Source organism: Pseudomonas sp. 3296, assembly GCF_031456615.1.
GTDB classification, from domain to species: Bacteria; Pseudomonadota; Gammaproteobacteria; order Pseudomonadales; family Pseudomonadaceae; genus Aquipseudomonas; species Aquipseudomonas mucoides.
On the sequence record NZ_JAVDUY010000011.1, the window covers coordinates 57672 to 114635 of the forward strand.

Genomic DNA, 56964 nt, shown 5'->3' on the forward strand with positions numbered 1-56964 from the left:
AGGCTCGCAGCGATAGACTTGCTGCGCGTTGCTGTAGAAAAGCCGTTGCTGATCGGCGCTCGGAAAATCGGCAACGATGGATTTGAAACCGCTGTAAATGTCGTCGAACGAGCCGCACAGGCTGTCCACGGGGAAGTTGCTGGCGAACATCGCCCGGTCGCTGCCGAACATGGCAATGACTTCGCGCACGATCCAGGCGTTGTCCTTGGCACGCCAACGCTGGCCGCCCTGCCCCAGGCCAGAAATCTTCACCCGCACGTTCGGCCACTGCGCCAGCCGCGCCATCGCCAGGCGCCAACCGGCCAGGCCTTCGGCACTGCGGTCATTGGGCAATCCGGCGTGGTTGAGAATCAGTGTGATGCCGGGGAAATCCCGGGCCAGGCGTTCGGCTTCGTGCAGGTTCCACCAAGGCGTCTGCAGGTCGAAATGCAGGCCCAGGCCTTCGAGCGCGGCGTAACTGCGGCGCCAGTGTTCATCGCTCATCAGGCTGCGCACGTGCCCTACCTGTTCCGGAGCTACAGGACCGCCAGGCTTGTGGCGCACGCTGCGCACGCACTTGAAACCGGCTTGTTCGGTCAGCACCGCGATGGCGTCCGGATGGTCGAGCCAGGCTTGCGCGACGATGGCGTTCGGCACGCCGTAGCGCGCGACCAGCCCCTCGATGAAACGGGTTTCGCCAATCGGGTCTTGCGGGTTCCATTCAGTCTCGACGTACACCGTTTGCACGACGTTATGGGCACCGGCATCGACGAAGTAGTCATCGGGAAAATAGCGACGTTTGATCGCGCTGTAATCACCGTAGCGAAACGCAATGTTGGCCTCGGGCGCGAGCCACGGATGGTCATTGATCGCCGGGTCCCAGAAATGGTGATGGGCGTCTACGATCGGGCCGTCCCACAACTTAGTCATGAGGCACCTCATCCAGGCTGATAAACAATGTGGCCAATACAAAGACCGCCGAGCACGCCGCAAAGAACCCCAGCACCGGCGCGAAACCACCGGCCATTTGCACAATCACGCCCACCAGAATCGGCACCGCGATACCGCCCGTGCTGCCGGCCATGTTCATCACGCCGCCGATCAAACCGACCCGGGCCGGCGCCGCCAGCAACGCCGGGAAGCTCCAGTAGAGGCTGCCCCACATCAGGAAAAACGCAGTCATGGCCAACAGCGCCACCGCCGCAAACGGATCGCTCAGGGTCGGCAGCAACAGGAACGCGCCTAACGCCACGACACCGGAAAACGCCAGCAGGCTCTTGACTGCCACACCGCGGCTCACACCTTTGCGAATCAAGCCGTCGCAGAGAAAACCACCGGTCAATGAACCCAGCGCACCGCAGATAAAAATCACGAACGTCGCTGCGCCAATGCCTTTGATGTCGAAGCCGCGAGCCTGCGACAGATAACTCGGCCCCCAGGTCAGCAAGCCGAAATAGACCATCGCCCAACTCGCACGACCGATCAGCAAACCCGTCAATGAACGGGCCGCGATGCCCAGGCCTTTGACCGGCGCACGGGCGGCTTCGGCAGCCGGCGTGGCGCGTCCGGCGTTGATCTTCTCCAGTTCCTGGGCATTCACTTGTGGATGTGTGGCCGGGTCATCGCGCAGATAACACCGCGCCAGCCATGCCAGCACCAGCGTTGCGAGGCCGGCGATCACGAACGCCAGACGCCACGAATCCAGCGAAGCAATCAGGTACGCAATGATCAACCCGCCCAGTGCCACGCCCAACGGGCTGCCACTGTCCATCAGCACCGCGCCGCGACTGCGCTCGCTTGGCGCCAGCCACAGGGAAATCAGCTTGCCGCCGGACGGAAACAAGGGCGCCTCGGCGGCCCCCAGTGCAACGCGGGCGAACAGCAGTGACACACCGCCCGTGGCAAAGGCGGCGATGACCTGAAAAGTCCCCCACAACCCCGTGGACCAACTGATCACCCGGTGCGGGCCGAAACGGTCAATCAGCCAGCCGCCGGGAATCTGCAACAGCGCATACGCCCAGAAGAAGCTGCTGAGGATCAGCCCTTGCAGGCTCGGCGACAGGGAGAATTCATGGGCGATGGTTGGCATCGCAATCGACAACGACACGCGATCGATCAGGTTGACCATGGTCAACGCAAAGATGATCGCGAAAATCCGCCAGCGTACGCTGCTGGCTTTGCTCGCACCGGTGAGCGGGACGGCCGCTGCCGTTGATTGAGCACCTGCCGATTGAACACCAGAGTTGTGCAGATGCAGGGAAGCACTGGGACGAGCCATGGTGCGTACCTCGATTTATTATTTTTGTGGTGACGACATTGCCGCGCCGTGGCGGCGTTGGTGAGCACTATCGAAGGCTCAGTGATAACCGTCTAATCAAAACTTGAAATCAGGCGATAGCCTCGAGTTATGGCATGCCCGGCTTTCATGCAGCTTTCAATGGATAGCCGCCCTTTCGGCTTTCTTCGAAAACGGCTCTGGCGCAGAGCCTTGAGCGTTACCTACCACTTTCACTGCCAGGACCTATAACCCCAGGCTATCGGTGTATGTATTGTTTTGACTAGACGCGGAGCCGGCGGCTTCACACACTCAGGCCAGGCTTGCAGCAATCGAGCATCGACAAGCCACTCATAACAACTACAAAAACGAGGCCCTTCCATCATGCGAAATGCATTCGTCCGTCGCACCTCCCGTTTGTTTCTCGGCTGCACACTGATCGCCGCTGGCGCCCTTCCCGCTCTCGCCAGCGCTGCCTGGCAGCCGGACAAGAACGTCGAAATCGTCGTCGCCGGTGGTCCCGGTGGCGGCACTGACCAACTCGGTCGCCTGATCCAGTCGATCATCACCACCCACAAGTTTCTCGATGTGAATACCATCGTCCTGAACAAGGGCGGTGGCAATGGCGCCGAAGCCTTTCTCGACCTGAAGATGAACAAGGGCGACGCGGAAAAACTGGTGATCGGCACCAACAACATCTATCTGTTGCCGCTGGTGTCCAAGCTCGGTTACCAATGGCAGGAACTGACGCCCGTCGCCGCCGTGGCCGAGGATGACTTCATTCTCTGGAGCTACAAAGACGCGCCGTGGAAAGACGCCAAGGGCTTCTACGCCGCGGTCAAGGCGGACCCGTCGAACCTGCGCATGGGCGGCAGCCAGTCCAAGGATGTCGACCAGACCCTGACCCTGCTGCTGAACCAGACCAACGACGCCAAACTCGTCTATATCCCGTTCAAGAGCGGCAGTGAAGCCGCGACTCAACTGGCCGGCAAACACATCGCCGCCAACGTCAACAACCCCAGCGAAAGCATCAGCCAATGGCGCGGCGACCAGGTCGAGCCACTGTGCGTGTTCAGTAAAGAGCGCATGAACTACACCGAGAAAGTCGCCGGGGATAAGTCCTGGGCCGACGTGCCGACCTGCCACGAACAAGGCCTGGGCATCGACCAGTACCGCTTCCCGCGCACCGTGTTCATGCCTGGCGACGTCACGGCCGAACAGCGCGCGTTCTATGTCGAGCTGATGCGCAAAGTCACCGAGACGTCGGAGTTCAAGGCGTACGTGAAACAGAACGCACTGGTGCCGACCTTCCTCGAAGGCGAGCCGTTGACCGCCTACATTGAGAAAGACACCGCCCGCGTGACCCCGGTGTTCAAAGAAGCCGGCTGGCTGAAAAACTGAGTCGCCAACGGCCGTCCGCATGCGCGCGGCCGTCACCTGCTGGAGGTGTTTGATGTCCCAATCTTCGGATTCACCGGCGCTGGTCGGCACCCGCTGGGTCGAACTCGGCCTGACACTCTTCACCACGCTGATCGGCGCGGTGGTGATGTTCGGCAGCGTCGAACAAGGTATCGGCTGGGGCGATTCCGGCCCCGAGCCGGGTTACTTTCCCTTCTACATCGGCCTGCTGTTGAGTGCCGCCAGTGTCGGCAACGCCGTGTTGACCGTGGTGCGCTGGCAAGCCCTGAGCATTTCATTCGTCAGCCGCAGCGCATTCAAGCAAGTGTTGTCGGTGTTCATCCCGATTGCGCTGTTTGTCGGCGCCATGCCGTTCACCGGTATTTACGTGGCCTCAGCCTGTTTCATTGCCTGGTTCATGTGGCGTGACAAAGTCCGCGTCAAACCCTACGGCAAGCTGATGATCGGCACGGTATCGCTGGGTGCGGTGCTTGCCAGCTACCTGATTTTCGCGCTGTGGTTCAAGGTCCCGCTGGATGCCGGCCCGATGGGCGACTGGATTGCCCTGGCCGGGAGAAATTTCAAATGAGCGAGTTCGACTCCCTGCTGCAAGGCATGAACCTGATCCTGACCCCGGGGCATATCGGCCTGATGGTGATCGGCGTGCTGCTGGGCATTCTGGTCGGCGTGTTGCCCGGCCTCGGCGCCCCCAATGGCGTGGCGTTGCTGCTGCCCCTGACGTTCACCATGTCGCCGGTGTCGGCGATCATTCTGCTGTCGTGCATGTATTGGGGCGCGCTGTTCGGCGGCTCGATCACTTCGATTCTGTTCAACATTCCCGGTGAGCCCTCATCGGTGGCGACGACGTTCGACGGTTACCCGATGGCCCGTGAAGGTCGTGCCGCCGAGGCCCTGACTGCGGCGTTCAGTTCGGCACTGATCGGCGCATTGGCCGGGGTGTTGTTGCTGACGTTTCTGTCGACAAAAATTGCCGCGTTTGCCATGTCGTTCAGCTCGCCGGAGTTCTTCGCGGTCTACCTGTTGGCGTTCTGTACGTTCATCGGCATGAGCAAGAACCCACCGCTGAAAACCGTGGTGGCGATGATGATCGGGTTTGCCATGGCGGCGGTCGGCATGGACACGGTGTCCGGCAACCTGCGGCTGACGTTCGACCAGCCGATCTTGATGACGGGCATCAGTTTCGAAGTGGCGGTGATCGGCCTGTTCGGCATCGGTGAAATCCTCTGCACCGTCGAGGAAGGCCTGGTGTTTCGCGGCGAGCATGCGCGCATCACACCGATGGTGATCCTGCGCACTTGGGCCAAGCTGCCACGCTACTGGTGGACGATTGTGCGCAGCACGCTGGTAGGTTGCTGGATGGGCATCACCCCTGGCGGCCCGACGGCCGCGTCGTTCATGAGCTACAGCCTGGCGCGACGATTCTCGAAGAACCGCGAGAACTTCGGCAAAGGTGAACTCGAAGGCGTGATTGCCCCGGAAACCGCCGACCACGCGGCGGGCACCAGCGCCCTGCTGCCGATGCTGACCCTGGGCATTCCCGGCTCGGCCACGGCGGCGGTGATGCTTGGTGGCTTGATGATCTGGGGCCTGCACCCTGGCCCGACGCTGTTCGTCGAGCAGCACGATTTTGTCTGGGGCCTGATCGCCAGCATGTATCTGGGCAACGTGGTCAGCTTGATCGTGGTGTTGGCCACCGTGCCGCTGTTTGCCTCGATCCTGCGGATTCCGTTCTCGATCATCGCGCCGATCATCATCATGGTCTGCGCCATCGGTGCCTATTCGGTGCACAACTCGTTCTTCGACGTGGTGCTGATGCTGGGCTTCGGCGCGCTGGGGTATCTGTTCAAGAAACTCGGTTATCCGATTGCACCACTGGTGTTGGCGGCGGTGTTGGGCGACAAGGCTGAAGATGCGTTCCGTCAGTCAATGCTGTTTTCCGATGGACATTTGGGGATCTTCTGGTCCAACCCGTTGGTGGGCAGCCTGACCACGGCGGCGCTGCTGATGCTTTTCTGGCCGCTGATTTCCAAGGCGCTGGGTGGGCTGATGGGCCTGCGCAAACCCCACGTCGCCAAACCCAAATCGGTGCTGTGACACAGCAATGCTGGCAACGCCTGACATTTGTTGTCAGGCTTGCCGCAGACTTCCTTGCGAGCCATGGCCCATGACCCGAATTCCTGCTGCCAATGTGATTCACAGTCGACTGCGTCTGCGCCAATTGCGGCTGATGCTGGCGTTGCAGGAATTCGGTTCGCTGCGCCGTGCCGCCGACCACATTGGTATGACCCAACCGGCCGCGACCAAAATGCTCCACGAAGCCGAGGACTTGCTCGGCGTCGAACTCTTCGAACGCCTGCCCCGGGGCATGCGCGCTACCCCGTTCGGCGAAACCGTCATTTACTATGCGCGCATGGTGTTCGCCGAACTCAGCGGCATGCGTGAAGAATTGGTGGCGCTGGAGTCCGGCAACCTTGGCCGTGTCGCGGTCGGTGCGATTCCGGCACTGGCGTCGGGGCTGTTGACCCGCACCATCGCGACTTTGAAACAGAGCCATCCGCGGTTGTCCATGAGCATCCAGGTCGACACCAGCGACGTGCTGGTGCAAGCGCTGTTACAAGATCAACTGGATATCGTATTGGGGCGGATTCCGGCCGGTGCGCGGGCCGAGGAGTTGCTGTTTGACAGCCTCGGTGAAGAAGCCTTGTGCGTGATCGCCGGGGCGACAAACCCGCTGGCGCAGGAGAAACAGCTGAGCTGGGCGGAACTGCAGCACATGACCTGGGTGCTGCAACAGCATCCCAGCCCGATGCGCGCCATCATCAATCAGGTGTTTCACAACGCCCGGGTCGACATCCCCAGCAGCATTGTCGAAACCACGTCGATCATGACTTTGCTTTCGCTGGTGCAGCAGACCGACATGCTCGGCGTCACGCCGGTGTCGGTGGTAGAAGACTATCCCGGTCGGGATTTGCTGGCCATTTTGCCGATCAAGTTCGAAGCACGGCTGCCGCCCTATGGGCTGATCACCCGGCGTCATCGCATTCAATCGTCGGCGATGCAGGCGTTCATGAATTCGGTGCGGGCCGAGCACGCGTTGGCCAAATAAAAAGGCCCGGAGCATTTAATGCTCCGGGCCTTTTTCGGTTTACGCGTTTTTACGGAACACGAAGACCAGACCGACGATGATCAGCAGCATGCCCAGCAGACTCAGCGCCGCCAGCCTGTTGCCGAAAATCAGGTAGTCCATCACTGCCGTCACCGCCGGCACCAGGTAAAACAGACTGGTGACATTCACCAGATTGCCCCGGGCGATCAAGCGGTACAACAGCAACGTCGCCAGCACCGACACCACCAGTCCCATCCACAACACCGGCACGATAAAGCCCGTGCCGTGTTCAAAATGAAACGGCTGGAACGGCACGAAGATCCCGCACAGCAACAGCCCGGCGAGGTATTGCACCGGCAGTGTGCCGAGGGGATTGTCGGTGATGCGTTTCTGCATGATCGAGCCGAACGTCATGCTCGCCAGCGCCAGCAATCCGAAGAGCATCCCGGCCATCGACATGCCGGCCAGGCCGATGCCCTGGTACACCACCATGATCAATCCCGCCAGGCCCAGCCCCAGACCGAACATCCGGCTGAGGGAGCGCTGACGTTCCATCAGCACCACGGTCAGAATCGGTTGCACGCCCATGATCGTCGCCATCACGCCCGGGGTGACTTTCAGGTCCAGGGCCAGCAGATAGAAAATCTGATAAGCCCCCAGCAACACCACGCCCGTGGCCATCGCATACAACATCGGCTTGCCGCCCTTGGGCAACTTCAGCTTGAGCAAAGGCACCAGCAGCACCAGACCGCACAAGGCGATGGCGAAGCGCACCAGCAGAAAAGCAAAGGGTGACGCATGCGCCAGGCCCCATTTGGAGAAGATCGCCCCGCTGCTCCACAGCAGGACGAACAGGCTCGTGGACGCCGCCGCGAGCGCGGATTGTTTCGAAAGGACAAACATGAAGACCACCTGTAGTCAGGCAAAAGCCAACTCAGCCGAAGCTGAAATTCAGTAGTTTTTTCTGGCGGGCAAAGGGCAACAGCAAAAAGAAGCTGATCAGCCCGAAACGCCAACGCCCGGCGGTGATACGACGGCGTACACCGGCGTGCTACGGACAGGTGGGGGGTAATGACTGATCTGCGCAGACTGCTGATTCCCACACGGCGCCACGACAGCGTTGACCGCTGAATCGACTACCGCGTTGATGTGGAATACAGGCATTGGGCAGATCTTTTGGGAGGGCCGTGCTGGGTTAGCAGGCGAGCGCCGACTATAACCAGCGCCGGACAGGGATTGCAACGTGCCGAACCACTTCCATTCACAACAGCTTAAGTTGAGCGCGAAACTTTCAGTAACGAGTTGTCGCATTACGTGATTAAATGAAAAAAACAATGCATCTGCCGATTAAAGCATCACAAAACGATGCCGATAACAGATAAATCACATATTGCGACAAGGAAAGCAGCTCATGCTTAACCCAAACCTTCTTGGATTGGACGCCCCGGTGGTATGGGACACACAGCTGGCATTCCTTCACCTGAACCAACTCGAACACGCAGACACCAAGCGTACCGCCGAACGGCGCCTGCACGAACTCGATCTGCTTCCACCCGAGCTGACGGCGCCAAACCTGCGTGATGAATCCGGCCGCCAGCCGACGCCTTCGGTCCTGACATCGGATATCGAAAAAGCCCGAACAAAACGTAAATTGGTGCTGTTCGTCCAATTGTCGCGCAGTGCTGACGGCAGCGATTTCTTGCACGCCAACGATGCCCGGGGCGCTCGTTACTGGCTGCCGCTGGCCACGCAACATGTTGACGCGAAACAACTCACTGACGCGCTGCAACGCCTCCAGCTCCACATTGCCAAACCCATCGTCATCTTCCCGAGTGGTCGCCTGGTTGCGGTTTGCCGACACGCCAGCGTCCCGCCGAATGTCGAATTTGGATTGCTTAGTTATCCCGCCGTGCTGGAAGAAAACCGCCAACACACAACGGTCGATTCATTGACGGTGCGCACGCCCCACCTCAAGCGCCTGGAAGCCGAAAGCCTGCAGATTATTCGCGAGGCGGTCGCTGAAGCAGAGAATCCCGCCATGCTGTATTCGATGGGCAAGGACAGCGCCGTAATGTTGCACCTCGCTCGCAAGGCCTTCTACCCATCCGTCCCGCCCTTCCCGCTGCTGCATGTGGATACGCGCTGGAAGTTCCAGGAGATGTACTTGTTCCGCGATTTCATGGCACGAGAAAGCGGCATGGACCTGTTGGTGCATATCAACCCGGAAGCCATCAGCAAAGACATCAACCCGTTCGATCATGGCTCGGTCCTGCACACCGACATCACCAAGACCGAAGGCCTCAAGCAAGCGCTGGATCACTACAAGTTTGATGTCATTTTCGGCGGCGCACGCCGGGATGAAGAAAAATCCCGGGCGAAGGAACGGATTTTTTCGTTCCGTACCCAGAGCCATCACTGGGATCCGAAACAGCAGCGACCTGAACTGTGGAATCTCTACAACGCGCGTAAAAACCAGGGCGAGAGCATTCGGGTCTTCCCACTCTCCAACTGGACAGAACTCGACATCTGGCAATACATCTATCAGGAAAACATTCCGGTCGTGCCCCTCTACTTCGCCAAGGAAAGACCCGTCGTGGTGCGCAACGGCATGACACTCATGATCGACGATGGGCGTATGCCCCTGCTGCCCGGCGAGAAAATCGAGGCCAGGAACATCCGCTTTCGAACCCTCGGCTGCTATCCCCTGACGGGGGCCGTGGAATCGACAGCCGCCAGTGTCGCCGACATCTTGCTGGAGCTCCTGGGCTCCAACGGCTCCGAGAGACAGGGACGAGCCATAGACAGTGACAGTTCGGCCAGCATGGAAAAGAAAAAACAGAAGGGCTATTTCTGATGGTACTCATAGCACAAACCACCGCCATCCACCGGCCCTCGACAATGGAGGCCTACCTTGAACTGCAACAAGGTCAGGACCTGCTGCGTTTTATCACTTGCGGCAGCGTGGACGATGGAAAAAGCACCCTGATTGGACGTCTGCTGTGGGACGCCCGACAACTGACAGACGACCAGTTGAGCGCACTGAAAAACGAATCGAAAAAATATGGCACCCAAGGCGAGGACATAGACTTTGCCTTGCTGGTCGACGGCTTGTCGGCAGAACGCGAGCAGGGCATCACCATCGATGTGGCCTACCGATATTTCGCCACTGCAAAGCGCAAGTTCATCGTTGCCGATACTCCGGGTCATGAGCAATACACGCGCAACATGGTCACTGGCGCTTCAACGGCCGACGTAGCAGTCATCCTGGTCGACGCTCGGCAAGGTGTGCTGACGCAAACGCGGCGGCACGCATACCTGGCGTCGCTGATGGGGATTCGCCAGGTCGTGCTGGCGGTCAACAAGATGGACCTGATCGGTTTTGATCCGGACACTTTTCAACGCACCGTCGACACCTTTCAGGCGTTCGCGCAAACACTGGGTTTTGAAAGCATCACACCCATCCCGGTCAGCGCACTCAAGGGCGACAACATCACTCAGCGCTCGACCAACACGCCTTGGTATTCAGGACCGACGCTGATGGGATGCCTGGAAACCATCGAAGTCAACGTTGTCGAATCCGAACGTCTGGTGTTTCCCGTGCAATGGGTGAATCGACCTGATGCGTCGTTTCGCGGGTACAGCGGCTATGTCGCTGAAGGAAAAGTCAGCGTGGGCGACGAGGTGCGCGTCACCCTCTCCGGCCACACCGCGACCGTGACCGACATCGTCAGCATGGACGGCCCGATGCAGGAAGCGTCGTGTGGCGATGCGGTGACGTTGACGCTCAGCCAGGAAATCGACGCCTCGCGGGGCGATATTCTTGCCCTGAGCCAACGCCCGCTGGAAACCACCGACCAGTTCGAAGCAACGCTGGTGTGGATGAATGACGAGGCGGGCCTGCACGGTCGTAACTACGATATTAAACTGGCCACGCAATGGGCTTCCGCGTCGATCACCAACATCAAGTATCGGGTCGACATCAATACACTGTCCCACGATGCGTGCACGCAGTTGCTCCTCAATGACATCAGCGTCTGCACCCTGGCATTGAGCAAACCACTGGTCTATGACAGCTATCAGCACTCCAGAACGCTGGGCGGCTTTATTCTGGTGGATCGACTCAGCAACGCCACGGTGGCTGCGGGAATGATCACCCACAGCCTGCGACGTGCGCAAAATGTGCACAAACAAGTGCTGTCGATTACCCGCCAAAACCGCGAAAAGCTCAATGGCCACAAGGGCAAGGTCATCTGGTTTACCGGTCTTTCCGGCTCAGGAAAATCGACGCTCGCCAACGCGCTGGAAGTCGAGTTGCATGCAAGCGGTTACCGTACCTACCTCCTCGACGGCGACAACGTTCGCCAAGGGCTCAACAAAGACCTCGGTTTCACCGACGCAGACCGCGTTGAAAATATTCGGCGCATCGCCGAAGTCGCCAAACTGATGATGGACGCCGGGCTGATTGTCATGACTGCGTTTATTTCGCCGTTCCAACGGGAACGGCAAATGGCGCGGGAACTGATCGGCGAAGAGAATTTTGTGGAGGTGTATGTCAGCACACCGCTAGAGGTCTGCGAGCAGCGGGACGTGAAAGGGCTCTACAAGAAGGCGCGCTCGGGACAACTGCCAAACCTGTCGGGCGTGGGCAGTCCTTACGAAGCGCCGGACGCCGCTGACTTCGAAATCGATGCCGGGCAGACAGAACTGGACAATGCAATTACTCAACTAATGCGAGCTATCAGAAAGTAGTTGATTAGCCAGGTATAAAAAAACACCCCGAGCCCCGGGGTGTTTTTTTTGGATAGGTGCCAGTAAATACGGCCTCTTGAATCCATCCACGTCCAGAGATACACGACGACTGCGTCGGCATTCTCCGGAGTTATCTATTAACCCTTGGTGGATTTAATATCAAACTTCGAAGGGCTGGTGCATGCAAAACGGCTTATACCTTCCTGCTGGATGATCTTCACGGTGTAGACACCGGATTTCAGCGCGCCGATGTCTACGACACCGGTGAAGCCTGCCATTTCCAGATCTGGCTTGGCGAAGGCTTTGGCGACGTCCGGACGCGAGGAACGAACCAGAGGTGCTGTCATCGCAACCTCTCCACCCGAAGAAATAATCTCGAGAGAAATGTCTTTAGGCACGGTACCCGCCGCCACGTTGTAAGCCCATCCCCACACTTCAAACGGTGCGCTTGTCGAAAGCTTGGCTTCAGCTTTCGGACTGTCCAGAGAGCAGTAACTATTGACCGCGATATCCTTCGGCTTGCCCGCATCACAAGCAGCAAGAAGACCCAACATAGCAACCGCTGGCAAGTACAAATAGCGCATAACACTTCCTTTATGTATGTTCATTTCAATAATCATCGCGCTTCAAAATTTTTTTCAAGGCGCGTCTCACCCCAATAGTTTTCCCGGCAATCATGGCCAAAAATTTTGGCCGCAATATGTCGATTTCGCCCATTTTAGCCTGAAACCATTGCCCATCTATGCCGTAGGCTTCTTCGAGAACCTCTCGATGCACACAGCTAGCGAGCAAATGATTCAGCTTAATCATTCCTATCATTCTGTAGGCCTTGCCGATCGCTGCGTTCGGCAAAAAAAACAGCAACACCTTTTCGATCTCAAGGTGTATCGAGCTGGGTATTTCCGGGTACTTCAACAACCCCAAAAAACCATCTTTCAATTGTTGCACTCCGACGTCCTGAAAAAATGTCTCGGCGATCAGATAATGTTCGTTCATCGTTCGAATGGAATTGGTCACCGATTGACTACTGACATTTTCCCCCGGCATGACTCTGAAGCAGATCAGCTCCCGTTCGGAGATATGAATTGGATAACGTTTTACCAGTCTGATCCACAGATCATAATCAGGCAGCTGCCGGAGATTGTTACTGTATCCCCCGAGCTCTTCGTAGCACTTGCGACGGATCATCACCGTCGGGTGACAGAGGCAATTGCCGTGGTCCAGGAAGTAGCGCAGCCATTCACCTTGAGTTCGATTCGCCTGATCAAACACAGAGCCAAATGACAAACTTTTCTTGCTGATGACATTCCCACGCTTGTCGACAAAACGGGCTCGGCCGAAACTGGCTCCCAGCTCTGGACTCGTGCGCAGAATATCAAGCTGGAAAGCCAGCTTGTCCTCATCCGCCCAATAATCGTCTGAGTTGATAAGCGCCACAAATTCGCCCGTGGCACGCTCGATCAACTCGTTGGTGACGACACTCGCCCCACGATTGATCTGATGTGGAAAAAAACGAATCCTCACATCCTTAAATCCTTCGACAACCTCTCGGGTAGTGTCGCTGGAGCCATCATCGGCGATCAAAAATTCGAAGGCTACGTCGCGTTGCGCCAGCACGCTTTTTATGGCTTGGGCAACGTAAGCGGCATGGTTGTAGGTTGCCATGACCACACTAACAACGGGTGGTTTCATTACATTCGCCCTCGACGGGCAATCTTCAACAACTGTCGAGTGACGATGGGGGGCATCAGCGCACGAATGATGGCAAGAATAATCGGCGGCATGAACTCATCCAGCCTCACCAATACCCCCAGAGCGGGCCGCGCAAGCTTTCCGGCCAGACGTTCGCCATGCGCCAGCAATATGACCCGTCGCAGATTGTGTTCCAGGCGCGTGAATTCGGCGTGGTACGTCTGCCGGGTGATCTTGTCATAAGCGGGGATCAGGCTCAGCTGCAACTGGAGCTTCTCTACATGCGCAAAACCGGACCAGGCGCCGCTAGCGTGGATGCGGTAAACCGACATTGGTTCTTCAATAAAACCAATCAGGCTGTTGCGGGCCACGCAGATATTAACAATCCAGTCATAGGACTTGAGCTCGAACAATTCCGTCGGCAAATTATCAAGCGCCGACTTTCGATACAGGCATGTGGAGAAATTACCAACGAGGTTATCCGCAATCAGATCACGAGCCCCCAACAACCGGTGGCCCGTGCCAATAGCTGTACGCTCGGTAAACGTTGCACTCTCTTCATAGAAAACAAAATAATTGGCGGAGCAAAGGCCGCATTCCCAATGCTCATTCAGAAACCGGACTTGCCGGGACAGCTTGCTCGGACTTATCCAGTAGTCATCACCTTCCAATACAGCAACATACTGCCCCGTGCACTCGGCGAAACCACGCTGATAGTTTCTGGTGATGCCTATGTTGTCGCCCGACAGGTACTTGAAAACAAATCGTGAGTCGACGCCGTCGTAGGACCGGATACGATCCAGCGTCCCATCTGTCGATGCATCATCCGCGACCACCAATTCAACAGGACCTGCGTAGTCCTGTTTGAAAAGTGATTCCAGCGCTTGATCGACGTACGACTCGTGATTATAGGTAACCAGCAGGACCGACAACCCGACGTGTGGAATAGCCTCTGACATTACTTCACCATTGGACGGGCGGGATTGCCCACTACGGTTGTATTCGGTTCGACGTCCTTAACCACAACCGCTCCCATTCCAACCACCGCTCCCGCGCCGATCAACAGCGGTTTACCTTGCCTGCCTTGCTTGATCAATGCGCCAGCGCCTATGTAGGCGTGATCTCCGATAGCCACATTCCCATTACATTTGACTCCCGGTGCGAAGGTCACGTAGTCCCCGAGCACACAATCATGAGAAATATTGCATTGGTTGTTTGCCTGAAAGAAACGGCCGATCCTGACGTTGGACGTAATGATCGTCTGCTCGGAAATCATGCAGCCTTCGCCGATTTCGTTGTTATCCAACATCGTCACACTGTTTGCGACCAGCGAGAAAGGCTCGATTTTCCGGGCAAGGCAAGCTTCAGCGATCCGCTGACGCACCTTTGAATCACCAATCGCCACATTAAAACGCTTGACTCCTTCCAGTTCGAAAAACGCTTGCAAGCTAATCGCGCGGTATCCGTTGATCTGCGTCTCTTGTTCCAGGTTCTCTACAACAAACAGTAAATGAGCGTTCAGCTCCGCTATTTTGTCCTGCAGCATCCCACGCAACATCGGCATGACTTCCCTGCCATGCCCACCCGCACCAATCAGACCAAAATAGGTATTCATAGAGTTCTGCATTCCATTCTCAGTGGATAAGGTGCGAGCGACGCTGAACGCATGCCCTGAAAGTAGCGCAACCATACTCCAGCACCCGTCCCGCCCCAACCGCAATCCAGCTTGCACATGTCAATTCTGACGCACCGTATGACGTAACCGGCGAGCGAGAGCCTTGAGATAGCGAACAACACGAACCACCAGCGTCACGGAGGTATCGGGGTGTGCACCCAGTCCAACGCCAGCGGCGGGCGCAGGAGTACTGTGGGCCAGCATCATATAGTGACCGAAGCCCGCTTGACCCGTCAGTCGATAGAAGTCGAATACGTTGAACATGTACTCATCACGAAGCACTCGTTCGAACTCGGGATCAGCCAGGTTCTTTATGCATGAGGACAGTCCGGCAGCCCTGCCGGCAGCATGAGCAAAGGCGCTATCAAGCAGCAAGAACAGCCGTTCACATTTCAACCTGGCAGGTGTAGCGGGTACACCTTTGAGTCGAAACTCCTTGCCGAATCCCTCAACGAACACCTCATCCGATACTCCGTCGAAGTACGAGCCGAATATCTCCACCAGTTCGGTCAGGTTACGTGCCGAGTTCTCGGGCGAAACGGCGCTGGTGTTATTCCCGTCCCTAAGGTGCGCTACAAGATTCTCTTCAACGATATGAATTGGGTACTTTTTAACCAGTCGGATCCACATGTCGAAATCAGGCAACTGTTTCAATCCAGGGTTGTAGAAACCCAGTTCATCGTAGATTTCCTTGCGCGCCAACATGCTTGGGTGACAGATACAGTTGCCACTAAAGAAAAAATGCCGCAACCATTCGCCTTGAGTACGGTTTGGTTGCCTGAACACATCATTCCATATGGCCTCAGGCCCGGATATTTCACGTCCTTGGCCATCAACCAGATCGGCCCAGGTAAAACAGGCTCCCAGTTGTGGCTGAGCTTCCAGCACGGCAACTTGCTTGTTCAGCTTCGACGGGTACCAGGCATCATCCGAATTCAACAGCGCGATGTACTTGCCACGTGCCTGCTTGATCAGAAACACAAGGTTTCCCACCGGCCCCAGGTTTTTTTCCTGCCGGAACGAACGTATGCGTGGGTCATCAAACCCGCAAATAACATCCCAACTGTTGTCGGGCGACATATCATCCGAGATCAACAGTTCGAAGTCGGTGAAATCCTGACCCAATACGCTATCGACAGCCTTACGGATGTACTTCGCGTGATTGTAAGACGGCACAACAACACTGACCAATATCGGCCCAATCGCATCAGTCGAGCCGACCTTATCACTAGGAAACATAATTTGCCCTCACAGAGCGGTAAAGTTTTTTGATGGGCTCAGGGCAAATTTTTCGTAATACCTTCCAAGCGACTTGAGGCGTCTGAACAGGAGTCGCAACGCCACCTTGGACACTTCCACTTTTTACTGACTGCGAAACTTCATCGACACAGGATTGCAACTCGACAAGCACCGGATATATTTTCGGCTCGCGAATGACCTGGCGCAGTACGTCAATACGTGGCGACATCTGTGCATCGAGGCTATACAACTTACGCATAGTATCTACAGAACGTTCACCCACGGCCTTCAACTCGACAGGGTCAGCATAGTAACGCTCGACTTTCTCGACGATGGCCCACAAATCATATTGAATGAGAACGATGTCCCGGCTATCAGTAAAGCGCCCATTGGAGGAGTGGAACTCGTCAAAGGCAAAAACTGCCGTGCCACGCAATCCAGCTTCAGTGCAACTGGCAGTAGGAAAACCGTCAAACGAACCGGGGAAAATTTTGCCGCTGATATTCGGCGACATGATGATATCCATATTCTGAAAAAAACCATCGAACTCTTCTGGATTGAGCGACCCGTGAAACTGTATCCGATCGTTGAACAAACTGACATCCAGTACAGTTTTATCGAAAGGACCAACAACATGAAAATAAATATCTTCGTAGCGTTGGCACAAGATACTGGCGACATTCACAAAGACGTCATAGCCTTTATCCTCACCGTACGTTGTGTACTTGTGAGCCATGAAGCAGATATCCAGACGTTTCTTTCCAAAACCCCATCTGTTCTTTTCAAGTGTCGATTGCGCACCCGAAACCTCCGGCATCACAACCCCGAAGATCAACTCCACCTTTTCCGCCGGGCACAGTCCGTGCGCAATGATGTAGTCATAGATTACTTGCTGGGTAACAATAACCTTCTGGAAACAAGGCGAATCGAAAATCCGCTTCAGCTTCTTGTCACCCTCGGCACTGTTCAGAGCGAAACCTGCCCCTGGATAGAGCGTAAATACAAATGGCACACCGAGTGCTTCCGCGTGCGGAAGTAATTTGTAAGCATTAGAAAGAAAATTGGCATACAACACTTTCCCAAGCGTAAGCGGAAACTGCTCATTGGAGATCATCACGCGATTACCCAACTCAGGATAACTACGCTGATAATCCCTTACCACGTCCTTGATCGAAGCACCTTCAAGAACATGCAGAGTTGCCCCTGTGGTCAGCACGAGCGAGCGGGGAAATGCTTGCAGATACGACGTAAATTCCGCGTGGCGAAACCCACTTTTTCTCGAGGGAAAAACATCATCGACAATGATAACGTCAAACTTTTCCATCTCGGCGGAGTAGTTGCCATTCAACCACGAATACAGCCGCTGATTATAACTCTGAAACCCCTCATCATAATTGTAATCGATAAAAGCATTGTACTGAGCGATTAGACCGAGCAGCGCGGTCCCTTTGTCCAGATCTTTACGAGCACTCCACTCCCCGCCCTCATGCTGACGATAGACAGACAGTGGCATTTTCAAGTGAGCAATACTGCCGAATTGCGCGCAATATATATTGAAAAACCAATCAACGGTGTAAATATCAAACAACGCCTGCGGCACAACATCGAGCAATGCACCACGATAGAAACACGCAGTGAAGTTCCCGATTACATTGTTAGCGGAAAGCGCTAGCCCATCAAGCGTATCGCCCACCAAGCCGTCATGCTCTGAAAACAATTTACGTGATGAACCATCAGCGGCGCAAAGCTCAATAGAGTTGAACGACATAACCGATTCGGGATGGCTATCGAGAAAATCAATGTGCTTCTGGATTCTGAATTCGGAACTCCAGAAATCATCACCTTCACAGAAAGTCAGATAATCACATCCTGCCGAAAGGCGTACCGCAGTCGCCAGATTTGCAACGACCCCTGCATTTTTCTGATTCGCATGAAATTCAATGTCAATGCGATCGTCGTGAAACCCGTCAACAATTGTTCTTACTACTTGCGCGGTGCCATCAGGCGACGCGTCATCAATAATGATGACACGCATACGAAAGTTACCCCGCTGACTCAACACCGACTGTATGCTTTGAGTAATATAATCCTGGTGTTTATACGTCAGGACGACCACTGTGACCAATGGACACTCGGCATTCAAAGAGGGCGCAGCATGACTCTTTTTCTGAAAGTAAAGCTTTCGACGAAACAAGTCGATTTGGTAGCAAGTGCTGCGAATCGAACGTAGCCCATTCGATCTGGCAAAAATCGAAAAGCAGGGCGTAACCAGTACCGTTTCATATTCATCAACAGATAGCAATTCTGCCGCAATAGCGCCGCTACTGGATTCAATACAAATCAAGCCTTTTTTTGAAACAAGACTGATGAGTCCATTGACTGACGAAGCACTGTCACGAAGAGCGTGTTCATCCAGATAGAGTAAATCTATACGGGTGCCACGCAGGGAGTATTGCCCGAAAAGGAACCGCGCCGCCACGGCAGAATCTGCTCCCTTCAATACCACGGGCTGCTGGAGCTTAAACTCCTGCATGACAAAGTTGAGCAGGGCGAGTTTGTCCTCTTCAAAAAAGCTATCATCTTTAAAGAGTTCTATCCCACACATTTCACTAACACCCTGCGCACCTGAATCACCACTCAACGTAACCATCTGAAACGTCCCTATTTACAAAAATTCTATTCGCAAGAAAGCTCTTGCTTGATAAACCGGCAAATCATATCTACTTCTTCAATCGACAGTGTGTGATAGAGCGGCAGACAGATAATACGGCGGGAAATGTCTTCCGCAATGGGTGCGCTCTGCTCATACACATACGGCAGTTTGGTCAGCGAAGGATAGAAGTAGCGACGTGGAAAAATGCTATGAAGGTTAAGAAACTCCACAAGCTTCAGCATTTTTGCTTCACTCTCGAAAATCACTGGAAAGTAGGCATAGTTGTATTCAGTTTTTGCCTGAATTTTCTGAAACTGAATGGGCAGATCTTCCAGATTACTTTTGTAACGTTCTGACAGTGTGCGGCGAACCGACAAAATATCAGGAACATGTTTCAGATTGCACAACCCCATTGCAGCATGAAACTCAGAGTTCTTACCATTTATACCGACACTGCCGAATTCAGTGGCAGAAGAGTGGCCAAAGTTCCTCATCATTGCCATCTGCTTCAACACGGAAGCATGAGGGCTGATCACCGCGCCGCCTTCAACGGTGTGGAAAAGCTTTGTCGAATGAAAGCTACAAGTCGATACATCCCCGTAGGCGAGCAACGACTTTCCTTTGTAGAGAGTGCCAAACGCATGAGCCGCATCATAGATGACTTTCAGGTTATGCTTCTCGGCAATAGCATGAATAGCATCTACATCACACGAGTTACCAAATACGTGCGTTGCAAGAATAGCAGTGGTTTTTTCAGTAATGGCCTGCTCGATTTTCGACGCGTCGATATTCAGCGTGTCAGGGCAGATATCCACCATCACCGGGTCACAGCGCTCCCAAACAATACTTGAGGTTGTCGCAACGTAACTGAACGGCGTGGTGATGATTTCACCCACGAGGTCGAGAGCACGAATAGCGATTTGAATAGCCACGGTACCATTGCACAGAAACAGAAGATGATCGACATCCAGATGTTCCTTGAGTTTGATTTCCAACTCATTCAACAAAGGACCATTATTGGTCAACCATTCCCGGGACCAAATGCCTTCCAGGTAGTTTTTAAAATCCGAGTACGGCGGCATAAACGGCTTTGTGACTGTAATATTCATGAAATACTCAAGCTACAATTAATAACATCTCATTTACCGAGATATTCTTTTAGGATTCCATACCACGAACGTCTGAATTCATTAAGACGCTCTTCCAACTGATCAATTAAAACCTTCTGATCTGCAATCTCCTGATCAAGCTGGGAGTTCCTGTTGAGACTCACGATATTTTCTTGCGACAGTTGCTCTATATGCTTAGCCTGGCTTTTTGTCTCTTGCATCAATGCTTCAACAGACTGAGTGAGCTTATCAATCACATTTCCACGAGCTTCCCACCGGTTCTCTGTTTCTTCTGCTTGTTCGGTTTTCTGAAACAGTGCCTGCTCAAGCACATTGATATGCTCGGCACGGCCGTCGCTCTCTTGCTTCACCGCGTCAAGGGTCGTGGTCAGTCGATCGAGCAACTGCCCTCGGGCTTGCCACTCGTTCTCTACAACACTGGAGTGCTCGGCCTGCTGTGCGAGTGATTGCTCAAGTAATCGAATACATTCAAGCCGGCCCTGACTCTCTTCGGTCAATGCATTGATTGTCTTGGACAACTGCGCAAGCAAGTCTCCACGCGCTTCCCATTCCTTCCCTATTACACTCGCTTGCTCGGTCTGTTGGAACAGTGCTTGCTCAAGCGTTTGAATATACTCAACCCGCCCCTGACTCTCTTGGGTCAATGCATCAATGGTCGCCGCCAGCTCGTCAAGTAGCTCCCCTCGAGCGCTCCATTCTTCTCCAACAATGCTGACCTGCTCGGTCTGACTGGAAAGCGCACGCTCAAGTACGTGGATATGCTCGACCTGCTTCTCGTTCTCCTGCCCCAGCGCATTGATGGTAGCGGCCAAATAATCGAGCAATTCTCCTCGGGCGCCCCACTCCTTCTCGATGACTCCTGCCTGCGTGGTCTGTTTGGCAAGTACTTGCTCTAGCGTGCGTATATGCTCAGCCCGGTTCTCGCTTTCATGCATCAGCAAATCCATGGATTTGCCAAGCTCCTCGATCAAGACACCTCGGGCCACCCATTCCTTTTCCAGAACATCCAGGTTCTCGGCCTTTCGGGTCAACTCCTGCTCTAGCGTATGAATATGACTGGCCCGCGCAAGATTGTCCTGCTCAAGTGCGCCGAAACTGTACTCGTGCCGACTCTGGTTTTTGTCTACTTCCGTCGACGCTGTTTCTCGGACTTCATAACCATACCGGGAGAGCCAGTCGGATATTTCGATTGGCAAAGCGTCATCAAACAGGTTATCGGTCTTGCGCCAGGCTGCGACATTCTCCGAAAAAACCGCCCCGTCCTTTCGTTCGCGCCACGCCGAATACGCCTTCGAGGAAACCTGCGCCATATCGAACTTACAGAGTTTGTCGTAATCGATGAACCCCGCAGGATCAAGCATCCGCGGATCAAATTCAATGCCCAGAAAAGTACACACTTTTCTAAGTTCGGACTCCGGGTTGGCGACCAGGTCTTCATACTTTACTTCGAGGTAGCAGTCTGGCTTAAGGAAACTACTTGCATCCGTGGCGATTTTTTTGATTTCACGTTGCCACCTCGCCAGATTCAAGCGGGGAGATATGTGCCACCAGGTTGTTCTGGCGAAAGACAATGCCACATCACGCCCATCGCGCACCATATGAATGAATTTCGCATCAGGGAACAGCTTGGAAACAAGGTCAAGGCGCTGCCCATACCATGGCGTTTGCTCGACCAACCACGACTTCCCGTGGGCTGACGCAATAGCCGCGTAAAACGACTTCACGAACTCGGCCAAAGACATCTTGGGCGTGTCATGCTTCCGACAAAACTCCTGATAGTCGAAAAATATTTCAAGCTTATGTGGGCAGCAGCGCTCAATAACCGAAGCCAACTGCTCGCCACTGAGTCCTTTCTGATCAGCCAGGAAAAACTCTTCGAATAGTCTGTTTCCGTTTCCGGAATATTCGAAAAGCAACTGGATCTCTGGAGGCACACACAACTCGGCATGGCTGTTCAGCATCTGGCCTAGCCAGGTGGTGCCGCAGCGTCCCGTGCCAATAATAAATGCATTATTCATAGAGAGAGCCAAGATGCATTCCAGGGGTATGCCTTGCCAATGAGCGAAAACAGCTTTTGATTAGGTTCACGGTACAAGTCGTATAATTTTAAAAACGTTTCGGTGTATTCTTCAACTGCAACACCTTCATAATCACCCTTGTTACTTGTCTTCTGAACACACTCGGCATCAGGACTTGATTCAATCCCAAGAAAATCGCAAATCCGACTCACACCAACAGAAGCATCCCTGGCAAACTCATCCTGCTCTAAAAACAAAAAATCCTGAATACTGTAAAACTCTAGAAACCGCAGGATTTGCTCGTAATAGAACCCGCGCCGAACAAAGCTGGGTTCTTCGTTAAAATCGTTTTGCTGACGCCGTACTAAATCATCGCTGACACACTGCTCAAAGCTTGGAAATTCCTCTGCAAACAGTAGATCACGAAGCGCTTCTCTCGAACCAGAATTACTATCCTTTATATACATATCATATATATATTCAGCTGTCTGCTTATGAGCATTGAAGCCCCTAAACATATTCCAGGCGGAGAAACAGCGTTTTACCGGATCCCGAAGCATTACGATAAATTTCATTGAGCCAAAGCTGTTATGGATTCGCCCCGGCGCATCTCGCATATAGATATATGAAGGTGTCGCTTCAAACTTTATGACACCTGCTTCTTCACTAAAAAAATCCAGATACCAATCGACGCCCTTCTGATAGTTATGATCGCTATCAAAAAAATGGAGCTCTTTAAGCGATGAACCTGAAAACCCATCCAAACCATTTAACACATCAAACAATGTGGTCGTAGCCGATTTCTGGACACCCAGAATCAAAAAATCCGGACGATTCGGTGCAGACAAATAATTCAGAGCCGGTACATCAGGCATCTCAGACCTCAAACTCTTGCAACTTCAACTCGGAAAAAACATGCACCTTCGACCAAACTCTGGATTTATCCCAACGCCCGACCTTGAACACCACTGCGTCACTTACAAAATCGACGAACTCAGCAGACTCATTCTCAACAATCGGAGACGAGATATTGATTCGCAGAGAATAGATCCCTTCCTGTAAGGGTAGCTTCAGCGAATACTCAGCCAAGTATTTCCCATTATTCCTGGTGACTAAATACGGCTGATCCGCATGGGGAAACCCACAACCAACAATATTGTTCTTCTTTTCATCAAAAACACTAAAGTTCACCGAAATAGATTTCTCAGCGAAAGCCTCGAAATATACTTTGACTTTGACATCCTGATTAAACTCAACAAAGGTCAGGTCCTCACCTTTGGAGTCCAGCAACTCCACGCTGGCAACTTTTACTTCACCGCTGCCATAGCGAAACTGTGCAACCCTTTTATCAAACTCTGCCGACCGCTTAAAACCGGGTTCATCAACAGTCATTACCTGATCGACAGAGCGCGCAGGCTTTTCGCCAAACGCGGCGGACACCCGTGAAAACTTCCGGTGCTCCTCATTCATCTCTTCGCGCATCGTCCGGATATAGCGCTCAGCGACTTCCGCAGCCGGCCCCACCGTGATGACCTGACCACGCTCAAGGTATACGCCGCGCGAGCATAAGCTTTTCACCGAACCGACATCGTGACTGACAAATAGAATAGTCGCGCCATTGTCCTGAATCCGCGTCAGCGCAGTCATGCACTTGGCCTGGAAATTCATATCGCCGACCGAAAGCGCCTCGTCGACAATCATGATTTCCGGGCGCGACATGATATTTGACGCAAATGCCAAGCGCACAAACATGCCGCTGGAGTAGGTTTTGACCGGTTGCTCAATGAAGTTGCCGATATCGGCAAAGGAAGCAATTTCCTCAAAGCGAGCGTCGACCTGATCTTCAGTCAACCCCAGAATCGCTCCGTTCATGTACACGTTTTCACGCCCGGTAAATTCCGGGTTGAAGCCTGCACCCAATTCGAGCAGTGCGGCAATCCGGCCTTGGGTCTGGATGCTTCCGCTGGTTGGATTGAGCGTGCCGCAGATCATTTGCAGCAACGTCGACTTACCGCTGCCGTTACGGCCGATAATCCCGACGGTTTCGCCCTTCTTGATTTCAAAGGAGACGTCGCGCAGTGCCCAAAATTCCTGGAAATACTGCCGCCGGCCACGCATCAGCATCTGTTTCAGCCGGTCATGTGGCTTGTCATAGATGTGATAACACTTATTAAGGTTTTCAACTTTGATGGCAATATCAGAGCACATCTGCAAACCCCTTACGTGTTTTCTGGAACCAGGCAAATCCCAACCACGCGAATAGCATAGAGCCGACCAAATACCCCGACAGGAACTCGATTTGCGGTAGCTTGCCCCAGAACAACACGTCCCTGACGCCTTCAATCACAGGTGTCAGTGGATTAAGCAAAAGCAAGTTGGCGTACTCGGGTGGCAAGGCAGTTGAAGGGTAGAAAATCGGCGACAAAAACATTGTCACCGTTGTCAGTATCCCGATGAACTGAGTGACATCGCGCAAGTAGACACCCAGCGAAGCCAAGGACCAGGACAAGCCTAGAACCACAAACACCAGTGGCAGCACAACGAACGGCAGCAACAACGCCGTGACATGCGGCACCCCGAAGAAAATCACATAGGCAACCATCCACACTCCCAGGCTGACCAGCGAATGGAACATCGCCGAACCGAGGCTCACCCACGGAAGTATCTCTAAAGGAAACACGACTTTCTTCACGTAGTTGGCATTGGCCAGAATAATCCCGGGGGCTCGATTCACGCACTCGGAAAACAGATTGAAAACCATCAACCCAGCAAACAAGACTAACGCGAACTCTGTTTTAGAATCACCACCACCGCTCCAGCGCGCTTTAAAAATAACGCTGAAGACAAAAGTGTAGACGGCCAGCATCAGAACAGGATTGAAGAACGACCAAAAAATGCCAAGAAAAGAGCCTTTATATCGCCCAATAACTTCGCGTTTGATCATTGCCTTGATCAGACTACGGTTAGACCAAAGGCTTTTAACCAGCTCTTTGGGGGAGATGGAGTGAGCTTGCATCAGGCAAACACCTCTGCATCATTCAATAGCGATCCCTGCTGATCTTTTACAGAGAGGTCCGGGCGACCTTCGCAAGGCCAGTTGATGCCCAAGGAAGGTTCATCCCACGCAATGCAACGCTCATGTGCGGGCGCATAGTAGTCGGTCGTCTTGTACAGAAACTCGGCCGCCTCCGACAACACATAAAAACCATGCGCAAAACCTTCAGGCACCCACAGTTGCCGCTTGTTTTCGGCGGACAGGATTTCGCCCACCCAGTGCCCAAATGTTGGCGACGATTTGCGTATATCAACGGCCACGTCAAAGACTTCACCGGACACCACACGCACCAGTTTTCCTTGCGCCTGTTCAACCTGGTAATGCAGGCCGCGCAAGACGTTTTTCAGGGAGCGGGAATGGTTGTCCTGTACGAACCTGACGTCTTTGCCAATGGCCTCTGAAAACTGCGCTTCATTGAAGCTTTCAAAGAAAAAGCCACGCTCATCGCCAAATACCCTGGGCTCAAACAGCACGACGTCAGCTATGGCTAATGGTGTAGCTTTCATTAGAAAATCGTCTCGTGCAGAAGGCGCTTCAGGTACTGGCCATAGCCGTTTTTCATCAGCGGCGCCGCGAGTTCTTCAAGTTGTTCGGCGCTGATCCACTTCTGGCGGAAGGCAATCTCTTCAGGGCAGGCCACTTTGAGACCCTGGCGGTGCTCGAGAGTAGCAATGAAATGACTTGCTTCCAGCAGGGAATCGTGAGTGCCGGTATCCAGCCAGGCGTAGCCGCGGCCCATGATCTCGACCGACAGGTTGCCCTGTTCCAGATAGACGCGGTTCAGGTCGGTAATTTCCAGCTCGCCACGAGGCGACGGTTTGATGCCTTTTGCAATTGAGACAACCTGGTTGTCGTAGAAGTACAGGCCGGTGACCGCGTAGTTCGATTTAGGCTTGAGCGGCTTCTCTTCCAGACTGACAGCCTTGCCTTGAGCATCAAACTCGACGACGCCGTAACGCTCCGGGTCATTGACGTGGTACGCGAAGACACTGGCACCTTCCTGGCGTGCCATGGCGCTATGCAGCAGTTCGTAGAAGTCGTGGCCGTGGTAAATGTTGTCACCGAGTACCAGGGCAACCGGATCATCGCCGATGAACTCTTCACCGATGATAAACGCTTGCGCCAGACCATCCGGCGATGCCTGCACCGCGTAAGAGATGTTCAACCCCCAACGGGTGCCATCACCCAACAGCTGTTCGAAGCGCGGGGTGTCTTGCGGCGTGGAGATGATCAGGATATCGCGGATGCCCGCCATCATCAGAGTGGTCAGCGGGTAGTAGATCATCGGCTTGTCGTAAACCGGCAGCAACTGCTTGGAAATAGCCAGTGTTGCAGGATGCAGTCGAGTGCCCGAGCCGCCGGCCAGGATGATTCCTTTACGTTTAAGCATGCTTAATTCTCTAATATTTCTGTGAGCATCCGTGCCACACCGGTTTGCCAGTCAGGCAAGCGCAGCACAAAGGCATTTTGCAGTTTTTGAGTATTGAGTCGGCAGTTGTTCGGGCGCTTGGCCGGTGTCGGGTAAGCCTCGGTCGTGATCGCGCTGACCATCGCCGGGGTCACTTTCAGGTCCACACCTGCTGTCCGGGCTTGCTCAAGCACAAACCTGGCGTAACGGCACCACGTGGTTTCGCCCGCTGCCGCCAAATGGTACAGCCCACCCAGTTGCGGATGTTGCTGCATAGTGCGGATCGCATGAGCAGTCACATCGGCCAGCAAATCGGCGCCGGTCGGTGTGCCGAACTGATCGTCGATCACGTTCAGGCTTTCGCGCTCGCGGGCAAGACGTAACATCGTCTTGGCGAAGTTGTTGCCGCGCGCGGCATACACCCAGCTGGTACGAAAGATCAGGTGCGAGCAGCCAGACGCCTGAATGGCCTGCTCTCCCTCAAGCTTGCTGGAGCCGTAGACACTCAGCGGCGCAACCGGATCACTTTCCTGCCAAGGAGTATCGCCATTGCCGGCGAATACATAGTCGGTGGAGTAATGCACCAGCAAGGCGTTGATACGGAGTGCTTCCCGGGCCAGTACCGCTGGCGCTTCGGCGTTGACCCGGCGCGCCAGTTGCGGCTCGCTTTCGGCCTTGTCGACAGCGGTATAGGCCGCGGCATTGACGATCACGTCAGGCGCAAAGCGCCGTACGGTGTCAGCCAGCCCCGCCAGATCATTCAAGTCACCACAGTAATCCTGGCTGCGGGAGTCCAGCGCAAGCAACTCTCCCAGAGGCGCGAGGCTGCGTTGCAGCTCCCACCCCACCTGGCCGTTTTTACCGAGTAAAAGAATTTTCATTCATTGCGTCCGGCGTAGTTTTTTTCTACCCACTGAAGATACGCACCCGACTGGATATTGCTGACCCAGCCCTGGTTATCCAGGTACCACTGAACGGTTTTGCGGATGCCGGTTTCGAAGGTTTCCGCCGGCTTCCAGCCCAATTCACGCTCAAGTTTGCGAGCGTCAATCGCATAACGGCGGTCGTGCCCCGGACGATCGGTCACGTAGCTGATTTGAGCCTTGTAAGGTTGGCCATCGGTACGCGGACGCAGTTCATCCAACAAAGCACAAACGGTGTGGACGATGTCGAGATTTGGCTTTTCGTTCCAGCCGCCGACGTTGTAGACCTCTCCCACGGTGCCGGCTTCCAGCACGCGGCGAATGGCGCTGCAGTGGTCTTTTACATACAACCAGTCACGAATCTGCTGGCCGTCGCCGTAGACAGGCAATGCTTTGCCTTGCAGTGCATTGACGATCATCAGCGGAATGAGTTTTTCCGGGAAGTGGTAAGGCCCGTAGTTGTTCGAGCAATTGGTTGTCAGTACCGGCAGGCCGTAAGTGTGGTGATAGGCACGAACCAAGTGGTCGCTGGCTGCCTTGCTGGCCGAGTAAGGGCTGTTCGGTTCGTACTGATGGCTTTCGCTGAACGCGGCCTCATCTTTGGCCAGAGAGCCGTAGACTTCGTCGGTGGACACGTGCAGAAAGCGGAACGCCTGCTTTGCGTCGGTGGCCATACCCTTCCAGTAGGCACGCACAGCTTCCAGCATGCGGAAAGTACCGACGATATTGGTCTCGATAAAGTCTTCCGGGCCATGGATGGAGCGATCGACATGAGACTCGGCGGCAAAGTTCAGAATGGCACGAGGCTGATGCTCTTCCAGCAGGCGCGCAACCAAAGCGCTATCGCCGATATCGCCACGCACGAATACGTGCCGCTCGTTACCAGACAAGCTGCTGAGATTATCCAGGTTGCCCGCATAGGTCAGCTTGTCCAGGTTGATCACGGTCTCATCGGAATGAGCCAGCCAATCCAATACGAAGTTCGCCCCGATGAAGCCTGCACCGCCAGTTACTAAGATGGTCATTTTGATTTAGATCTTTTTCAGTAAAGTTGCGAGGATCAGCCCCAGGTTTCCAACGAGAGTCTGCCGATATAAACCGGCACGCTTGAAACCCAGAATCCTTGATAGTAATGGTTGCTCGCGCGCTACCTTGAATTGGTCCAGCTTCGCTTGATGCTCTTGGCTCAAACGATGACGCATGGACTCAAGGGCATCGATATTCTGGGAGTTCCACTCATAAAAGCGTCCCTGAAACGCCATTCGCAGCCGCTTGAGGCGAGCCCACCAGCTGGAGTTGGTTCCGACCACGTTTTCATCGTGCTGGCGATAGAGTACTGCCGGGACAGGATCATAGTAGACAGCCCCGCCTGAACCGGAAATCAGCTGGTAAGCCCACCAGTCATGCGAGGGAACATCCATGTTTTCACCCGCTTCTTGCAGAAGCGCCCGGGCGGCCTGGTTAAAAACCATGGTGTTTCCGCCGCCGATGTTTTGCACCAGCGCATTGGAAAAATGCGGGGCAAGAATAAATTTGGGCGAATAGCCGAAAGGTACACCCGATTCACAGATCAGCTCGGTGCGGCCACAGTAAAGCGCTGGAGTATTCTCCGGCACACTCTTTAACCAGGCGAGCGCCCGCTCAAGTTTGTCGTCCTTCCAGATATCGTCCTGATCGGCCCACGCATAAAAATCGGCCGATATATTTTTCCGACAAGTCAAGGACAGAAAATTTGTTACAAAACCGTTCCGAGGCCCTTCAAAAATCTGCAGGCGCCCTGGTTCCCACAGGCGGCTTGACGCGTGCAGGATCTCCAGCGTCTGGTCCTGGGAGCCATCATCCGAGACATAAACACTCCAGTTACGGTGTGTCTGGCGCTGGAACGACTCCAGCTGCTCAGTTAAAAACGACTCTCCATTGTAGGAACACATCAGGATTGCGACTTTGTCAGTACTGCAATCACTCAACGTGCCACTGACACAGGAATGAAGAACGCTGGATTCCAAGGTACCCACAAAATTTCCTCCCCTGCATTCGACAGGTTTGCTGCCAACTTATATGGATTCAATAAAATCAAAACGATAAGCGTCAAAAAATTGTTATCGGCATCGACTCAGTAAACTTGCGAAATATTTGCACAGAATATTGACGACCCGGGTAAACCCAGGCAATCCGTAGGTTTCGACCGGAGGCTATCCGGCGCGGCCTGCTTTAGCCCTGAGCCTGACCTGAGAAATATTTGAATATTTTCGATTAGAACTCCAGATAGTACGAGTTCCAATCCCAGGTGCATACTTGGACTGACAGGAAAGACAAAGGTATATGAAAGCAGCATAAAAAATTATGCTATTCAAATCTGCCGCAGACTCAGCGTCACACCGCTGAAGCTTCTGGGCATTTGCGGGGGCGAATCGTACTACAAAGCTGTAGGAAAGTTCCCACAAAAACAAAAAAAGATCGCCGTTCAGCGATCTTTTCTTGACCCGCGAAGCCACTCAGCCAAACAGCCAATACCCCAATGACGTCAGCACCAGCACCGCCAACACCGGCCGCAGTACGCGGTAGGCCTTGGGATGACGACGTTTCCACTGTTTAACTACTCCACTGACCTTATCGCTGGAACTCTTGCTCCAGGCATACGCCCTGTTGATCCCGCCCACGCGTTCATCATCAAGGTTTTGAGGGGCTGTGGCGCGGCCGAGCCAACCGCTGACCCAGCGGTTGATGCCAGTCATGAGGCGATTACTCAGCGGACGCTCAATATCGCAGAACAGAATCACTCGGGTTGTCCCGGTTTCGTTCTTGACCCAGTGCACATAGGTCTCATCGAACATCACGTCTTCGCCATCGCGCCAGGCGTAGACCTGGCCGTCAACGAAGATGCGGCAATCATCGGAGTTGGGGGTCGACAGCCCCAGGTGATAGCGCAAGGAACCGGCAAACGGATCACGGTGCGGATTGAGGTGGCTGTCACCTGGCAGTAACGCAAACATGGCACCCTTTACGTTGGGAATGCTGTTGACCAGTTCCACGGTCTTTGGGCACAGGGCTTCTGCCGAGGGCAGAGCCTTGTCGTACCACTTGAGGTAAAAACGCTTCCAGCCTTTCTTGAAGAACGAACCGAAACCGGCGTCGTTGTTTTTTTCAGCCGCGCGAATGTAACCCTCATCGAACAAGTGCATGGCTTCGTCACGGATAACTTCCCAGTTGTCCTTGAGCACGTCCAGTTCCGGAAATTTGCTGCGATCCAGATACGGTTTGGACGGTACACCAGAGAACAGGTACATCAAGGCGTTGTAAGGCGCAAACAGTGCCGAGTGATTGACGAATTGCCGTAACACCGGCAATCGAGCCTTGCCGCGCAAATGGACATAGAGGGTGCTGCCCAGAAACAGCAACAACACCGACGCTTTCGCGGCAAAGGAAAAACTCATCAACGACTCCTTGAGATTTAGGCTCACGCACAACGCCATTCACCCGACGTGGCAGTCGGCCATGATAAACATTACCGACCTCGGGAAAAACCCGCCTGATACAACATTCAGTATTAAGGATTGCGCAACAAAGCACTTCTTAACATAACGTTCCTGAACGGGGGCTGACCTGAATTCAGCCCCGTCGCCTCGTCAATGCACAGTTGACCAAAGTAACGCTTACTGCTGATTCTCCTGCTCGGTAAACAGATCGCTGAACAGCATGCTCGACAGGTAGCGCTCGCCGGAGTCCGGCAGAATCACCACGATGGTCTTGCCCTGCATTTCAGGGGTTTCCGCCAGGCGTACCGCGACAGCCATGGCTGCACCACACGAAATCCCGCACAAAATCCCCTCTTCCTGCATCAAGCGCAGGGCCATGGCCTTGGACTCGTCGTCTGTGACCAACTCGACCCGATCAACCATCGCCAAATCCAGGTTCTTCGGAACAAAACCGGCACCGATGCCCTGGATCTTGTGCGGGCTCGGCTTGATTTCTTCACCGGCGAGGGCTTGGGTGATCACCGGCGAACCCGCAGGCTCAACGGCCACCGAGATAATGGGTTTGCCCTGTGTATTCTTGATATACCGCGAAACACCGGTAATGGTTCCACCTGTTCCGACACCCGCCACCAACACATCGACGGCGCCATCGGTATCGTTCCAGATTTCCGGACCCGTGGTCTTTTCGTGGATGGCCGGGTTGGCCGGATTATCGAACTGCGCCGGCATGAAGTACTTGGCCGGGTCGCTGGCAACAATTTCACCGGCTTTTTCAATTGCGCCCTTCATGCCCTTGGCCGGCTCGGTCAACACCAGTTCGGCGCCCAGCGCCTTGAGCACTTTGCGGCGTTCGATACTCATGGACGCCGGCATGGTCAGCATCAGCTTGTAACCACGGGCAGCGGCGACAAACGCCAGGCCGATCCCGGTATTGCCCGAGGTCGGTTCGACAATGGTCATGCCAGGCTTGAGTTTACCGGTGCTTTCGGCGTCCCAGATCATGTTCGCGCCGATCCGGCACTTGACCGAGTAACCGGGGTTACGCCCTTCGATCTTGGCCAGGATAGTCACGCCGCGCGGGGCGATGCGGTTGATCTGCACCAGCGGTGTATTACCGATGGAGTGAGCGTTGTCAGCGAAAATACGGCTCATGGCTGGGTCCTTGTACAGCATTGAATAAGCCCACAAAGGTATGCCTGTTGCCGGTGGTCGTCCAGTTCGACCGAACGTCCTGAAGCAGGCGCAGTCAATGGCTTTACATCGCAAGAGAATTGCCATCATGAAGCGTCGATACAGCTGGCCCCTGTGGACCCTCGCCGGCCTCGTTGTGCTGCTGATAGCCCTGCACATCGCCCTGCCCTACATGGTGCGCGACTACCTGAACGACAAACTGGCGAACATGGGTGATTACCGGGGCCAGGTCACCGATGTGGATCTTGCCCTGTGGCGCGGCGCCTACAAAATCAACGGGCTGAAAATCGTCAAGGTCGACGGCAAGGTGCCGGTGCCGTTCGTCAATGCGCCGCTGATCGATCTCTCAGTCAGCTGGCATTCGCTGTGGTACGACCATGCGGTGGTGGCCCGGGTGCAATTCTTCAATCCCGAGGTGAACTTCGTCGACGGCGGCGCCAATAAGCAAAACTCGCAAACAGGTCAGGGCACTGACTGGCGTTCGCAACTGAGTAAGTTAGCGCCCTTCACCCTGGACGAAGTGCGGATCTATGACGGCAAACTCAGTTTTCGCAACTTCAATTCCAAACCTCCGGTGAACATGAATGCCACGCAGGTCAATGCGAGCATCTATAACCTGACCAATGTGGTCGACAAACAAGGCAAGCGTGATGCTCGCTTCGAAGGCAAGGCCCTGCTGCTTGGGCATGCGCCATTGGAAACCTCTGCAACCTTCGACCCTTTAAGCAACTTTGAAGACTTTGAATTCCGCCTGCGTGCCAAGGACATCGAACTCAAACGCATGAACGACTTCGCCTCGGCCTACGGAAAATTCGACTTCAATGCCGGACATGGCGACGTGGTCATCGAAGCACAAGCGAAAAAAGCCCAATTGACGGGATACATCAAACCGCTATTGAAGGACGTCGACGTGTTCAATTGGCAGCAAGACGTGGAAAACAAGGACAAAGGGATTTTCCGCTCCATCTGGGAAGCCATCGTCGGCGGCTCCGAAACCGTGCTGAAAAACCAGGGCAAAAACCAGTTCGCGACCCGAGTGGAACTGAGCGGCAATGTGCATCGCCAGGACATCAGTGCGTTTCAGGCGTTTTTACAGATTTTACGCAATGGTTTCATCCAGGCATTCAACGCCCGGTATGAGCGGCCGAAGCCAGAGGCGGGTTAAGGCGTCCAGCAGCCGAAACCGAGTCAAGATGTGACGCCCCATTCAGAGACTGAATAAGTCGTCTGCGTTCACAGTCGACCGGGCAGCGCGGTATAGTCGGGCATCACCATTATTGCGTCCCGCCCTGCCCCGTTCAGGTCGGCGTCACCGTTCGAGGATTAGCAGATGAAGTTCGAAGGCACCCAGGCCTACGTCGCCACCGATGACCTGAAGCTGGCGGTCAACGCCGCCATTACCCTGGAGCGGCCGCTGCTGGTCAAGGGCGAGCCGGGCACGGGTAAAACCATGCTGGCCGAGCAACTGGCAGAGTCCTTCGGCGCCAAGCTGATCACCTGGCACATCAAGTCCACCACCAAGGCGCATCAGGGCTTGTACGAGTACGACGCGGTCAGCCGCCTGCGTGACTCGCAACTGGGCACGGAAAAGGTCCACGACGTTCGCAATTACCTGAAAAAGGGCAAGCTCTGGGAAGCGTTCGAATCCGAAGAGCGAGTGATTCTGCTCATCGACGAAATCGACAAGGCCGACATCGAGTTCCCGAACGACTTGCTGCAAGAACTCGACAAGATGGAGTTCTACGTTTACGAGATCGACGAAACCATCAAGGCCAAGAAGCGCCCGATCATCATCATTACCTCCAACAACGAGAAAGAGCTGCCGGACGCGTTCCTGCGTCGCTGCTTCTTCCACTACATCGCCTTCCCGGACCGCACCACGCTGCAAAAGATCGTCGACGTGCACTACCCGGACATCAAGAAAGACCTGGTCAGCGAAGCGCTGGACGTGTTCTTCGACGTGCGCAAAGTGCCAGGGCTGAAGAAGAAGCCATCGACCTCCGAACTGGTGGACTGGCTCAAGCTGCTGATGGCCGACAACATCGGCGAAGCCGTGCTGCGCGAACGCGATCCGACCAAAGCCATCCCGCCATTGGCCGGTGCGCTGGTGAAGAACGAACAGGACGTGCAATTGCTTGAGCGCCTGGCGTTCATGAGCCGTCGCGGCACCCGCTAAGAGGCTGATGCCATGCTGCTCAACCTGTTCAATGAAATGCGCGCCGCCAAGGTGCCGGTCTCGGTGCGTGAGCTGCTGGACCTGATCAATGCGCTGAAACAACGCGTGACCTTCGCCGATATGGACGAGTTCTATTATTTGTCCCGGGCGATTCTGGTGAAGGACGAAAAGCATTTCGACAAGTTCGACCGAGCGTTCGGGGCTTACTTCAATGGCCTGGAAAAACTCGACGATCACCTTCAGGCCCTGATTCCCGAAGACTGGTTGCGCAAGGAATTCGAACGGTCCCTGACCGACGAAGAACGCGCGGCGATTCAGTCACTCGGCGGCCTGGACAAACTGATCGAAGAGTTCAAGAAACGCCTCGAAGAACAGAAAGAACGCCATGCCGGTGGCAACAAGTGGATCGGCACCGGCGGCACCAGCCCGTTTGGCTCTGGCGGCTTCAACCCGGAAGGCATTCGGGTCGGCGATGCCGGCAAGCGTCAGGGTAAAGCGGTCAAGGTCTGGGATCAGCGCGAGTACAAAAACCTCGACGACTCGGTGGAACTGGGCACGCGCAACATCAAGGTGGCCCTGCGCCGCTTGCGCAAGTTTGCCCGCCAGGGTGCCGCGGAAGAGCTGGACATCGACGGCACCATCGACCACACCGCCAAGGATGCCGGGCTGCTGAATATTCAAATGCGGCCGGAGCGGCGCAATACCGTGAAGTTGTTGCTGCTGTTCGACATCGGCGGTTCGATGGACGCGCATGTGAAGATTTGCGAGGAGTTGTTCTCGGCCTGCAAGACCGAGTTCAAGCACCTGGAGTATTTCTACTTCCACAACTTCATTTATGAATCGGTGTGGAAGAACAACATGCGTCGCACCTCCGAACGCACTTCGACCCAGGACTTGCTGCACAAGTACGGCGCCGACTACAAAGTGATCTTCATCGGTGACGCCGCTATGGCCCCTTATGAAATCACCCAGGCGGGCGGCAGTGTCGAGCACTGGAACGAAGAAGCCGGTTATGTGTGGATGCAGCGGTTCAAGGAGAAGTACAAAAAACTCATCTGGATTAACCCCTACCCGAAAGATACGTGGGGCTATACCTCGTCGACCAATATTGTGCGGGACTTGATCGATGACCAGATGTATCCGCTGACCCTTCGGGGGTTGGAGGAAGGGATGCGGTTTCTTTCCAAGTAATCTTCGCTGCCCTTCAGGCCGCCATCGCGGGCAAGCCCGGCGCCCACAAAGACTGAGGTCGTTCACACAGTATGTGAACCCCCAAAATCCTGTGGGAGCCGGGCTTGCCCGCGATGCTTTTAGCTATTCAGGAAACGATGCAGGTATTGGATCTGCTCCCGATGCGCCACCTCCTGCATCACCGGCCGCAACCGCACCTTCGCCCCCGGCAAGCACTGCGCCAGCCGCGCCAACGCCAGCGGCGTCAACGCCCCCAGTCGCGGATAGCCGCCAATGGTCTGCCGATCATTGAGCAACACAATCGGCTGCCCGTCCGGCGGCACCTGTACTGCGCCGAGCGGGATGCCTTCGGAAATCATCGGTTTTCCCTGGTACTGCAACGCCGCGCCCAACAGGCGAATACCCATCCGGTCCGCGCGACTGTCGAGGGTCCACACACTGTTGAACGCGTCGAACGCACTCTGCCCGCTGAATTCGCCGATCTGTGCGCCCAGCACCAGATCCAGCGGCGAATCATCGGAGAAGTCCGGTCGGTGTTCCGCCGGTAACGCCCGCAACAGGAGCAACGCACTCCCGGCATAGCTCAATTGCGCACCTTTGGCCAACGCCCGGCCCCGCCCATCAAGACCGCCCAGTTCCTCACGGACCACGGTCGAACGGCTGCCCAGGACACTGGGCGCCTCAAATCCGCCCGGTGCCGCGAGATAAGCCCGAGCCCCGAGCAGCGGCTGAGTGAATTGCAATCGCTGACCTTTATGCAGCCGGAAACTACGCCATGGCGCCAGCGCCTGGCCCTCGATTTGAGCTCCCAGATCCGCCCCTGCAAGCGCCAGCACGCAATCTTCTTCAGCCACCACGGTGAACCCGCCGAGGGCAATTTCGATCACCGGCGCCTTAGGGTCATTGCCCAACAGCCAGTTGGCCCAGAACATTGAACGCCAATCCAGCCCGCCCCCCTGGGTCACGCCCAGATGCCGCACGCCAAAACGACCGGCATCCTGCAACAGGCACAGCGGTGTACTTGCCTCTATTGATAAGCGGCTCATGCCTGCGCCTCCAATGGCGTGTCGTCACCGCCCAGACGGATGAATTCAGCATGGCTGACGGCTTCAAAGCGCACGGTGTCGCCGGGTTGCATCAGGCTGTAACCGTCGCGCTCACGGTCGAACAGTTTGCTCGGGGTGCGACCGATCAGGTTCCAGCCGCCAGGGGATACCACCGGATAGGCCGCGGTCTGGCGCTCGGCAATACCGACGCTGCCGGCCGCGACTTTTTTGCGGGGGGTATTCAGGCGTGGCGCGGCGAGCACTTCCTCGACCAGTCCCATGAAGGCGAAACCCGGTGCAAAACCCAAGGCAAACACCTGATACTCGCGCCCGCTATGACGACGGATCACCTCCTCCACCGTCAACCCGCTACGCTGCGACAACAGGCTCAGCTCCGGGCCGACACTCAGGTCATACCAGACCGGCAGCACGTGGCATTGACCGCCAGTGCGGGTATTGGGTGACAGGTCAATCAACGCTTGAGCGATCAATTCCCGAGCCTGAGCCGGGTTCAGCGCGATCAAATCGTAATGCACCATCAACGTCGTATAGGACGGCACCAGATCGATGAGATGTTCGCCGAACGCGACCCGCAGATTTTCGCTGGCGGCCAGCATCCACGGCATGTTGGCCTCGCTGATCTCATCGAACAGACGCACCATGAGACAATCCAGCGCCACCACCTCTACCCGCAGTTTCATGGCGCGCTCTGCTGATCAAGGGCTTCGCGAATCCGTCGCACGGCGGCGACCGAGCTGGCGTTGTCGCCGTGCACGCACAGGGTGTTGGCCTGCAAGTGCAACAAGCTGCCGTCGCTGGCGGTGAGGTGGTCACCACGGGCAATGGTCAGCGCCTGCTCGATGATGTTCTCGGGATCGTGATGCACCGCGCCCGGTAGTTGTCGCGAAACCAGCATGCCCGCACTGTCGTAGGCGCGGTCGGCGAAGGCTTCGAACCACAAGGTCACACCATATTCTTCGCCCAGTTGCTGCGCGGCACTGTTGTCACGGGTGGCCATCAACATCAGTGGCAGGCTGCGGTCGTACGTCGCCACGGCCTGCAGTACCGCACGCAATTGCGCCGGATTGGCCATCATGTCGTTGTACATCGCGCCGTGGGGTTTGACGTAGCTCACACGCCCGCCCTGGGCCCGACAAATGCCGTCGAGAGCGCCGATCTGGTAATGCAGGAGGTCCTGGAGTTCCTGGGCGGTGTACGCCATCGAGCGCCGACCGAAACCGGCCAGATCCTGATAGGCCGGGTGCGCGCCGATCTGCACGCCGTTGCTCAGCGCCAGGCTGACGGTCTTGCGCATGATGCTTGGATCGCCAGCGTGAAAACCGCAGGCGATGTTGGCGCAATCAATGAAGGGCATGACCTCGGCGTCCAGACCCATGGTCCAGTTGCCGAAACTCTCGCCGATGTCGCAGTTCAATAGCAGGCGGTTCACGGTGAACACTCCTGTAGGCATTGTTCTTGTCAGATGTAGGCAGATTACTGCGCATCCAGTTGTTTGCCACGGGTTTCCGGCAGGCTCAACGCGGCAAGGATCACCACGCCATAAGACACTGCCGCAAACGCCCCGATGCCGACGCTCAATGGCACCGTCTGACTAAGCAATCCGATCAGCAGCGGAAACAGTGCTGCCAGCGCCCGACCTATGTTGTAGCAAAAACCCTGGCCCGAGCCGCGAATCCGTGTCGGAAACAGCTCAGTCAAAAACGCGCCCATGCCACTGAAAATCCCTGAAGCGAAGAAACCCAGCGGGAAGCCCAGCCAGAGCATCACGCCATTGCTGACCGGCAGTTGGGTGTAGAGCAACACGATGGTGAACGAGCCGACAGCGAACAGGATGAAGTTCTTCTTGCGGCCAAGGATGTCCGTCAAATACGCGCTGATGACGTAACCGACGTAGGAACCGACGATCACCATCGCCAGATAACCGCCCGTGCCAAGTACGCTCAAACCCCGCTCATTCTTCAGAAATGTCGGCAGCCATGACGTGATCGCGTAGTAACCGCCCAGTGCGCCGGTGGTCAGCACCGACGCGCGAATCGTGGTGAAGAGGATGCCAGGAGCAAAAATCTCGTAGAACTTCGCCGGGTTGCTCGGTTCCTGTCTGGCCTTGGCCTCGCGGTAGATTTCCGGGTCCTTGACCAGGCGACGCACGAAGATCACAAAAATCGCCGGCACGATGCCGAGAATGAACAGCGCACGCCAGGCGTCTTCCGGTGGTAACACCGAGAACAGCAGCGCATACAGAATCGCCGTCAGCCCCCACCCCAGCGCCCAGCCCGATTGCACCATGCCCACCGCTTTGCCACGGTCCTTGGCGCGAATCACTTCACCCATCAGCACCGCACCGGCGGTCCATTCGCCGCCGAAACCGAAGCCCATCAGGGTGCGGCTGATCAGCAGTTGTTCGTAGTTTTGCGCGAAGCCGCAGAGGAAGGTGAAGAAGGCGAACCACAGCACCGTCAGTTGCAAGGTGCGCACGCGACCGATGCGGTCCGAAAGTATCCCCGCTACCCAACCACCAATGGCCGAGGCAATCAGGGTGCTGGTGTGAATCAGCCCGGCTTCACCGGTGGTGATGCCCCACATGGCAATCAGGGTCGGCACCACGAAACTGAGCATCTGGGTGTCCATGCCATCCAGGCCATAGCCGATCTTGCAGCTCCAGAAGGTGCGGCGTTCCTGCTGGTTAATGTTGCGATACCAGTCGAAAGGTCCCGGACGGGCCGTTGTTTTGGGGATATCGAGCGTGTCGGGCGCACTCATGGCAAATCTCCGCGCTAGTTTTTATTGGTATTGTTCTGAGCTCCGACGACGCCTATCGTGGGAACCGGATGCGCCGATTTTTGGGTCCGTGGCCCTGCTGCGTCCAACTAATAAAAACCGGGCTTAGGCATAAGAAAAAGTTGATCCCATGAATCTGAAGTTTCTCGAGACCTTTGTCTGGGTCGCCCGACTCAAGAGTTTTCGCCTGACCGCCGACAAGCTCTTCACCACCCAGGCCTCGATATCCAGCCGCATCGCCGTGCTCGAAAGCGAGCTGGGGGTGAAACTGTTTTTGCGCGATTCACGCGGCGTCAGCCTGACGCCCGAAGGCTTGAAAGTGCTCGACTATGCCGAGCAGATGATGGACACCATGCAGGCACTCAAACAGTCGATCGAGACCCGTTCGAGCAAGGTCGGAAGGGTGCGGATCGGCGTCATGGACACGGTGATACACACCTGGCTGAGCCCGCTGGTGGCGCAGATGACGGACCTCTATCCGTTGGTGGAAATCGAACTGGTGGCCGATACGTCGCTCAACCTCTGCGATCAGCTGCAAAAAGGGTTTCTCGACCTGATCCTGCAAACAGACCTGATGCGCCAGGAAAGCGTGCGCAGCCTGGAGCTGGCCAGCCATCCCATGGGCTGGATTGCGGCGAGCACTTCCCTTTACAACCGCGAGTACTCTGGCATTGCCGATCTGGCGCGCGAGCGGATCATTACCTACTCGAAAAACTCCCATCCGCATCAAGAGGTGCTCGCCCTGATGCAGGCCAATGGCGTGATGACACCTCGCCTGAACTGTGTGAATTCAGTGTCGGCGATCACCCGGTTGTTGCGCGATGGTTTCGGTATTGGCGCGCTGCCGCCAGTGTTGGTGGCCGAGGAACTGGCACGCGGGGAACTGACCCTGCTGCCGATCGATCAACGGCCACCGGACTTGCAGGTGGTGGTGTCGTGGCGCACGGGTGTTGAATGGGTCGAGGAGATTGTGGCGTTGTGTCAGCAGGTCCTGGAACGGTATGCGCAGGAGATGGGCGAGGATTACATCGTTCTTGCTGACTGAGCCCTTGCAGCAGCTGCCGAGGCAGCTGCTGCACAGATCTGCGCTTTGGTTTCTAGAGGCCGCGCACGTCCCGGTCTTCGATCGGCCGGCTCTGGCGCAGGCGTTTGCCACCCAGCACCACCCAGTCGATCAAACGGAACAGGCATTCAATTCCGAATGACAGCAGCATCGCGCCGCTCATGCCCCAGATCATCGCTTCCGGCGTCAGCAGGATCTGGTAGCTGTAGCCATTCCAGGTTTCCTTGCGGATGTCAGGGTCGGCGGCCAGCACCACTTGCAGGAAGCGGATGTACCACGGGCCTTGCATGGCCTGGAATTGCTTGTCCAACGCCAGTTGGCGGGTCAGCAAGTTGCTCAGGCTGTCGGCATCGCTGCGAAAGATCGGGTCTTCGCTGGCGCGGTAATGGGCGACCAGGGCCTGCATGTCGCCCTTGAAGAACTCGTTGGCCGTCCCCTGGAAACCGCTCAAACCGGTCTGCGCCTCAATCAGGTGCGCCTCGACCCGCTTGGCGTAATCATTGATAAAACCCGGCACCTGGACACCGATCAACAGGCCCGCCGCAAACAACACCAGCCGTAGATAACTGAGCAACATCGGAGGAGATCCTTATTCGGTCTTGCCTTGGCTGACGCATTCACCGCGTCGCCAGAGGCTCCATTGGCCCGGTTCGTAGCGGGTCCAGGTTTCGTTTTCGGTCAGGGGTTCGGTGGCAATCACCGTCACCACGTCGTTGGGCGTGGTTTCGGCCTGGAAGTCGACGATCACATCGACATCCTTCAAGCGCGCCGGGCCGAATGGCGCCCGACGGGTGATCTGGGCCAATTTGGTCGAGCAATAGCAGAACAGCCAGTCACCGTCGCTGAGCAGGCAGTTGAACACGCCTTTGCTACGGTATTCGGCGCAGGCCGCCACCAGGTCTGGCAGCAGCTTTTCAACCTCGACCGGCTCCGGAAAGGCAGCGCGCACGCGGTTGAGCAGATCGCAGAACGCCGCCTCGCTGTCGGTGTCGCCGACGGGACGGTAGAAACTGGCGGTCGGTTGAAAGTCCGCGAGTTGGCCGTTGTGGGCGAAACACCAGTTGCGCCCCCACAGTTCGCGCACGAACGGGTGAGTATTGGACAGGCAGACCTTGCCAACATTGGCCTGGCGGATGTGCCCGATCACCACTTCACTTTTGATCGGATAGCGCTGCACCAGGTTCGCGACTTCAGACTCGCAACTGGCGGCCGGGTCCTGAAACAGGCGCAGGCCGCGGCCCTCGTAGAATGCGATCCCCCAGCCGTCACGGTGCGGACCGGTACGGCCGCCGCGCTGCATCAGCCCGGTGAAGCTGAACACGATATCGGTCGGCACATTGGCGCTCATGCCCAATAACTCACACATGCTCGGATTCTCGATGAAAAGGCAGGGGCAAGGTTACAAACGCGGCTCGACACGCAATCGCTGCGGATTGCTCGGCACCGGTGGGCGACCATAACGATCATCGCCGGCACCGCCGAAGGGATGATCATCGTCCGGATCTTCGGCTTTGGCCGCAGCCTTGGCGGCAGCGGCCTGTTCCTTGCGGGCGTTGGAAGCGCGCTCGATGGGGAAGCGGATCGCCACCATGACCAGGTAAAGGCCGAAGGCGATCATGCCGTACATCAACAGATCGGAAATCGCTCGCCAGGCGTTGTTGCCGACCTTGAACAACAGGTCGAGCGCCGTGATGGCGATAGCCGGCGCGACTTTATCTTTCACCGGATCGATGATGGTCGGGCTGAATAGCAAGACAGCCACCAGCAGCCGCAGCGGCTCGCGCAGCCAGCGCCACATCCAGCGGGTCAAGCGCATCCACACCAACAGGCAGCCAAAAGCGGCAAAGGCGTAGCAGCCCCAAGCGATCAGATAGTCGTTCTCGGTCATGGTGTCCATGGCAAGGCAGGCAAAGAGGCGCTTATAGTAACGACTTTTCGCAGATCAGGCTTGCCCCAATACCAGCCGGTCAAGACACCCAACCTGTGGGAGCGGGCTTGCTTCCACACGTTTTGCACTGAGTCCAGAGCTGACTGTGGTCTGCAACGCCCCCTATTTCTTACATTGCACGAGAGCCATCCATGCCCTTATCCGCCAACGTTTCCGCTGCTCCGATTGCCCGCAAGGCCGAGGGCGATGACCCGTATGCCTGGCTGCAGGAGCGCGACACCGATGCGGTGCTCGACTACCTCAAGGCTGAAAACAGCTATCAAGAGGCGTTGACCGCCGATCAGGCCGGCCTGCGCGAAACCCTGTTCGAAGAGATCAAGGGCCGGATTCTCGAAACCGACCTGTCGCTGCCCTCCCCTTGGGGCCCGTACCTGTATTACACGCGGACCACCGCCGGTGACGAATATGCCCGGCACTACCGCTGCCCGCGTCCGGCCGACGACAGCCTGCAACTGGACGAAAGCCAGGAACAGTTGCTGCTGGACCCCAACGAACTGGCCAACGGCGGCTTCTTTTCCCTGGGGGCGTTCAGCATCAGCCCGGACCACCAGCGGCTGGCCTACAGCATCGATTCCACGGGCGATGAGATTTACACGTTGTTCGTGAAGGAATTGTCCGACGGTCGAGTCAGCGAGCTGGAGTTCCAGGATTGTGACGGCAGCATGACCTGGGCCAATGACAGCCTGACCCTGTTTTTCGGCGAACTGGACGACACCCATCGCCCGCACAAACTGTTTCGCTATCGGCTGGACGGTACAGCCGCCGAAGAAGTGTTCCATGAACCGGACGGACGCTTCTTCCTGCATTGCTACCGCTCCAGTTCCGAACTGCAACTGCTGCTGTCCCTGGGCAGCAAGACCACCAGTGAAGTCTGGGCGCTAGACGCCGCCCTGCCGCATCAGGCCTTCACCTGCCTGGCGCCACGGGTCGAGGACCATGAATACGACGTCGACCACGGCGCCCTCGACGGCCAATGGGCCTGGTTCATTCGCACCAACCGCGACGGCATCAACTTTGCCCTGTACAGCGCGGTCGATACCGGCGTGGCGCCGACCGAAGCCGACTGGCAGAACCTGATCCCCCACAGCGACAGCGTGATGATCGAAGGCATGAGCCTGAACACCGGCGCCATGACCCTGAGCCTGCGTGAAGGCGGCTTGCCGATCATCGAAGTCCACCCACAAGGCCTGGCGCCTTATCGCGTGCAATTACCGGACGCGGCCTACAGCCTCCACGTCCAGAACAGCCTGGAGTTCGTCAGCGACAGGATCCGCCTGCGCTACGAAGCCCTGAACCGCCCGGCGCAAATCCGCCAACTGGAACTGAACAACGGTGAGCAGAAAGTGCTCAAGGAAACCCCGGTGCTCGGCCCGTTCGACGCCGATGCCTATGTCAGCCAGCGCCTGTGGGCCACCGCGCCGGACGGTACACAGGTGCCGATCAGCCTGGTGGTCAAGCGCGAACATCTGGGCCAACCCGTGCCGCTGTATCTTTACGGCTACGGCGCCTACGGCGAAAGCCTCGACCCTTGGTTCTCCCACGCCCGCCTGAGCCTGCTGGATCGCGGCATGGCCTTCGCCATCGCGCACGTGCGCGGCGGCGGTGAATTGGGCGAAGCCTGGTATCGCGCCGGTAAGCAGGAACACAAGCACAACACCTTCAGCGACTTCATTGCCTGTGCTGAGCATTTGATTGCCCACGGTTTCACCACCGCGCCACAACTGGCGATCAGCGGCGGCAGTGCCGGTGGCTTGCTGATTGGCGCTGTGCTCAATCAGCGCCCGGAATTGTTCGGCGCGGCGATTGCCGAAGTGCCGTTCGTCGACGTGCTCAACACCATGCTCGACCCGGACCTGCCGCTGACTGTCACGGAATACGACGAATGGGGCAATCCGCAAGAGCCGGACGTTTATGATCGGATCAAGGCCTACGCCCCGTACGAAAACGTCACCGCGCAAGCCTATCCGGCGACCCTGGTGATTGCCGGCTACAACGACAGCCGTGTGCAGTATTGGGAAGCGGCCAAGTGGGTGGCGAAATTGCGCGCGACCAAAACCGACAGCAATGTCCTTCTGCTCAAGACCGAATTGGGTGCAGGACATGGCGGGATGAGCGGTCGATATCAGGGATTGCGTGACGTAGCGCTCGAATACGCATTTTTGTTCAAGGTTTTGGGCGTTGCCTGAGGAACTTGGCCCGGTGTGCCGGTCTTAAGACCAGACCCCGGGCCCGGCATTTACTCGCTCCCACAATGGACACCAGTGAGCCCAAGGCCCAGAACAGCAACAGACACAAGAAAAAGACCGTGACGACATGTCAGAACCGACCTTACTGAACAATGAAATTCGCGACTGGCTGATGGACTGCGGCCTGTTCGATCAATTGCTGCCCGCCGACTTCGCGGCGGCCTCGGGTTACTTCAGCATCAGCACCGTGGCGCAGGGCGAGGAGATTTTCCACGAGGGCGATGCCGGCAGCTTCATGTGCATCATTCACACCGGCCAGGTGGCGGTGCAAAAAACCAATGGTGACGGGCAACTGGTGACCATGGCCACGTTGCGCAGCGGTCGTTCGTTCGGCGAGATGGCCGTGTTGGACGGTGAGCGTCGCTCAGCCAGTTGTGTGGCCGCGAGCAATTGCCAGTTGCTGAACCTGGGCAAGGACTCGCTGGAAAAGATGATCAACGACACGCCGAAAATCGCCGCCAAGATCATTCGCGCCCTCGCCGTCTCCCTCTCCAAACGCTTGCGCATGGCCGACGGGCAACTGCTTTCGCAGCAGGTTTAACCGTCCGGCGATTTGGCTTTCGACGGGTTTTGCTCGATCCTCGGTACGGGCTGGTCCTTGGTCGGCGGGCTGGGCATGTCAATCGGCACCAATGGCGGTCCACCACTGCCCGACCCGGCTTTGGGCAAGGAAGGCACGTTGATTTGCGGGTACGGCGTCGGTGTCGCGGTGCCGGGCGAACCGGGCATGGGCGCGGGGCTGACAGGGATGGATTGCAGCGTTTGCGCCTGCACAGCAGTAATCGAGAGCGCGGCCAGAGCAATGGCCGTTAGAATAGTGCGCTTCATCAATGGCTCCGTTGGCCTTGTGGTCACTTTCAGGCTACTCCCAACGGCGTCCGTTTGCCCTCACCGTTTATGCCAATCCTTCTCAAGAGAGCCCCATGAAACGTTTCGTTCTGCTCGACACTGCCCCTATCCCTGAAAACGGCGGTGCCCTGTGCCTGTTCGAATACGGTGAGGATTTCGTCATCAAGATCCAGGGTGGCGACGGCGGGCAACTGATGAACACCCGCATGCACGGCTCCGAAGATGCGCTGGCCGAGATTCCGTGTCGCAAAGTCGCCGGCCGGCCGAATTCTCGCGTGCTGATCGGCGGTCTGGGCATGGGCTTTACCCTCGCCTCGGCGCTCAAGCATTTGGGCAAGACGGCCGAAGTGGTGGTCGCCGAGCTGGTGCCGGGTGTGGTTGAGTGGAACCGAGGTCCACTGGGCGAGAAGGCCGGCAACCCGTTGCTCGACCCGCGCACCGTGATCCGCATGGAAGACGTGGCCAAGGTATTGCAAGCCGAGCCGCAAGGCTTCGACGCGATCATGCTCGACGTCGACAACGGCCCCGAAGGCCTGACCCAACGAGCCAATAGCTGGCTCTATTCCGCCGGTGGCCTGAGTGCCTGCGCCAAGGCCCTGCGGCCCAAAGGTGTACTGGCGGTGTGGTCGGCCAGCGCCGACAAGCAGTTTTCCGACAAATTGAAGAAGGCCGGTTTCAAGGCCGAGGAAGTCCAGGTCTTTGCCCATGGCAACAAGGGCACGCGTCACACCATCTGGATTGCCGAGAAGCTCAAGGGCTGAGCTAAACTCACGTCATAACCGTCATTAGTCTTTTTTACAAAGGTGAACCCATGAGTTCGTCCACCCCGACCAATACTTCGAAGCTGGACCGCATCCTCGCCGACAACCAGCGCGACAAGGAAATGGGCTACCGCGACAAGGCCCTGAAGATGTACCCGCATGTGTGCGGCCGCTGCGCCCGTGAGTTTTCCGGCAAGCGCCTGAGCGAACTGACCGTGCACCACCGCGACCACAACCACGACAACAACCCGCAAGACGGCTCGAACTGGGAACTGTTGTGCCTGTACTGCCACGACAATGAACACTCGCGATATACCGACCAGCAGTATTTCGGCGAAGGCTCGCTGAGCACGCCGAAAATCGCCAAGGCGACGCATAACCCGTTTGCGGCGTTGGCTGGGTTGATGAAAAAAGAAGACTGAAGTCGACTGACCCCATGCCTGATCATTCCCACGCGGTGCGTGGGAACGATCACTGAACACCTCTCCCCCAATCCCCGTATAATCGCCGTTTTTTCCCCGAAGGCACCCCGCTCGTGGCAGATAAACGGTACAGCTGCATTGGTTTGTATAACCCCAAATCACCGGAAAACGTCGGTTCGGTCATGCGTGCCGCCGGCTGCTATGGCGTGGCGTCCGTGTTCTACACCGGCAAGCGTTATGAACGCGCCGCCGACTTCGTGACCGACACCAAGCGCGTCCACTACGACATCCCGCTGATCGGCATCGACGACCTGAAAAAAATCCTGCCGCTGGGCTGCGTGCCGGTGGCCGTGGAACTGGTCGAAGGTGCGCGCTCCCTGCCGGAATACACCCACCCCGATCGCGCCCTCTACATCTTCGGCCCGGAAGACGGCTCGCTGGATAAAGAGATTCGCGACTGGTGCGAAGACGTGGTCTACATCCCGACCACCGGTTGCATGAACCTGGCGGCCACCGTCAACGTCGTGCTTTACGACCGCATGTCCAAAGGGCTCAACACCCGTTCCGGGGCGAAATTTCGCTGATTCGACGCACATCCGATGGAACAAGCCGCCCGCCTCGGCAGTCAGCTTAACTATCCACGACGACGCAGCCCTTCCTGCCAGGAGAAAGATCATGAGCGAACTCAAACGCGTAGAACGCATTGAATCCACCCCGTTCCAGAGCCGTTCCGAGCACAACGTTTACGGTTGGGAGCGCGCAGGCTCCGTGGCCGGTGGCGTAGTGATGATGGGCAAGGGCCTGCGTCGCGGCGGGATTTTCGGCTTGATTCAAGTGGCGATCGGCGGTGTGGTACTGGCCCGCGGGATCACCGGGCACAGTTCGGTCAAAAGCATGATCGAGAAGAGCCGCCAGGACATGGACAACGTGCGGGCGAAAATTGAGCGGGCCGGGGAAGAATTGCGCACGTTGAAGGCAAATGCCGAGGCGGCGACCAAGACGGCTACCGTGACGGGGAATGATTCGTTGAAGTCGCCGAAGACTGGGATTTGATCCGGAAGAAGTATTGAGGCTTAGAGCCTGCTCGCGATGGCGGTATCACTGGAGCAATTCGGTATCGAGAACTTTGGAAGGCTCGCCAATGACGCTCTCGGCGAGCTGAACAAACTCCTTGGTATCGACACTCTCCAGATGCATCGCCCCGCGCAACACATCATCCAGCGATCGCTTGTTACGCGTCTTCAAGCGAATTTCGCGATCCAGTTCCTGTAGCATCACCACCGCTTTCGACACTTGCGCCGGACTGATCTGGTCGCCACGTACGGTCGTGACCTTCTGGCTGTCCTTGACCAGCTTGCCACGCAGGCTTTCATAGCGTTCATCGCTCATGCCGCCGGCGCGGCGCACCAGTTCGATGGAGTAATACTCGGCAAACCCTTCGCTGATCCATTCGCTGCGCTGTTTGTCGTTGATCCGTGCGAACACCTGCGCCAGTTCACGCACCAGCGCGCTGCTGCCGCTTTCGCTGACCAGCGCAAGACGTGTATTCAGATAGATCGATTCGTGGGCGGCCTGGCTACCGCGCCACATCGGGTCGTTGGCGCCGACAATCAGCAGTTTGCTTGGATGACGCGGAAACACAGCTTGCACTTGCGGCCAGACGAAGGTCAAAAGCGTCAGCACGTCCATGCGGCGCATGCCCTGGCCCTGAGGCGAAGTGACGGTGACTTCGGTTTCGCCCAATCGGGTGCGACGGCTGCCGAGTTGACCGGCGAGCATCCAGCCGGTGGGCCGGTCGAACAATCGGGACACGTTGTCGATGCGAAATTTATTCTTGCCGATCCGCGGCCAGGCGGTTTCGACGCTTTTCCAGCCAGTCGGCAACTCGAACTCAAGGCGCGAAACCAACTCGATGCCGTCCTGTTGATCGAGTCTGGCGGCGGGCACCAGGTCATCACCACGCATCAACGCCCAAGTCGGTGTCATGCGCGTATCGAAACTGCCGTTTTTGCGCCCGTGGCTGATACGCACGCGGTAAGTCAGGCTGGCCTTGTCGGCGGCAGGATGCCAGACACCCCGTGCGGCTTTGCCCGGCGTGAGTTGCCATTGGCCGTCGGCCTTGAAGTCGCTGTAGTGGCTGCCGTCCCCGAGGTCAAAATCCAGGCTGCGCACCGCCGAACCCTGCGCCAGTGTCAGGCGTACTTCCGCCTGATCGCTTTGCGGCAACAGGCGCACGTGGTAATCCAGATCGACTTTCTTCGCCGCCCACACGGGCGAACTCAGGGCCACTAGCCCGACTGCCAACGCCAGCCGCCATCCCACAGCCATACACACTCCTTAGTGAAACTGAATCTGTCAGCCATTAACCTGCGCGGAATATCAGGTGATCTTCCCAGTCATCTTCAGGCACGCTGCCTTCGGCGAGCATGCGCCCGGATTGTGAAATTCGTTGGTGGTGCACCGCATCGCGGTCGCCGCACACCAGATGGTGCCAGAGCGGCAAGTCCTTGCCTTCACTGACCAGGCGATAACCGCAGGTCGGTGGCAGCCATTTGAACTCGTCGGCCTTGCCCGGCGTGAGCTGGATGCAGTCCGGGACGAAATCACGCCGGTTGGGGTAATCGGTGCATTGGCAGGTTTTCAGGTCCAGAAGTTTGCAGGCGATGCGCGTGTAATAGACGCTGTTGTCGTCTTCATCTTCGAGTTTTTGCAGGCAGCACAGGCCGCAGCCGTCGCACAGCGACTCCCATTCCTCTTGATCGAGTTGATCGAGGGTTTTGCGTATCCAGAACGGTTCGACTTTGGCGGCCATGGCTCAAGCATCAACATCAGGTGGTGAAAAGGCCGCCAGTCTAGTGCCAAGGCCCTTGCGGGCCAAGCATTGGCGACTGCCGGTAGAACGGACTTGTCAGTTTTTGCGCCGCCCAGTAGGGTTTTGCGTCGCTCCCTCACTTCAAACGTAGCAAGGAATCTCTTGATGAGTGCCAATCCACGCGTTGCCGACTATGCCATTCACCCGCAATTCACCGATCGCTGGTCGCCCCGCGCGTTCACCGGCGAGGCGATTCCTGAAGAGACCCTGCTGAGTTTCTTCGAAGCCGCGCGCTGGGCACCGTCAGCCTACAACTCGCAGCCTTGGCGGTTTCTCTACGCACGTCGCGACACGCCAAACTGGGAGCGTTACCTGGGGCTGCTCAATGAATTCAACCGCAGCTGGGCACAACATGCCTCGGCGCTGGTGATCGTGATTTCGAAAACCACCTTCATCGCACCGGGCTCGACTGAAGAAACCCCGGCGCTGTGGCACACCTTCGACACGGGTTCGGCGTGGGGGCACCTGGCGTTGCAAGCGAGCCTCAGCGGCTGGCACACCCACGGCATGGCCGGTTTTGATCAGGAGCTGACCCGCAAGGAGCTGAACATTCCTGAAGGTTATGCACTGCACGCCGCCGTGGCGGTGGGCAAACTGGGGGATAAGGCGACGCTGGCGGAGTACCTGCAAGCGCGTGAAGAGCCAAGCCCGCGTCGCCCGTTGAGCGAACTGGCCGCTGAAGGCGACTTCACCCTCTAAGCCCCACTGAACTGTAGGAGCCGAGCTTGCTCGCGATGACGGTGTCATAGTCAACATTAATGTTGAATGTGCCGGCCGCATCGCGAGCAAGCTCGGCTCCTACAGTGTTTTTGCACGTGGTTAATAACCGCGTTCGAAATCCACTTCCCCGCGCAGTGCTTCACCCGCCTCGTACGCCCGCAGGTTCTCGACAAACAAATTCACCATCATCGATGGCGAGGTCGGTGCCGAGCTGTGACCGGTCAGCAGCAAGCCCCAGGCCGTCCAGAACGGATGACGTTGCGGCAGCGGCTCCTGACGGCAGACATCAATTACCGCGCCCGCCAGATGCCCTTCTTTCAAGGCTTCGACCAGATCGGCATCGACCACCGCCACACCGCGACCGACGTTGATGAACAACCCGGTCGGCTTGAATTGCTTGAACAGTGTCGCGTCGTACAGGTCGTGGGTGTTCGGGGTATTGGGCAGCAGATTGATCACGTAATCCACTTCGCCGACCAGACGCGGCAAGTCGGCCAACGCGCCGACTTCGATAAACGGTGCCTGCTCGCGGGCTTCGCTGGCAATGCCGTACAACTCGACGCCAAACGGCAGCAGAAACTTCGCCACGGTCTGGCCGATGTCGCCGGTGCCGACGATCAACACTTTGCGCCCCGCCAGGCTTTGGCCCTGGCGGCTGTCCCATTTGCGCTCGACCTGACTGACCAGCCGTGCCAGCACTTCGCGTTCGTGGCCGAGCATGTAGGTCAGCACGTATTCGGCCATGACCTGGCCAAAAATGCCGACCGCACGGGTCAGGCGATAGTGACGGGGCAAGCCGTCGACCAGCAGCGGCGTGATGCCCGCCCAGGTCGATTGCAGCCATTGCGGCTCATGTCCCTGACGCAACAGGGTGGCCAGCAAATCCGGTTGACCCAGCCAGACCGGGCAATCAGCCGCCAGACGGGACAGTTCAGCGGAGTCGCCACTGGTGAGCACTTCCAGCTCAGGCGCCGCCTGACGCAGCAATTGTGCATACACCGGGTGGTCGTGTTCAGCAATCAGAACGCGCATGTTTCAAACCTTTCAAAAGCCGTGCAGACGACCCCCGAGCGAGTATGACTTCCTCGTCTCGGTCATCGCCAAAAATCATTCCAGTGTTTCACACAGACGCTGAACAGAGCCTGTCTGCCGCTTACATCGGGTCGTTGCGGCGCAGCAACTCTTCCGGCAAGTGTTCGATGTATTCGTCTTCGGCCGGTGGCATTTGCAGGTGGTAGCCCTGCTTTTCGAGGTTTTCCAGGACCACCGTGATGTCCTCGCGCGACAGCTTGCGCTCGGGGGTCAGCACCAGATCGAACGCGTGGTGCGGTTTGCCGAAGGCGGCCATCAATGATTCCGGGACGCGCTCCAGTGCATCGCTTTTGAGCACATAGAGGTACATCTCGTTTTTCTTCAGGCTTCGGTAGATCGAGCAAATACGTTTCAAGGCTGTTCTCCGGCGGTGGCCAGGCTGTCGAGCAATGCCTGGCCCATCAATTCGCGGCGCCAGCCACGCAGCGAATCAGGCAATTGGTATGGACCATTGGGGAAGCCGCTCTTGAGCAGCGCTTCCAGGGTTTTCTTGCGCAGCATCAGTTCCGGCGCGATGTTCAAGCGTTCGGCTTCGGCCTGACCAATGGCGCGCAGCTGTTTGACCAGCACGGCGGCATCCACCGGCAGCGGCTCCGGCACAGCGGGCGGCCATTGATCGGGCGACACACTGCCGGCGCGCTTGATCAGATCCAGCAGAAACTCGCCATCCTGACGCACGGTGCGCGGGTGCATGTCTTCGATTTTCGCCAGCGCGCCGAGGTTGTCCGGCTGAGTCCGCGCCAGTGGCCACAAGGAGTGCTCACGGACAATGCGGTTGCGCGGCAAGTCACGGGCACGGGCCTCGCGCTCACGCCAGGCGCACAGTTCACGCAACACGGCGAGTTGGGCGCGAGACAGTTTCCAGGCCAGTTTGGCATCGCGATAGACCTCGTACGGGTCGACCTCGCGGCGCAGGTTGGCCACCAGCTCAGCGCCGTCGTCCAGGACCCAGTTGTATTTGTCCTCAGACAGCTTCGGACGAAGCTGTACGAAAACCTCTGCCAAATGCAGGGCATCTTCGGCGGCGTAGCTGATCTGGGTGTCGGACAGCGGACGTTGCAACCAGTCGGAGCGGGTTTCGCCCTTGGGCAAGTCGATGCCCAGCACCTCTTGCACCAATCGCGAGTAACCCATGGAGAAACCCAGGTTCAGGTAGGCGGCCGCCAGTTGCGTATCGAACAGCGGCGCCGGCAAGCTGCCAGTCAGGCGCAGCAGGACCTCGAGGTCTTCACTGCACGCATGCACGACTTTGACCACCGCCGGGTTTTCCAGCAACGCGGCCAAGGGCTTCCAGTTGTCGATGGTCAGTGGATCTATCAGGTAAGCGCGTACGCCATCGCCGATCTGCAGCAGGCCGGCAATCGGGTAAAAGGTGTCGACCCGCATGAATTCGGTGTCGAGGGCAACGAATGGCAGCTGCTGCCACTCGGCGCAAAACTGACCGAGGCTATCGTTGTCGCGAATCCAATGAATATCGATGGCCACACGGCTCTCCCTTGAAGAATGGCGCGCAGTATATATCGCCCCCGGCGATTTCCGCGCATCACTGAACAAGAGCTTTAGCGAAAAGACCTGCCCAACAGCAAGAAATGTCTGACAAGCGGAGACTAACTGGTCTTACTGAGTACGTAGACCCGCATCCACGTGCAGCCCGGCAGGACGTCCTGATGGCTCAGCACCCGGAAACCGGCTTGCTTGAAGTCCGCTTCAATCTCGACCTTGCTCACCGGCTGCGGGGCGTGAGTAGCCTCCGTCTCAGGTCGGCGCAGATTGAAATAGCCTTCGACTCGAGCCGCCACGATCACGGTATCGCGGCTGACCCGGTGGAATTCCTGGAGCATGGCCAACCGATGTTCGGCGCAGGTGATGTGCTGAAACAGTTGCATGCAAAAAATGCAGTCCACCGCGTTAACGGACAAGCCAAGGCTGAAGGCTGAGCTCTGGAAGGTCTTGATCCGCTTGAGCAGGCTTTGCGGATGGTGAGTCTGCGCATGGTTGAGCATGTCCTGGGACGGGTCCGACGCGAGGATCACGCGGTTTGCGTGCTCGGCCAGCACCGGCCAGAAGCGCCCGGCACCGCAGGCCACGTCAAGGATCAACCCCGGCTCGCCCGCCACCTTGAGCGCATTGCGCACCAGGTTTTCCTCGCGCCGGAACGCCAGGCGCCCCATCAGGCTACGCGGTTGCGGCTGACGGCAGACGCGGGCGTGTTCCTGATCGTAGCGCCGGGCGAACTCAAGCTCGATGGCGGATGTGGGTTGCGCAGACATGTGCAATTGACCCTTGGTGATGACTCTTGCGACCGCAAGTTAGCGGCCAGTGTCTGAAACAGTTGAAGCGTTCAATCCTTGGCCAACACGCCGTCGACCACCGCACCGCGACAGCCGGCAAACATATCCAGATCCTGGTTGTAGACCTTGCTGTTGACTTCTAGCAGACCCAGCATCGAATGAAACAGGTTGTCCTGGCTCAATGGCTTATCGCGACTCAGTTGCAGGCAATGTGTGTTTACCGAGAACGACTTCTGATAACTGTCGGAGAACCACGCGAGCATGGCCACGTGTTTCTGTTGCTCCGGCGCCAGCATGTAAGGCGTGCCGTGCAGGAACAGATTGTATTCACCCAAAGATTCGCCGTGGTCGGACAGGTACAGCATCGCGGTATCCACTTTCTCCTGGTTCTTGCGCAACAGATCGATCAGGGTCGACAGCACGTGGTCGGTGTACACCAACGTGTTGTCGTAACCATTAACGATACTTTCCCGACTGCAATTGTTCAGCGCGTTACTTTCACAAACCGGCGTGAAATGCTCGAACTCTTTCGGGTAACGCTTGAAGTATTCAGGGCCATGGCTGCCCATTTGATGCAAGACCAACACGGTGTCTTTATCGAGTGTGTCGATGAAATGTTGCAAACCTTGTAGCAGGATTTCGTCGCGGCATTCGCTGTTGGCGCACAGCACCGGGTCTTTCAGGTTGCTTACGTCGTCGATGGTGACCCGGTCGCACGTGCCTTTGCAGCCCGACTGGTTGTCACGCCAGATCACGTCCAGGCCGGCCCGTTTAAGCACATCGAGCAGGCCCTCTTCATTCTTCGCCTTGCTGGCGTTGTAGTCCTTGCGGCCCATGTTGGAGAACATGCACGGCACGGACACGGCGGTTTCGGTGCCGCAGGAATGCACATCGGTAAACGAAATCAGGCCGGCTTCTTTACTCAGCTTCGGGGTGGTGTCGCGGCCATAACCAAGGATGCCGAAGTTCTCGGCTCGGGCGCTTTCGCCCACCACCAGTACGGTCAGGGATTTGCGGCCATGGGATTGCCAGACCGGGTTCTTCTGCGCGTCTTCGCCGATTTTGACGAAGGGCTGATGGGCCGCCGCCACCTGTTCACGCAAGTAGCCCGCCGAGGCACCAATGTAGTTGCTCGGCACGACCATCAGGCGTAACTCATGGTGATTACGGAACAAAGAAGACAAGCCCTGATAGTTAATCAGGGCCACGCCACCTATAACGACAGCGGATACAACACTTACCAACACCTTGCTTAATAACTCGTGGTGCCAGCGACGATAACTGATCGGTGTTTTCCACAACAACAACGACGGCAAAACACCCAGAAACAGGATATACGCCAACAACTTCAACGAGAGCAAGTCTCGAACTTCCGTCGCATTGGTTTGTGCGAAGTTACGCAACATGCCGGTGTCGATCAGTACACCGTATTGGCTCATGAAGTAGGCCACCCCGGCGCTGATCATGAAGATCAGCGTCAGGACCGGCTTGAGCACACGCTTGAACGCCAGAAAGGTCAGTACAATGTTGAAGGCCGCCAGAATCATCGCCCCGAATGCCACGCGCATGACGATGCCTTTACCGTCGGCGGCGGTGATTTCAAACAGGTGCTGCCACAACACAAAATTGAAGGCAGTCAACAAAAAGGCGCTGGCAATCAGTGTCACCCATTCCGGGCGCACGGCTTTAATCTTCAACATGGTGATCGGCTGTTCCTGAAAAGAAGTGCCTACGGCAAATGTGAAAATTTCATTGACCGTGACAACACTAATGTTAAGCAGCGAACCATCAATTTTTTGTGAAAAAGAAGCCAACGAATAGTTGGCTTATTAAACCTGCGACCAAGGTTATGAATAATTGAGAATGGTTCAGGCCTGGTTCAGGTACCAGCGCCAGTCCTGCTCACCGACCTCGCCCATGAACTGTCGATACTCGGCGCGCTTAACGGCCAGGTAGACGCCCAGAAAAGGTTGTCCGAACGCTTCACGCGCCCAGGTCGAGCCTTCCAGCGCGCGCAACGTGGTCAGCCAATCGGTCGGTAACAGCTCCGTGGCCTGGGCGTACCCGTTGCCTTCCACCGGCGCACCCGGGTCGAGTTGTTCGCGAATACCGCGATGGATACCAGCCAGTATCGCCGCGGCAGCCAGGTACGGGTTGGCATCAGCGCCGCAGATACGGTGTTCGATGTGCCGGGAAAACGCCGGCCCGCCAGGCACGCGCAGACTCACCGTGCGGTTATCCACGCCCCAGGTCGCCGCCAGGGGCGCATAGCTGTTGGTCTGGAATCGCCGGTAGGAGTTGGCATTCGGGCAGAACAACAGCAAAGAATCGAGCAAGGTACTGAGCATGCCGCCGACCGCTTGCCTGAGCAACGGCGTGCCGTCCGGGGCTTCGCTGGCGAACAGGTTGTTGCCCTCTCTGTCCGCGAGGCTGACATGCATGTGCATCCCTGTGCCCGCCAGATCGTCGAAGGGTTTGGCCATGAAGCAGGCCGTCATCCCGTGCTTGTGAGCCACGCCCTTGACCAATCGTTTGTAACGCACGGCTTCGTCCATTGCCTGTAGGGCATCGGTGCGATGTTCGAGGGTAATTTCCACCTGCCCCGGCGCGTACTCGGAAATCGCCGTGCGCGCCGGAATGCCTTGCAGCTTGCAGGCGCTGTAGAGATCGGCCAGAAACGGTTCGATCTGCTCCAGTTCACGCAAGCCATAGACCTGCGTCGTGCGCGGCCGCCCGCCATCGACATCCCTCGCCGGTTGTGGCCGTCCGTTGCTGTCGCGCTGCTGATCCAGCAGATAAAACTCCAGCTCCGCCGCCATCACCGGGTAGTAACCGTCGGCTTGCAGGCCTTCGATCACTTTTGCCAACAAGTGCCGGGGATCGGCGATCGTCGCCGGCATGCCTTCTTTGGGGTGCATGCTGACTTGAACCGCCGCTGTCGGAATCAACCGCCACGGCAGGCGCGTCAGGCTGCCGCTGATTGGGTAGGCACGGCAGTCAATATCGCCGACGTCCCAGACCAGCCCGGAGTTTTCCACGTCGTCGCCATTGATGGTCAGGCCCAGAATGGTGCTCGGCAGCGGCCGACCGCTCTCGTACACCGCCAGCAGTTCATCGCGATGCAGCAGCTTGCCCCGTGGCACACCGTTGTTGTCGAGGATGAACAGCTCGAACATTTCAATGTCCGGGTTCTGTTCGAGAAAGGTCAGGGCTTCTTGCGGGGAGGCGAACGAGGTCGTGGCACAACTCATGGGTATTCTCTTTTTTCCGCGTCAGGCAAACGCGCAGGCGTTGCCGAAGTGATCCAGCGCATGGCGCGGGACCTGTCAGAACAATCAACGGGAAATGCAGGAATCCGGGGGGCGTGCGTGACGGCAATGCCACAGCGCCCAGAAGGCCAGCTCGGAGGGAAGTGCGACGGGACAATCGCCCATAGGTAAAACCGTAGAGGACAGATGAGTGGCAGCGTCACACGGGCAGTCAGGTCTTTAAATCGGGAT

The 56964-nt window shown here is 56.7% G+C and carries 54 protein-coding genes (1 of these 54 cut by a window edge); 17 read left to right on the forward strand and 37 right to left on the reverse strand.

From position 1 onward, the window contains the following. Together J2X66_RS27495 and J2X66_RS27500 are read right to left on the reverse strand one after the other, a co-directional pair. Positions 1 to 909, reverse strand: the 5' portion of a protein-coding gene (locus tag J2X66_RS27495; RefSeq protein WP_310271037.1) for an amidohydrolase family protein. The gene continues 48 nt to the left of window position 1, outside the view; 909 of the gene's 957 nt are visible here — the first part of the coding sequence; it begins with the start codon at positions 907 to 909; its stop codon lies off the left edge, out of view. Then, the gene (locus tag J2X66_RS27500; protein ID WP_310271040.1) at positions 902 to 2257 is read right to left on the reverse strand and encodes an MFS transporter; all 1356 of its coding nucleotides are present in this window, start codon (positions 2255 to 2257) and stop codon (positions 902 to 904) included. Before J2X66_RS27500 ends, J2X66_RS27495 begins: the two co-directional genes overlap by 8 nt. Positions 2258 to 2638: 381 nt before the next feature. Here J2X66_RS27500 and J2X66_RS27505 point away from each other — a divergent pair, with 381 nt between their 5' ends. From J2X66_RS27505 to J2X66_RS27520, 4 genes are all read left to right on the forward strand, one after another. Beyond that, the gene (locus J2X66_RS27505) at positions 2639 to 3655 is read left to right on the forward strand and encodes a tripartite tricarboxylate transporter substrate binding protein (protein WP_310271043.1); all 1017 of its coding nucleotides are present in this window, start codon (positions 2639 to 2641) and stop codon (positions 3653 to 3655) included. Between the two features lie 52 nt (positions 3656 to 3707). Continuing rightward, positions 3708 to 4241 (forward strand): tripartite tricarboxylate transporter TctB family protein, encoded by a 534-nt coding sequence (locus tag J2X66_RS27510; RefSeq protein ID WP_310271045.1) that lies wholly within the window; start codon positions 3708 to 3710, stop codon positions 4239 to 4241. Further along, complete coding sequence (locus tag J2X66_RS27515) at positions 4238 to 5767, forward strand: tripartite tricarboxylate transporter permease (protein ID WP_027925852.1); 1530 nt, start codon at positions 4238 to 4240, stop codon at positions 5765 to 5767. The genes J2X66_RS27510 and J2X66_RS27515 overlap by 4 nt, the downstream gene beginning before the upstream one ends. 70 nt (positions 5768 to 5837) lie before the next feature. Then, a complete protein-coding gene (locus J2X66_RS27520) occupies positions 5838 to 6779 on the forward strand; it encodes a LysR family transcriptional regulator (RefSeq protein WP_310271048.1) in 942 nt (313 codons plus the stop codon). A gap of 39 nt (positions 6780 to 6818) precedes the next feature. On the opposite strand, the gene J2X66_RS27525 is transcribed toward J2X66_RS27520, so the two are convergent. Continuing rightward, on the reverse strand, positions 6819 to 7682 hold the full coding sequence (locus J2X66_RS27525; RefSeq protein WP_310271051.1) for a DMT family transporter: 864 nt from the start codon (positions 7680 to 7682) through the stop codon (positions 6819 to 6821). A gap of 508 nt (positions 7683 to 8190) precedes the next feature. Between J2X66_RS27525 and cysD the strand changes: the two genes are divergently transcribed. Further along, positions 8191 to 9633 carry a sulfate adenylyltransferase subunit CysD gene (gene cysD, locus J2X66_RS27530; protein WP_310271340.1) on the forward strand — a complete coding sequence of 481 codons (1443 nt, stop codon included), beginning with the start codon at positions 8191 to 8193 and terminating at the stop codon, positions 9631 to 9633. Positions 9634 to 9677: 44 nt separating this feature from the next. Beyond that, positions 9678 to 11528 (forward strand): sulfate adenylyltransferase subunit CysN, encoded by a 1851-nt coding sequence (gene cysN, locus J2X66_RS27535; RefSeq protein WP_405046811.1) that lies wholly within the window; start codon positions 9678 to 9680, stop codon positions 11526 to 11528. A 137-nt stretch (positions 11529 to 11665) separates the two neighbouring features. On the opposite strand, the gene J2X66_RS27540 is transcribed toward cysN, so the two are convergent. The 18 genes from J2X66_RS27540 to cysK form a co-directional block, all read right to left on the reverse strand. Continuing rightward, a complete protein-coding gene (locus J2X66_RS27540; RefSeq protein ID WP_310271056.1) occupies positions 11666 to 12112 on the reverse strand; it encodes a hypothetical protein in 447 nt (148 codons plus the stop codon). Between the two features lie 25 nt (positions 12113 to 12137). Continuing rightward, a complete protein-coding gene (locus J2X66_RS27545) occupies positions 12138 to 13220 on the reverse strand; it encodes a glycosyltransferase (RefSeq protein ID WP_310271059.1) in 1083 nt (360 codons plus the stop codon). Continuing rightward, positions 13220 to 14179, reverse strand: a complete 960-nt coding sequence (locus J2X66_RS27550; RefSeq protein ID WP_310271061.1) for a glycosyltransferase — start codon at positions 14177 to 14179, stop codon at positions 13220 to 13222. The genes J2X66_RS27545 and J2X66_RS27550 overlap by 1 nt, the downstream gene beginning before the upstream one ends. Then, positions 14179 to 14835 carry an acetyltransferase gene (locus J2X66_RS27555; protein ID WP_310271064.1) on the reverse strand — a complete coding sequence of 219 codons (657 nt, stop codon included), beginning with the start codon at positions 14833 to 14835 and terminating at the stop codon, positions 14179 to 14181. The genes J2X66_RS27550 and J2X66_RS27555 overlap by 1 nt, the downstream gene beginning before the upstream one ends. A gap of 120 nt (positions 14836 to 14955) precedes the next feature. Further along, complete coding sequence (locus tag J2X66_RS27560) at positions 14956 to 16134, reverse strand: glycosyltransferase (protein WP_310271067.1); 1179 nt, start codon at positions 16132 to 16134, stop codon at positions 14956 to 14958. Continuing rightward, on the reverse strand, positions 16124 to 18784 hold the full coding sequence (locus tag J2X66_RS27565) for a glycosyltransferase (RefSeq protein ID WP_310271070.1): 2661 nt from the start codon (positions 18782 to 18784) through the stop codon (positions 16124 to 16126). Before J2X66_RS27565 ends, J2X66_RS27560 begins: the two co-directional genes overlap by 11 nt. A 26-nt stretch (positions 18785 to 18810) precedes the next feature. After that, on the reverse strand, positions 18811 to 19896 hold the full coding sequence (locus J2X66_RS27570; RefSeq protein WP_310271073.1) for a DegT/DnrJ/EryC1/StrS family aminotransferase: 1086 nt from the start codon (positions 19894 to 19896) through the stop codon (positions 18811 to 18813). 29 nt (positions 19897 to 19925) lie between these two features. After that, a complete protein-coding gene (locus J2X66_RS27575; RefSeq protein WP_310271076.1) occupies positions 19926 to 21935 on the reverse strand; it encodes a sulfotransferase in 2010 nt (669 codons plus the stop codon). After that, entirely contained in the window at positions 21932 to 22810 is an 879-nt protein-coding gene (locus J2X66_RS27580; RefSeq protein ID WP_310271079.1) for a sulfotransferase domain-containing protein, read from the reverse strand. Before J2X66_RS27580 ends, J2X66_RS27575 begins: the two co-directional genes overlap by 4 nt. A 1-nt stretch (position 22811) precedes the next feature. After that, on the reverse strand, positions 22812 to 24143 hold the full coding sequence (locus J2X66_RS27585; RefSeq protein WP_310271083.1) for an ABC transporter ATP-binding protein: 1332 nt from the start codon (positions 24141 to 24143) through the stop codon (positions 22812 to 22814). Next, entirely contained in the window at positions 24133 to 24951 is an 819-nt protein-coding gene (locus tag J2X66_RS27590) for an ABC transporter permease (protein ID WP_310271085.1), read from the reverse strand. Before J2X66_RS27590 ends, J2X66_RS27585 begins: the two co-directional genes overlap by 11 nt. Then, positions 24951 to 25496, reverse strand: coding sequence for a dTDP-4-dehydrorhamnose 3,5-epimerase (rfbC, locus tag J2X66_RS27595; RefSeq protein WP_310271086.1), 546 nt, complete (start codon positions 25494 to 25496; stop codon positions 24951 to 24953). Before rfbC ends, J2X66_RS27590 begins: the two co-directional genes overlap by 1 nt. Further along, positions 25496 to 26380, reverse strand: coding sequence for a glucose-1-phosphate thymidylyltransferase RfbA (gene rfbA, locus J2X66_RS27600; RefSeq protein WP_310271088.1), 885 nt, complete (start codon positions 26378 to 26380; stop codon positions 25496 to 25498). Before rfbA ends, rfbC begins: the two co-directional genes overlap by 1 nt. Before the next feature lie 2 nt (positions 26381 to 26382). Next, complete coding sequence (rfbD, locus tag J2X66_RS27605) at positions 26383 to 27279, reverse strand: dTDP-4-dehydrorhamnose reductase (RefSeq protein ID WP_310271092.1); 897 nt, start codon at positions 27277 to 27279, stop codon at positions 26383 to 26385. Next, positions 27276 to 28346 (reverse strand): dTDP-glucose 4,6-dehydratase, encoded by a 1071-nt coding sequence (gene rfbB / locus J2X66_RS27610; protein WP_310271095.1) that lies wholly within the window; start codon positions 28344 to 28346, stop codon positions 27276 to 27278. Before rfbB ends, rfbD begins: the two co-directional genes overlap by 4 nt. A gap of 6 nt (positions 28347 to 28352) precedes the next feature. Next, positions 28353 to 29336: a glycosyltransferase family 2 protein gene (locus tag J2X66_RS27615; protein WP_310271098.1), complete on the reverse strand. Its 984-nt coding sequence runs from the start codon at positions 29334 to 29336 to the stop codon at positions 28353 to 28355. Positions 29337 to 29816: 480 nt separating this feature from the next. Beyond that, entirely contained in the window at positions 29817 to 30755 is a 939-nt protein-coding gene (locus J2X66_RS27620; protein WP_310271101.1) for an aspartyl/asparaginyl beta-hydroxylase domain-containing protein, read from the reverse strand. 219 nt (positions 30756 to 30974) lie between these two features. Next, positions 30975 to 31949, reverse strand: a complete 975-nt coding sequence (gene cysK / locus J2X66_RS27625) for a cysteine synthase A (protein WP_059181432.1) — start codon at positions 31947 to 31949, stop codon at positions 30975 to 30977. Positions 31950 to 32076: 127 nt separating this feature from the next. On the opposite strand from cysK, the gene J2X66_RS27630 reads away from it, so the two are divergent. The 3 genes from J2X66_RS27630 to J2X66_RS27640 all read left to right on the forward strand — a co-directional run bounded on the left by J2X66_RS27630 (position 32077) and on the right by J2X66_RS27640 (position 35355). After that, entirely contained in the window at positions 32077 to 33153 is a 1077-nt protein-coding gene (locus J2X66_RS27630) for a DUF748 domain-containing protein (protein ID WP_310271103.1), read from the forward strand. A gap of 165 nt (positions 33154 to 33318) precedes the next feature. After that, entirely contained in the window at positions 33319 to 34164 is an 846-nt protein-coding gene (locus J2X66_RS27635; protein ID WP_028620815.1) for a MoxR family ATPase, read from the forward strand. 12 nt (positions 34165 to 34176) lie between these two features. After that, a complete protein-coding gene (locus J2X66_RS27640; protein WP_027925858.1) occupies positions 34177 to 35355 on the forward strand; it encodes a VWA domain-containing protein in 1179 nt (392 codons plus the stop codon). A gap of 119 nt (positions 35356 to 35474) precedes the next feature. Here J2X66_RS27640 and J2X66_RS27645 read toward each other — a convergent pair whose 3' ends face one another. The 4 genes from J2X66_RS27645 to J2X66_RS27660 are packed head-to-tail and all read right to left on the reverse strand — an operon-like array spanning position 35475 to position 39182. Beyond that, entirely contained in the window at positions 35475 to 36401 is a 927-nt protein-coding gene (locus J2X66_RS27645) for a biotin-dependent carboxyltransferase family protein (RefSeq protein WP_310271108.1), read from the reverse strand. Beyond that, positions 36398 to 37102: an allophanate hydrolase subunit 1 gene (locus J2X66_RS27650; RefSeq protein ID WP_310271111.1), complete on the reverse strand. Its 705-nt coding sequence runs from the start codon at positions 37100 to 37102 to the stop codon at positions 36398 to 36400. The genes J2X66_RS27645 and J2X66_RS27650 overlap by 4 nt, the downstream gene beginning before the upstream one ends. Continuing rightward, positions 37099 to 37851 (reverse strand): 5-oxoprolinase subunit PxpA, encoded by a 753-nt coding sequence (locus J2X66_RS27655; protein ID WP_310271114.1) that lies wholly within the window; start codon positions 37849 to 37851, stop codon positions 37099 to 37101. Before J2X66_RS27655 ends, J2X66_RS27650 begins: the two co-directional genes overlap by 4 nt. Before the next feature lie 44 nt (positions 37852 to 37895). After that, a complete protein-coding gene (locus J2X66_RS27660; RefSeq protein WP_310271116.1) occupies positions 37896 to 39182 on the reverse strand; it encodes an MFS transporter in 1287 nt (428 codons plus the stop codon). 148 nt (positions 39183 to 39330) lie between these two features. On the opposite strand from J2X66_RS27660, the gene J2X66_RS27665 reads away from it, so the two are divergent. Continuing rightward, positions 39331 to 40245, forward strand: a complete 915-nt coding sequence (locus tag J2X66_RS27665) for a LysR family transcriptional regulator (protein ID WP_310271119.1) — start codon at positions 39331 to 39333, stop codon at positions 40243 to 40245. Between the two features lie 52 nt (positions 40246 to 40297). Here J2X66_RS27665 and J2X66_RS27670 read toward each other — a convergent pair whose 3' ends face one another. From J2X66_RS27670 to J2X66_RS27680, 3 genes are read right to left on the reverse strand one after another with little or no spacing between them, the layout of a single operon-like run. Further along, positions 40298 to 40840 carry a DUF2937 family protein gene (locus J2X66_RS27670; RefSeq protein ID WP_123433918.1) on the reverse strand — a complete coding sequence of 181 codons (543 nt, stop codon included), beginning with the start codon at positions 40838 to 40840 and terminating at the stop codon, positions 40298 to 40300. Between the two features lie 12 nt (positions 40841 to 40852). Next, positions 40853 to 41629 (reverse strand): class II glutamine amidotransferase, encoded by a 777-nt coding sequence (locus J2X66_RS27675; RefSeq protein WP_123433917.1) that lies wholly within the window; start codon positions 41627 to 41629, stop codon positions 40853 to 40855. 33 nt (positions 41630 to 41662) lie between these two features. Then, positions 41663 to 42160, reverse strand: coding sequence for a hypothetical protein (locus J2X66_RS27680; RefSeq protein WP_027925866.1), 498 nt, complete (start codon positions 42158 to 42160; stop codon positions 41663 to 41665). Positions 42161 to 42342: 182 nt separating this feature from the next. Between J2X66_RS27680 and J2X66_RS27685 the strand changes: the two genes are divergently transcribed. Beyond that, complete coding sequence (locus J2X66_RS27685; RefSeq protein WP_310271126.1) at positions 42343 to 44397, forward strand: S9 family peptidase; 2055 nt, start codon at positions 42343 to 42345, stop codon at positions 44395 to 44397. 127 nt (positions 44398 to 44524) lie between these two features. Next, complete coding sequence (locus J2X66_RS27690) at positions 44525 to 44998, forward strand: cyclic nucleotide-binding domain-containing protein (protein WP_310271129.1); 474 nt, start codon at positions 44525 to 44527, stop codon at positions 44996 to 44998. Here J2X66_RS27690 and J2X66_RS27695 read toward each other — a convergent pair. Continuing rightward, positions 44995 to 45285 (reverse strand): hypothetical protein, encoded by a 291-nt coding sequence (locus J2X66_RS27695; protein ID WP_310271131.1) that lies wholly within the window; start codon positions 45283 to 45285, stop codon positions 44995 to 44997. The genes J2X66_RS27690 and J2X66_RS27695 overlap by 4 nt on opposite strands. Before the next feature lie 95 nt (positions 45286 to 45380). Between J2X66_RS27695 and J2X66_RS27700 the strand changes: the two genes are divergently transcribed. The 4 genes from J2X66_RS27700 to J2X66_RS27715 all read left to right on the forward strand — a co-directional run bounded on the left by J2X66_RS27700 (position 45381) and on the right by J2X66_RS27715 (position 47542). Next, positions 45381 to 46067, forward strand: a complete 687-nt coding sequence (locus J2X66_RS27700; RefSeq protein WP_027925870.1) for a spermidine synthase — start codon at positions 45381 to 45383, stop codon at positions 46065 to 46067. Between the two features lie 50 nt (positions 46068 to 46117). Then, positions 46118 to 46489 (forward strand): YajD family HNH nuclease, encoded by a 372-nt coding sequence (locus J2X66_RS27705; RefSeq protein ID WP_007944009.1) that lies wholly within the window; start codon positions 46118 to 46120, stop codon positions 46487 to 46489. Positions 46490 to 46602: 113 nt separating this feature from the next. Next, positions 46603 to 47073, forward strand: a complete 471-nt coding sequence (locus tag J2X66_RS27710; RefSeq protein ID WP_008153126.1) for an RNA methyltransferase — start codon at positions 46603 to 46605, stop codon at positions 47071 to 47073. 91 nt (positions 47074 to 47164) lie between these two features. Next, a complete protein-coding gene (locus J2X66_RS27715; protein WP_310271138.1) occupies positions 47165 to 47542 on the forward strand; it encodes a DUF2892 domain-containing protein in 378 nt (125 codons plus the stop codon). A 45-nt stretch (positions 47543 to 47587) separates the two neighbouring features. Here the strand turns inward: J2X66_RS27715 and J2X66_RS27720 are convergent, their stop codons facing one another. Both J2X66_RS27720 and J2X66_RS27725 read right to left on the reverse strand, forming a co-directional pair. Next, on the reverse strand, positions 47588 to 48817 hold the full coding sequence (locus J2X66_RS27720; RefSeq protein ID WP_310271145.1) for a hypothetical protein: 1230 nt from the start codon (positions 48815 to 48817) through the stop codon (positions 47588 to 47590). A 34-nt stretch (positions 48818 to 48851) separates the two neighbouring features. Then, positions 48852 to 49301 carry a YcgN family cysteine cluster protein gene (locus J2X66_RS27725; protein WP_027925873.1) on the reverse strand — a complete coding sequence of 150 codons (450 nt, stop codon included), beginning with the start codon at positions 49299 to 49301 and terminating at the stop codon, positions 48852 to 48854. Between the two features lie 165 nt (positions 49302 to 49466). Between J2X66_RS27725 and J2X66_RS27730 the strand changes: the two genes are divergently transcribed. Next, positions 49467 to 50060 (forward strand): nitroreductase family protein, encoded by a 594-nt coding sequence (locus J2X66_RS27730; RefSeq protein WP_310271147.1) that lies wholly within the window; start codon positions 49467 to 49469, stop codon positions 50058 to 50060. 120 nt (positions 50061 to 50180) lie between these two features. Here J2X66_RS27730 and J2X66_RS27735 read toward each other — a convergent pair whose 3' ends face one another. From J2X66_RS27735 to J2X66_RS27760, 6 genes are all read right to left on the reverse strand, one after another. Then, positions 50181 to 51113 (reverse strand): D-2-hydroxyacid dehydrogenase, encoded by a 933-nt coding sequence (locus J2X66_RS27735; protein WP_310271149.1) that lies wholly within the window; start codon positions 51111 to 51113, stop codon positions 50181 to 50183. A 121-nt stretch (positions 51114 to 51234) separates the two neighbouring features. Next, positions 51235 to 51528, reverse strand: coding sequence for a YcgL domain-containing protein (locus tag J2X66_RS27740; RefSeq protein ID WP_007898694.1), 294 nt, complete (start codon positions 51526 to 51528; stop codon positions 51235 to 51237). Further along, complete coding sequence (gene rnd / locus J2X66_RS27745) at positions 51525 to 52658, reverse strand: ribonuclease D (RefSeq protein WP_027925876.1); 1134 nt, start codon at positions 52656 to 52658, stop codon at positions 51525 to 51527. The genes J2X66_RS27740 and rnd overlap by 4 nt, the downstream gene beginning before the upstream one ends. A 122-nt stretch (positions 52659 to 52780) precedes the next feature. Further along, positions 52781 to 53443, reverse strand: coding sequence for a class I SAM-dependent methyltransferase (locus J2X66_RS27750; RefSeq protein WP_310271153.1), 663 nt, complete (start codon positions 53441 to 53443; stop codon positions 52781 to 52783). Between the two features lie 71 nt (positions 53444 to 53514). Then, positions 53515 to 55164: a phosphoethanolamine--lipid A transferase gene (locus J2X66_RS27755; RefSeq protein WP_310271154.1), complete on the reverse strand. Its 1650-nt coding sequence runs from the start codon at positions 55162 to 55164 to the stop codon at positions 53515 to 53517. 168 nt (positions 55165 to 55332) lie between these two features. Next, complete coding sequence (locus tag J2X66_RS27760) at positions 55333 to 56715, reverse strand: glutamine synthetase family protein (protein WP_310271156.1); 1383 nt, start codon at positions 56713 to 56715, stop codon at positions 55333 to 55335. Positions 56716 to 56964 lie beyond the last annotated feature (249 nt).

What these genes read in the sequence shown, in the direction of transcription:
- rfbC (WP_310271086.1), bottom strand. Translation starts at nt 25,496, where the DNA reads ATGAAAGCTACACCATTAGCCATAGCTGACGTCGTGCTGTTTGAGCCC.
- J2X66_RS27565 (WP_310271070.1), bottom strand. Translation starts at nt 18,784, where the DNA reads ATGGTTACGTTGAGTGGTGATTCAGGTGCGCAGGGTGTTAGTGAAATG.
- J2X66_RS27660 (WP_310271116.1), bottom strand. Translation starts at nt 39,182, where the DNA reads ATGAGTGCGCCCGACACGCTCGATATCCCCAAAACAACGGCCCGTCCG.
- J2X66_RS27515 (WP_027925852.1), top strand. Translation starts at nt 4,238, where the DNA reads ATGAGCGAGTTCGACTCCCTGCTGCAAGGCATGAACCTGATCCTGACC.
- J2X66_RS27695 (WP_310271131.1), bottom strand. Translation starts at nt 45,285, where the DNA reads ATGAAGCGCACTATTCTAACGGCCATTGCTCTGGCCGCGCTCTCGATT.
- rfbB (WP_310271095.1), bottom strand. Translation starts at nt 28,346, where the DNA reads ATGACCATCTTAGTAACTGGCGGTGCAGGCTTCATCGGGGCGAACTTC.
- J2X66_RS27650 (WP_310271111.1), bottom strand. Translation starts at nt 37,102, where the DNA reads ATGAAACTGCGGGTAGAGGTGGTGGCGCTGGATTGTCTCATGGTGCGT.
- J2X66_RS27520 (WP_310271048.1), top strand. Translation starts at nt 5,838, where the DNA reads ATGACCCGAATTCCTGCTGCCAATGTGATTCACAGTCGACTGCGTCTG.
- J2X66_RS27575 (WP_310271076.1), bottom strand. Translation starts at nt 21,935, where the DNA reads ATGAATAATGCATTTATTATTGGCACGGGACGCTGCGGCACCACCTGG.
- J2X66_RS27680 (WP_027925866.1), bottom strand. Translation starts at nt 42,160, where the DNA reads ATGGACACCATGACCGAGAACGACTATCTGATCGCTTGGGGCTGCTAC.
- J2X66_RS27630 (WP_310271103.1), top strand. Translation starts at nt 32,077, where the DNA reads ATGAAGCGTCGATACAGCTGGCCCCTGTGGACCCTCGCCGGCCTCGTT.
- J2X66_RS27500 (WP_310271040.1), bottom strand. Translation starts at nt 2,257, where the DNA reads ATGGCTCGTCCCAGTGCTTCCCTGCATCTGCACAACTCTGGTGTTCAA.
- J2X66_RS27590 (WP_310271085.1), bottom strand. Translation starts at nt 24,951, where the DNA reads ATGCAAGCTCACTCCATCTCCCCCAAAGAGCTGGTTAAAAGCCTTTGG.
- J2X66_RS27560 (WP_310271067.1), bottom strand. Translation starts at nt 16,134, where the DNA reads ATGTTTCCTAGTGATAAGGTCGGCTCGACTGATGCGATTGGGCCGATA.
- J2X66_RS27585 (WP_310271083.1), bottom strand. Translation starts at nt 24,143, where the DNA reads ATGTGCTCTGATATTGCCATCAAAGTTGAAAACCTTAATAAGTGTTAT.
- J2X66_RS27540 (WP_310271056.1), bottom strand. Translation starts at nt 12,112, where the DNA reads ATGCGCTATTTGTACTTGCCAGCGGTTGCTATGTTGGGTCTTCTTGCT.
- J2X66_RS27675 (WP_123433917.1), bottom strand. Translation starts at nt 41,629, where the DNA reads ATGTGTGAGTTATTGGGCATGAGCGCCAATGTGCCGACCGATATCGTG.
- J2X66_RS27620 (WP_310271101.1), bottom strand. Translation starts at nt 30,755, where the DNA reads ATGAGTTTTTCCTTTGCCGCGAAAGCGTCGGTGTTGTTGCTGTTTCTG.
- J2X66_RS27550 (WP_310271061.1), bottom strand. Translation starts at nt 14,179, where the DNA reads ATGTCAGAGGCTATTCCACACGTCGGGTTGTCGGTCCTGCTGGTTACC.
- J2X66_RS27645 (WP_310271108.1), bottom strand. Translation starts at nt 36,401, where the DNA reads ATGAGCCGCTTATCAATAGAGGCAAGTACACCGCTGTGCCTGTTGCAG.
- J2X66_RS27525 (WP_310271051.1), bottom strand. Translation starts at nt 7,682, where the DNA reads ATGTTTGTCCTTTCGAAACAATCCGCGCTCGCGGCGGCGTCCACGAGC.
- cysN (WP_405046811.1), top strand. Translation starts at nt 9,678, where the DNA reads ATGGAGGCCTACCTTGAACTGCAACAAGGTCAGGACCTGCTGCGTTTT.
- J2X66_RS27730 (WP_310271147.1), top strand. Translation starts at nt 49,467, where the DNA reads ATGAGTGCCAATCCACGCGTTGCCGACTATGCCATTCACCCGCAATTC.
- J2X66_RS27690 (WP_310271129.1), top strand. Translation starts at nt 44,525, where the DNA reads ATGTCAGAACCGACCTTACTGAACAATGAAATTCGCGACTGGCTGATG.
- J2X66_RS27700 (WP_027925870.1), top strand. Translation starts at nt 45,381, where the DNA reads ATGAAACGTTTCGTTCTGCTCGACACTGCCCCTATCCCTGAAAACGGC.
- J2X66_RS27750 (WP_310271153.1), bottom strand. Translation starts at nt 53,443, where the DNA reads ATGTCTGCGCAACCCACATCCGCCATCGAGCTTGAGTTCGCCCGGCGC.
- J2X66_RS27570 (WP_310271073.1), bottom strand. Translation starts at nt 19,896, where the DNA reads ATGAATATTACAGTCACAAAGCCGTTTATGCCGCCGTACTCGGATTTT.
- J2X66_RS27705 (WP_007944009.1), top strand. Translation starts at nt 46,118, where the DNA reads ATGAGTTCGTCCACCCCGACCAATACTTCGAAGCTGGACCGCATCCTC.
- J2X66_RS27725 (WP_027925873.1), bottom strand. Translation starts at nt 49,301, where the DNA reads ATGGCCGCCAAAGTCGAACCGTTCTGGATACGCAAAACCCTCGATCAA.
- J2X66_RS27555 (WP_310271064.1), bottom strand. Translation starts at nt 14,835, where the DNA reads ATGAATACCTATTTTGGTCTGATTGGTGCGGGTGGGCATGGCAGGGAA.
- J2X66_RS27760 (WP_310271156.1), bottom strand. Translation starts at nt 56,715, where the DNA reads ATGAGTTGTGCCACGACCTCGTTCGCCTCCCCGCAAGAAGCCCTGACC.
- J2X66_RS27685 (WP_310271126.1), top strand. Translation starts at nt 42,343, where the DNA reads ATGCCCTTATCCGCCAACGTTTCCGCTGCTCCGATTGCCCGCAAGGCC.
- cysK (WP_059181432.1), bottom strand. Translation starts at nt 31,949, where the DNA reads ATGAGCCGTATTTTCGCTGACAACGCTCACTCCATCGGTAATACACCG.
- J2X66_RS27720 (WP_310271145.1), bottom strand. Translation starts at nt 48,817, where the DNA reads ATGGCTGTGGGATGGCGGCTGGCGTTGGCAGTCGGGCTAGTGGCCCTG.
- J2X66_RS27545 (WP_310271059.1), bottom strand. Translation starts at nt 13,220, where the DNA reads ATGAAACCACCCGTTGTTAGTGTGGTCATGGCAACCTACAACCATGCC.
- J2X66_RS27635 (WP_028620815.1), top strand. Translation starts at nt 33,319, where the DNA reads ATGAAGTTCGAAGGCACCCAGGCCTACGTCGCCACCGATGACCTGAAG.
- J2X66_RS27755 (WP_310271154.1), bottom strand. Translation starts at nt 55,164, where the DNA reads ATGTTGAAGATTAAAGCCGTGCGCCCGGAATGGGTGACACTGATTGCC.
- rfbA (WP_310271088.1), bottom strand. Translation starts at nt 26,380, where the DNA reads ATGCTTAAACGTAAAGGAATCATCCTGGCCGGCGGCTCGGGCACTCGA.
- J2X66_RS27735 (WP_310271149.1), bottom strand. Translation starts at nt 51,113, where the DNA reads ATGCGCGTTCTGATTGCTGAACACGACCACCCGGTGTATGCACAATTG.
- J2X66_RS27640 (WP_027925858.1), top strand. Translation starts at nt 34,177, where the DNA reads ATGCTGCTCAACCTGTTCAATGAAATGCGCGCCGCCAAGGTGCCGGTC.
- J2X66_RS27715 (WP_310271138.1), top strand. Translation starts at nt 47,165, where the DNA reads ATGAGCGAACTCAAACGCGTAGAACGCATTGAATCCACCCCGTTCCAG.
- J2X66_RS27510 (WP_310271045.1), top strand. Translation starts at nt 3,708, where the DNA reads ATGTCCCAATCTTCGGATTCACCGGCGCTGGTCGGCACCCGCTGGGTC.
- cysD (WP_310271340.1), top strand. Translation starts at nt 8,191, where the DNA reads ATGCTTAACCCAAACCTTCTTGGATTGGACGCCCCGGTGGTATGGGAC.
- J2X66_RS27505 (WP_310271043.1), top strand. Translation starts at nt 2,639, where the DNA reads ATGCGAAATGCATTCGTCCGTCGCACCTCCCGTTTGTTTCTCGGCTGC.
- J2X66_RS27665 (WP_310271119.1), top strand. Translation starts at nt 39,331, where the DNA reads ATGAATCTGAAGTTTCTCGAGACCTTTGTCTGGGTCGCCCGACTCAAG.
- J2X66_RS27580 (WP_310271079.1), bottom strand. Translation starts at nt 22,810, where the DNA reads ATGCCTGATGTACCGGCTCTGAATTATTTGTCTGCACCGAATCGTCCG.
- J2X66_RS27670 (WP_123433918.1), bottom strand. Translation starts at nt 40,840, where the DNA reads ATGTTGCTCAGTTATCTACGGCTGGTGTTGTTTGCGGCGGGCCTGTTG.
- rfbD (WP_310271092.1), bottom strand. Translation starts at nt 27,279, where the DNA reads ATGAAAATTCTTTTACTCGGTAAAAACGGCCAGGTGGGGTGGGAGCTG.